This is a genomic window from Gemmatimonas sp. UBA7669, assembly GCF_002483225.1.
Lineage (GTDB): Bacteria > Gemmatimonadota > Gemmatimonadetes > Gemmatimonadales > Gemmatimonadaceae > Gemmatimonas.
The window spans coordinates 1-57,671 of the sequence record NZ_DLHL01000039.1 but is presented as its reverse complement, the minus strand read 5'-3'; the positions used below and the strand labels follow the sequence as shown (position 1 = coordinate 57,671).

Annotated in this window: 45 protein-coding genes, 1 tRNA gene and 1 pseudogene (1 of these 47 running past the window's edge); 17 read left to right on the top strand and 30 right to left on the bottom strand. The window is 65.6% G+C overall.

Features of this window, described 5'->3' with window-relative positions; translation table 11 throughout:
* The 3 genes from B2747_RS10860 to deoC all read right to left on the bottom strand — a co-directional run.
* On the bottom strand, positions 1-1,402 hold the 5' portion of the coding sequence (locus B2747_RS10860; protein ID WP_291160380.1) for a M3 family oligoendopeptidase. It extends 332 nt beyond the left edge of the window; only the first 1,402 of its 1,734 coding nucleotides appear in the window; it begins with the start codon at positions 1,400-1,402; the stop codon falls past the left edge of the window.
* Positions 1,403-1,479: 77 nt separating this feature from the next.
* Positions 1,480-3,912, bottom strand: coding sequence for an aldehyde dehydrogenase family protein (locus B2747_RS10855; protein ID WP_291160377.1), 2,433 nt, complete (start codon positions 3,910-3,912; stop codon positions 1,480-1,482).
* A gap of 5 nt (positions 3,913-3,917) precedes the next feature.
* Positions 3,918-4,961, bottom strand: a complete 1,044-nt coding sequence (deoC, locus tag B2747_RS10850) for a deoxyribose-phosphate aldolase (RefSeq protein ID WP_414652192.1) — start codon at positions 4,959-4,961, stop codon at positions 3,918-3,920.
* 148 nt (positions 4,962-5,109) lie between these two features.
* On the opposite strand from deoC, the gene B2747_RS10845 reads away from it, so the two are divergent.
* The 3 genes and pseudogenes from B2747_RS10845 to B2747_RS10835 all read left to right on the top strand — a co-directional run.
* The gene (locus B2747_RS10845) at positions 5,110-5,799 is read left to right on the top strand and encodes a hypothetical protein (RefSeq protein ID WP_291160373.1); all 690 of its coding nucleotides are present in this window, start codon (positions 5,110-5,112) and stop codon (positions 5,797-5,799) included.
* A 96-nt stretch (positions 5,800-5,895) separates the two neighbouring features.
* A complete protein-coding gene (locus B2747_RS10840) occupies positions 5,896-6,810 on the top strand; it encodes an SDR family NAD(P)-dependent oxidoreductase (RefSeq protein ID WP_291160371.1) in 915 nt (304 codons plus the stop codon).
* A pseudogene (locus tag B2747_RS10835) lies at positions 6,807-7,775 on the top strand (ABC1 kinase family protein); the annotation flags it as partial. The gene B2747_RS10840 and the pseudogene B2747_RS10835, both read left to right, overlap by 4 nt.
* A 522-nt stretch (positions 7,776-8,297) precedes the next feature.
* On the opposite strand, the gene B2747_RS10830 reads toward B2747_RS10835, so the two are convergent.
* Together B2747_RS10830 and B2747_RS10825 are read right to left on the bottom strand one after the other, a co-directional pair.
* Positions 8,298-12,914 carry a translocation/assembly module TamB domain-containing protein gene (locus tag B2747_RS10830; RefSeq protein ID WP_291160367.1) on the bottom strand — a complete coding sequence of 1,539 codons (4,617 nt, stop codon included), beginning with the start codon at positions 12,912-12,914 and terminating at the stop codon, positions 8,298-8,300.
* Positions 12,915-12,916: 2 nt separating this feature from the next.
* Positions 12,917-15,184, bottom strand: coding sequence for an autotransporter assembly complex protein TamA (locus B2747_RS10825; protein ID WP_291160364.1), 2,268 nt, complete (start codon positions 15,182-15,184; stop codon positions 12,917-12,919).
* Positions 15,185-15,282: 98 nt separating this feature from the next.
* Here B2747_RS10825 and B2747_RS10820 point away from each other — a divergent pair, with 98 nt between their 5' ends.
* From B2747_RS10820 to B2747_RS10805, 4 genes are all read left to right on the top strand, one after another.
* On the top strand, positions 15,283-15,906 hold the full coding sequence (locus B2747_RS10820; protein ID WP_291160361.1) for a hypothetical protein: 624 nt from the start codon (positions 15,283-15,285) through the stop codon (positions 15,904-15,906).
* 3 nt (positions 15,907-15,909) lie between these two features.
* Positions 15,910-16,404 carry a hypothetical protein gene (locus B2747_RS10815; RefSeq protein WP_291160358.1) on the top strand — a complete coding sequence of 165 codons (495 nt, stop codon included), beginning with the start codon at positions 15,910-15,912 and terminating at the stop codon, positions 16,402-16,404.
* A gap of 41 nt (positions 16,405-16,445) precedes the next feature.
* Positions 16,446-17,003: a ubiquinol-cytochrome c reductase iron-sulfur subunit gene (locus B2747_RS10810; RefSeq protein WP_291160355.1), complete on the top strand. Its 558-nt coding sequence runs from the start codon at positions 16,446-16,448 to the stop codon at positions 17,001-17,003.
* 63 nt (positions 17,004-17,066) lie between these two features.
* Positions 17,067-18,398: a M20/M25/M40 family metallo-hydrolase gene (locus B2747_RS10805; RefSeq protein WP_291160352.1), complete on the top strand. Its 1,332-nt coding sequence runs from the start codon at positions 17,067-17,069 to the stop codon at positions 18,396-18,398.
* On the opposite strand, the gene B2747_RS10800 is transcribed toward B2747_RS10805, so the two are convergent.
* The 4 genes from B2747_RS10800 to B2747_RS10785 all read right to left on the bottom strand — a co-directional run bounded on the left by B2747_RS10800 (position 18,385) and on the right by B2747_RS10785 (position 21,141).
* On the bottom strand, positions 18,385-19,383 hold the full coding sequence (locus tag B2747_RS10800) for a glutamate--tRNA ligase family protein (protein ID WP_291160349.1): 999 nt from the start codon (positions 19,381-19,383) through the stop codon (positions 18,385-18,387). The genes B2747_RS10805 and B2747_RS10800 overlap by 14 nt on opposite strands.
* 69 nt (positions 19,384-19,452) lie before the next feature.
* A complete protein-coding gene (locus B2747_RS10795) occupies positions 19,453-19,923 on the bottom strand; it encodes an RrF2 family transcriptional regulator (protein ID WP_291160346.1) in 471 nt (156 codons plus the stop codon).
* A gap of 146 nt (positions 19,924-20,069) precedes the next feature.
* Positions 20,070-20,543: a type II secretion system major pseudopilin GspG gene (gene gspG, locus B2747_RS10790; protein WP_291160344.1), complete on the bottom strand. Its 474-nt coding sequence runs from the start codon at positions 20,541-20,543 to the stop codon at positions 20,070-20,072.
* Complete coding sequence (locus B2747_RS10785) at positions 20,533-21,141, bottom strand: hypothetical protein (protein WP_291160341.1); 609 nt, start codon at positions 21,139-21,141, stop codon at positions 20,533-20,535. Before B2747_RS10785 ends, gspG begins: the two co-directional genes overlap by 11 nt.
* 364 nt (positions 21,142-21,505) lie before the next feature.
* On the opposite strand from B2747_RS10785, the gene B2747_RS10780 reads away from it, so the two are divergent.
* On the top strand, positions 21,506-23,893 hold the full coding sequence (locus B2747_RS10780; RefSeq protein ID WP_291160338.1) for a DUF5916 domain-containing protein: 2,388 nt from the start codon (positions 21,506-21,508) through the stop codon (positions 23,891-23,893).
* Here the strand turns inward: B2747_RS10780 and B2747_RS10775 are convergent.
* Positions 23,872-24,210 (bottom strand): hypothetical protein, encoded by a 339-nt coding sequence (locus B2747_RS10775; RefSeq protein WP_291160335.1) that lies wholly within the window; start codon positions 24,208-24,210, stop codon positions 23,872-23,874. The genes B2747_RS10780 and B2747_RS10775 overlap by 22 nt on opposite strands.
* Before the next feature lie 17 nt (positions 24,211-24,227).
* Here B2747_RS10775 and B2747_RS10770 point away from each other — a divergent pair, with 17 nt between their 5' ends.
* On the top strand, positions 24,228-25,910 hold the full coding sequence (locus B2747_RS10770) for an FAD-binding dehydrogenase (protein WP_291160332.1): 1,683 nt from the start codon (positions 24,228-24,230) through the stop codon (positions 25,908-25,910).
* 26 nt (positions 25,911-25,936) lie between these two features.
* Here the strand turns inward: B2747_RS10770 and B2747_RS10765 are convergent, their stop codons facing one another.
* The 11 genes from B2747_RS10765 to B2747_RS10715 form a co-directional block, all read right to left on the bottom strand.
* Complete coding sequence (locus B2747_RS10765; protein ID WP_291160329.1) at positions 25,937-27,178, bottom strand: HEAT repeat domain-containing protein; 1,242 nt, start codon at positions 27,176-27,178, stop codon at positions 25,937-25,939.
* A gap of 77 nt (positions 27,179-27,255) precedes the next feature.
* On the bottom strand, positions 27,256-27,771 hold the full coding sequence (locus tag B2747_RS10760) for an arsenate reductase ArsC (protein ID WP_291160325.1): 516 nt from the start codon (positions 27,769-27,771) through the stop codon (positions 27,256-27,258).
* The gene (gene arsN2, locus B2747_RS10755; RefSeq protein WP_291160323.1) at positions 27,768-28,244 is read right to left on the bottom strand and encodes an arsenic resistance N-acetyltransferase ArsN2; all 477 of its coding nucleotides are present in this window, start codon (positions 28,242-28,244) and stop codon (positions 27,768-27,770) included. Before arsN2 ends, B2747_RS10760 begins: the two co-directional genes overlap by 4 nt.
* Positions 28,241-29,194 carry an arsenite methyltransferase gene (locus tag B2747_RS10750; RefSeq protein WP_291160320.1) on the bottom strand — a complete coding sequence of 318 codons (954 nt, stop codon included), beginning with the start codon at positions 29,192-29,194 and terminating at the stop codon, positions 28,241-28,243. The genes arsN2 and B2747_RS10750 overlap by 4 nt, the downstream gene beginning before the upstream one ends.
* A gap of 109 nt (positions 29,195-29,303) precedes the next feature.
* Positions 29,304-29,642 carry an ArsR/SmtB family transcription factor gene (locus B2747_RS10745; protein WP_291160318.1) on the bottom strand — a complete coding sequence of 113 codons (339 nt, stop codon included), beginning with the start codon at positions 29,640-29,642 and terminating at the stop codon, positions 29,304-29,306.
* 214 nt (positions 29,643-29,856) lie between these two features.
* Complete coding sequence (locus B2747_RS10740; RefSeq protein ID WP_291160315.1) at positions 29,857-31,299, bottom strand: restriction endonuclease; 1,443 nt, start codon at positions 31,297-31,299, stop codon at positions 29,857-29,859.
* Between the two features lie 308 nt (positions 31,300-31,607).
* On the bottom strand, positions 31,608-36,920 hold the full coding sequence (locus B2747_RS10735) for a DUF4011 domain-containing protein (RefSeq protein WP_291160312.1): 5,313 nt from the start codon (positions 36,918-36,920) through the stop codon (positions 31,608-31,610).
* 651 nt (positions 36,921-37,571) lie between these two features.
* A complete protein-coding gene (locus B2747_RS10730; RefSeq protein WP_291160309.1) occupies positions 37,572-37,970 on the bottom strand; it encodes a hypothetical protein in 399 nt (132 codons plus the stop codon).
* A 6-nt stretch (positions 37,971-37,976) separates the two neighbouring features.
* On the bottom strand, positions 37,977-38,306 hold the full coding sequence (locus B2747_RS10725) for a hypothetical protein (protein WP_291160306.1): 330 nt from the start codon (positions 38,304-38,306) through the stop codon (positions 37,977-37,979).
* Complete coding sequence (locus tag B2747_RS10720; RefSeq protein ID WP_291160303.1) at positions 38,293-38,826, bottom strand: hypothetical protein; 534 nt, start codon at positions 38,824-38,826, stop codon at positions 38,293-38,295. Before B2747_RS10720 ends, B2747_RS10725 begins: the two co-directional genes overlap by 14 nt.
* Positions 38,827-38,956: 130 nt before the next feature.
* A tRNA-Pro gene (locus B2747_RS10715) sits at positions 38,957-39,030 on the bottom strand.
* A 196-nt stretch (positions 39,031-39,226) separates the two neighbouring features.
* Between B2747_RS10715 and B2747_RS10710 the strand changes: the two genes are divergently transcribed.
* Positions 39,227-40,042 carry a CsgG/HfaB family protein gene (locus tag B2747_RS10710; RefSeq protein WP_291160300.1) on the top strand — a complete coding sequence of 272 codons (816 nt, stop codon included), beginning with the start codon at positions 39,227-39,229 and terminating at the stop codon, positions 40,040-40,042.
* Here the strand turns inward: B2747_RS10710 and B2747_RS10705 are convergent.
* The 3 genes from B2747_RS10705 to B2747_RS10695 are packed head-to-tail and all read right to left on the bottom strand — an operon-like array spanning position 40,014 to position 45,644.
* Complete coding sequence (locus B2747_RS10705) at positions 40,014-43,871, bottom strand: ATP-binding protein (RefSeq protein ID WP_291160296.1); 3,858 nt, start codon at positions 43,869-43,871, stop codon at positions 40,014-40,016. The genes B2747_RS10710 and B2747_RS10705 overlap by 29 nt on opposite strands.
* On the bottom strand, positions 43,858-44,727 hold the full coding sequence (locus B2747_RS10700; protein WP_291160293.1) for a PPK2 family polyphosphate kinase: 870 nt from the start codon (positions 44,725-44,727) through the stop codon (positions 43,858-43,860). Before B2747_RS10700 ends, B2747_RS10705 begins: the two co-directional genes overlap by 14 nt.
* The gene (locus tag B2747_RS10695; RefSeq protein WP_291160290.1) at positions 44,724-45,644 is read right to left on the bottom strand and encodes a cation diffusion facilitator family transporter; all 921 of its coding nucleotides are present in this window, start codon (positions 45,642-45,644) and stop codon (positions 44,724-44,726) included. The genes B2747_RS10700 and B2747_RS10695 overlap by 4 nt, the downstream gene beginning before the upstream one ends.
* A 54-nt stretch (positions 45,645-45,698) precedes the next feature.
* Here B2747_RS10695 and B2747_RS10690 point away from each other — a divergent pair, with 54 nt between their 5' ends.
* The 6 genes from B2747_RS10690 (at position 45,699) to B2747_RS10665 (ending at position 51,831) form a co-directional block, all read left to right on the top strand.
* Positions 45,699-46,637 (top strand): lysophospholipid acyltransferase family protein, encoded by a 939-nt coding sequence (locus B2747_RS10690; protein ID WP_291160288.1) that lies wholly within the window; start codon positions 45,699-45,701, stop codon positions 46,635-46,637.
* 7 nt (positions 46,638-46,644) lie between these two features.
* Positions 46,645-47,403 carry a monofunctional biosynthetic peptidoglycan transglycosylase gene (mtgA, locus tag B2747_RS10685; protein WP_291160285.1) on the top strand — a complete coding sequence of 253 codons (759 nt, stop codon included), beginning with the start codon at positions 46,645-46,647 and terminating at the stop codon, positions 47,401-47,403.
* A gap of 63 nt (positions 47,404-47,466) precedes the next feature.
* Positions 47,467-48,528 carry a hypothetical protein gene (locus B2747_RS10680; protein ID WP_291160282.1) on the top strand — a complete coding sequence of 354 codons (1,062 nt, stop codon included), beginning with the start codon at positions 47,467-47,469 and terminating at the stop codon, positions 48,526-48,528.
* 66 nt (positions 48,529-48,594) lie between these two features.
* Positions 48,595-49,509 carry a hydroxypyruvate isomerase family protein gene (locus B2747_RS10675; RefSeq protein WP_291160279.1) on the top strand — a complete coding sequence of 305 codons (915 nt, stop codon included), beginning with the start codon at positions 48,595-48,597 and terminating at the stop codon, positions 49,507-49,509.
* Between the two features lie 350 nt (positions 49,510-49,859).
* Positions 49,860-50,249 (top strand): BlaI/MecI/CopY family transcriptional regulator, encoded by a 390-nt coding sequence (locus B2747_RS10670; RefSeq protein ID WP_291160276.1) that lies wholly within the window; start codon positions 49,860-49,862, stop codon positions 50,247-50,249.
* The gene (locus B2747_RS10665; protein ID WP_291160272.1) at positions 50,242-51,831 is read left to right on the top strand and encodes a M56 family metallopeptidase; all 1,590 of its coding nucleotides are present in this window, start codon (positions 50,242-50,244) and stop codon (positions 51,829-51,831) included. Before B2747_RS10670 ends, B2747_RS10665 begins: the two co-directional genes overlap by 8 nt.
* Positions 51,832-51,852: 21 nt before the next feature.
* On the opposite strand, the gene B2747_RS10660 is transcribed toward B2747_RS10665, so the two are convergent.
* The 5 genes from B2747_RS10660 to B2747_RS10640 all read right to left on the bottom strand — a co-directional run bounded on the left by B2747_RS10660 (position 51,853) and on the right by B2747_RS10640 (position 56,005).
* Entirely contained in the window at positions 51,853-52,245 is a 393-nt protein-coding gene (locus B2747_RS10660; RefSeq protein WP_291160269.1) for a type II toxin-antitoxin system VapC family toxin, read from the bottom strand.
* Positions 52,242-52,487 (bottom strand): type II toxin-antitoxin system VapB family antitoxin, encoded by a 246-nt coding sequence (locus tag B2747_RS10655; RefSeq protein WP_291160265.1) that lies wholly within the window; start codon positions 52,485-52,487, stop codon positions 52,242-52,244. Before B2747_RS10655 ends, B2747_RS10660 begins: the two co-directional genes overlap by 4 nt.
* A gap of 36 nt (positions 52,488-52,523) precedes the next feature.
* Positions 52,524-54,275: a M56 family metallopeptidase gene (locus B2747_RS10650; protein ID WP_291160262.1), complete on the bottom strand. Its 1,752-nt coding sequence runs from the start codon at positions 54,273-54,275 to the stop codon at positions 52,524-52,526.
* The gene (locus tag B2747_RS10645; RefSeq protein ID WP_291160259.1) at positions 54,272-54,721 is read right to left on the bottom strand and encodes a BlaI/MecI/CopY family transcriptional regulator; all 450 of its coding nucleotides are present in this window, start codon (positions 54,719-54,721) and stop codon (positions 54,272-54,274) included. Before B2747_RS10645 ends, B2747_RS10650 begins: the two co-directional genes overlap by 4 nt.
* A gap of 96 nt (positions 54,722-54,817) precedes the next feature.
* A complete protein-coding gene (locus B2747_RS10640; RefSeq protein WP_291160256.1) occupies positions 54,818-56,005 on the bottom strand; it encodes a metallophosphoesterase family protein in 1,188 nt (395 codons plus the stop codon).
* Positions 56,006-56,159: 154 nt separating this feature from the next.
* Between B2747_RS10640 and B2747_RS10635 the strand changes: the two genes are divergently transcribed.
* Positions 56,160-57,341: an NYN domain-containing protein gene (locus tag B2747_RS10635; RefSeq protein WP_291160253.1), complete on the top strand. Its 1,182-nt coding sequence runs from the start codon at positions 56,160-56,162 to the stop codon at positions 57,339-57,341.
* A 67-nt stretch (positions 57,342-57,408) separates the two neighbouring features.
* Here the strand turns inward: B2747_RS10635 and B2747_RS10630 are convergent.
* The coding region (locus tag B2747_RS10630; protein ID WP_291160251.1) for a VOC family protein at positions 57,409-57,671 on the bottom strand (263 nt) is incomplete at its 5' end.

The window sequence follows — 57,671 nt, the reverse complement described above, 5'->3', positions numbered from 1 at the left end:
ACCAATCGACACCAGCCTCGAACTCGCTGCGCAGCGCCAGCCACTTGGCATCACGCGCATCGCGGTCAGCGCCGGCCGGATTCGTGTAAATCCAGGCCTGGAAGGCATCAACGCTGGCAATGTGCACCAGCGCCCCCAGCACGTCTTCGAGATGCTCCAGCCACGCCACGCGCGCATCTTCGGGCGAGTAGTAGCCATCGGGCTGCACCAGATATGGCATGGCCAGCAACTCCATGCTCATGCTGGCCAACTCGGCCGCTTCGTGCCCGGTGCGGCGCTGCCAGGTGTACGGCAGGTTGTGCGTGGCAAAATCGTGGAAGCAGTGCCCCGCCTCGTGCACGAGCGTGTTCACGTCATCAGGCACACCAACCGCATTCATGAAGATGAACGGACGCCCGCGGAACGCGAGATCGGTGCAGTAGCCACCCGGCGCCTTGCCCGGCCGGCTCTCGAGATCCAGCAACTGCTCGTCGGCCATGAGACCGAATTGCGCGCCGAGTTCCTGATCGACGCGCGAAAAGATGCGCCGGGCCTTGCCAACAAAGGTGCCCACATCGGCAAAGGGCTTGAGCGGTGTGGTGGCATCGAGGTCCACCCCCACATCCCACGGACGCAGCACATCGAGCCCCAGCTTCTGCTGGCGATGCCGCATGAGTCGGGCCACTGCCGGCGTCACGGTGCGCTGCACCGCCTCATGAAAACGCGCCGTGTCTGACGGCGTGTAGTCAAAGCGATGCTTGGCGGCGAAACAGTACTGCTGGAAGTCGCCAAAGCCGGCTTCGCTCGACACGGCCGTGCGCAACGCGTACATGCGATCGAAGAGATCGGCCAGTTCGTCACGCTTCTCGAGATAGGCCTGCGCACCGAGTCGGAAGGCACGCTCGCGCACCCCACGATCGCGGTCCTTGAGATACGGCTGCAACTGCGGGATGGTCTTGCTCTCGCCATCCCAGTCTACGCTCATGCCACCCGTGATCTTCTGGTAGCTGGCCGACAACTCCTCGATCTGCGAAAAGCGCGAGACGTTGGCCTCACGGAAGATCTCGATGTCGGTCCGGAAGCGGCGCAGCGTCGTCTCGAGGTCATCGCGCGTCCATCCACGCTCGATGAGGCGACGCGCCAGGCGCACCTGCTGCTCCTCGAGCCGCGGAAAGATGTCCATGGAGAATCGCAGGTAGGCCTGCTCCGCCGCGCTGTCGGCCGTGTTGGCCGTATACGCGATCATGGCCAGCGTACCGGCTTCACCCACCAGCGTGTCCAGCCGGGACCAGGTGGCCAGCCAGTCCTCGATGACGTCATCGAGGCCGTCGAGCGGCTCAGTAGCGAGCCGCTCGTAGTACGGGGCCACATCGTCCCAGGTGGCGTCGCGGAATGCCTCGGGGGAGGCGGGGAGGTCGATCATCAGGGAAAGGGATAGTCCGTTCATGCCACTACGATCACCGCGAGCGTCTGCGGAGCGTCATCACCAGGGACGAGCCGTTACTCTCCGTACGGGATCCAGATATTCTTGACCTGGACGGCCCGGCGCAGGAACTCCCGCCCCTCGCCGACCCGTGGGTCCAACCACTCGCGTCCGGTCCACTCAGTCCACGTGCGCTTGAGGTTGGCCGCTGAGGCGCGCTCCACCGCCGCTGCCCCCTGCTGCGAACCGAAATACCACAGGGCCTGCACGTCATCGTGGTCGGCCAGCGTCCGCGCCAGCGCGTCACGATCGCCGGTGACGAGATTGACCACGCCTCCCGGTACGTCGCTGGTTTCGAGCACGCTGTAGAAGTCCGTAGCCGCCAGCGGAAAGCGCGCCGACGGCACGGCCACCACGCGGTTACCCGTGGCGAGCAAGGGCGCCACCAGCGACACCAGCCCAAGCAGCGGGTACGGATCGGGACAGACAGTGCCCACAACGCCGATGGGCTCGTGCATGGCCAACGCCACGCCACGCAGCGGCACGTCGTGCACGGCGCCGTCATGCTTGTCGGCCCAGGCCGCGTAGGTGAACAGTCGGGAGATGCTGGCGTTCACCTCGGCCTCGCCCGCGCTCAGCGTGTCGCCGGTCATGGACACGATGCGCTCGGCAAACTCGGTGGCGCGCGCCGAGAGGTTCTCGGCGATGTAATAGAGAATCTGCGCCCGCTGGTGGCCCGTGAGTTTGGCCCAGCCCGAGGCGGCATGCGCGGCTTCGACAGCGTTGCGCAGATCCTTGCGATTGCCTTCTCCGACTTCGCCCACCGGTACGCCGGACAGCGATCGCACAGTCAGCGTGTAGCCCGAATCGGGGCGGGTCTGCTTGCCACCGATGAACAGCTTCGGCGTGCGATCAATGGCCGGCATCTCGGGCGCCGACCCGTTGTTCGCCGCGGACGAACCTTCATCGAGTACAACCGCCACATCGATGACCGGCAGCGGCGACGCTTCGTGCGCGCGAATGGGCTTGAGATACTCCCACAGGCCTTCGCGTCCGCCTTCGCGACCAAATCCCGACTCGCGGTAGCCACCAAAGCCGGCCGCCGCGTCGAAGAGGTTGGTGCTGTTCACCCACACCACGCCGCACTGCAGCTTGGGCGCCACATCGAGCGCGAGATTGATGTTCTCGCTCCACACACTCGCGGCCAGGCCATAGGGCGTGTTGTTGGCCAGCGCCACGGCCTCGGCCGGCGTGCGGAACGTATGCGTGACCAGCACGGGGCCGAAGATCTCGACCTGCGCGATGGTGCTCGATGGCTCAACGTCGGTGAAGAGCGTGGGCGGATGAAACGACCCCGCAGCCTGCGACAGCGTCGACGCCCACGAGGGCTGCCAGCACGTGGCGCCCTCATCGATGCCCTGCTGACACAGCGCGCGAATGCGATCGAGCTGCACCGGCGCGACAATGGCGCCCATGTCCACGCCCTTGTCGAGCGGCGTGCCCACACGCAGGCGCTCCATGCGCTCGCGCAGCTTGGCCACGAGGCGATCGGCCACACCCTCCTGCACCAGCAAGCGCGAGCCTGCGCAGCACACCTGACCCTGATTGAACCAGATGGCATCAACAACGCCTTCGACGACGCTGTCGAGATCCGCGTCTTCAAACACAATGAAAGGACTCTTGCCACCCAGTTCGAGCGAGAGCCCTTTGCCACTGCCGGCCGTGGCCACACGAATGGCGCGGCCCACTTCCGTGCTGCCCGTGAACGCGATCTTGTCCACGTCCGGATGATCGACCAGCGCGGCGCCCGTGCTGCCATCACCCGTCACGAGATTGAACACGCCGGCCGGCAAGCCGATGTCATGACACAGCTCGGCAAATCGAATGGCCGTCAGCGGTGTGAACTCGGCGGGCTTCAGCACGACCGTGTTCCCGGCGGCCAGCGCGGGCGCGACTTTCCACGCCAGCATGAGCAGCGGGAAGTTCCACGGGATGATCTGCCCCACCACACCATAGGCGTGCTGCCCGGGAAACTCCGTGTTGAGCAGCTGCGCCCAGCCGGCGTGGTGATAGAAATGCCGCGCCACCAGCGGGATGTCGATGTCGCGCGTTTCACGAATGGGCTTGCCATTGTCAAGCGACTCGAGCACCGCAAAATGCCGCGCGTGCTTCTGAATGCCGCGGGCCAACGCGTAGAGCCAGCGCGCGCGTGCGTGATCGCCGAGCGCCTGCCACGCGGGCAGCGCGGCGCGTGCCGCAGCCACTGCCGCGTCTACATCAGTGGCCGCCCCCTGCGCCACCTGGGCCAGCTCAGTACCGGTGGACGGATCGTGTACGGCAAAGTGCGCGGCCGCGTCCACCCACTGTCCGTTGATGTAATGACCGAAGCGGCCACCATGCTCGGCAATCCACGCCCGCACGGGCGCATCGGCTTCCGGCGCCGGTCCGTAGCTCATGCGCTCGAACGCGTCGCGCAGAGTTTCACTGCTGGGCTTTGATGTCGTCGCCATGCGCCTCAAACCATCGGTTGACGATAGGCCGCCGCATAGCGACCCGTGGCGTAGTGTTCGAGCTGCCGCTCGACATCGGTCAGCAGTCCGCTGGCACCAAATCGGAACAGGTGCGGACGCAACCAGCGCTCCCCGAGCTCTTCCTTCATGAGGATGAGCCAGTCGAGCGCCTGTTTGGCCGTGCGAATGCCACCGGCCGGCTTGAAGCCCACCTCGTGCCCCGTGCGTTCGCCGAAATCGCGAATCATGCGCGCCATGACGAGGCCCACCGGCAACGTCGCGTTGGACGTTTCCTTGCCCGTGCTGGTCTTGATGAAGTCGGAGCCTGCCATCATCGACACCAGACTGGCTCGCGCCACGTTGGTGAGCGTCGCGAGTTCGCCCACGCCCAGAATGGTCTTGAGATGCGCCTCACCGCAGGCCTCACGGAACGCGCGCACCTCGTCGTACAACGCCGACCAGTTGCCGGTGAGCACATGCGCACGCGTGATGACCACATCGATTTCCGTGGCGCCCGCCGCGACACTGGCGTGAATTTCAGCGAGACGTTGCTCGAAGGGCGAGAGACCGGCAGGGAAGCCGGTACTCACCGCCGCCACGGGTATGCCGCTGCCGCGCAGGGCCTCGACGGCCGTGGCCACGTACTGGTGATACACACACACCGCGCCCACCGTGAGGTGCAGATCGCCGATACCCAGGGCGTCGACCAGGTCCCCGCGCAGCGGCCGGCGCGCCTTGGCGCAGAGGCGGCGCACATTGCCCGCCGTGTCGTCACCCGAGAGGGTGGTGAGATCCATGCACGAGATGGCGCGCAGCAGCCAGGCGGCCTGCCACTGCTTCTTGACGGTGCGCCGCGCGGGCAAGGTGGCCACGCGCCGTTCGACGGCGCTGCGATTGACGCGGGTGCCGCGCACCAGAGCCAGGTCCAGTGCAGTCCCAGGGTTGCGCTGGGGAGGCACATCGGGCGCGAGCCCTGAGGGCCAGCGCGGGGCCGGCGTGTCCTCACTGGGACGGGCCGGTCTGGGAGCGTGAAGAGGCGTGACAGTCATGACCCTTGGAATCTAGGCGGGGACGCGGCGTGGCGCTGGTCCGTTCGTCCACAAGCCCTTGCACCCGCCCATACCCGGAACGCTCAACTTCTGGCAGCCAGTTGCCGACACTTGATCAATGGAGAGGAGTTCCCTGACCGTCTTTGCCATGCGTTCCGCTCGTCCACAATTTCTGCTTGCCGCCCTGCTCACGGCCGTCCCGGCACTCCTGGGTTTTGCCGGCTGTACGGAAGCCACCGCACCCGTCACGGCCTCGCGCCTGACGATCGTGCAGGGTCACCTGCAGCAGGCCGCGGCCGGCGCCGCCCTGCCGCTGCCCGTGGTGCTCCGCGTCATTGGCACCGACGGCGCGCCCATGCCCAAGGTCCCGATCAGCTTCAACGTCCTGGCCGGCGGCGGTGCGGTAGACCCGGCCACTGCCATCAGCGACGCGAATGGCGAGGTCAAGGCCAAGTGGACGCTTGGCCCGGCGTCGCAGGTGCAGACGCTGGTCGGGAGTGCACCAGGCGTGGATCCGGTCAGCATCGGTGCCCTCGGGGTGCTCCCCACCGATCTTCTGATCGCACAGGGCAACAACCAGACCGCGAAGCCCAGTTCCGCCCTGCCGGTCTCGCTGGTGCTGCGCGTCGTGGGCCCCGGTAACGTGCCAATTCCGGGCCAGACCGTCGCGCTGGCCATTGGTTCCGGCGGCGGGTCGCTGTCCCCGGCCTCGGCGGTCACCAACGCGCTGGGCGAAGTCACGGTACGCTGGACGCTTGGGCCTCAGACCGGCCTGCAAACCGCCACGGCCACCGCCGGGTCGGTGGGACCGATCTCCATTCTGGCCACCGCCAACTGACCGGCATTCGTCGACCGCTTGCCGTCACGGGGGCGTCCGTCACCACGGTGGCGGTCGCCCCTTTGGTTTGTGGCCCCGGCCCGCTAACTGTTCGCCATGGACTTCGCGGGCAAGACGGTGATCGTGACCGGATCCAGTGATGGCATTGGCCGTGCCGCCGCCAGCGCCTGGGCCGCGGCGCGGGCCACGGTGGTCATGGTGGGTCGCAACGAGGCCAAGACCGTCGCCGCCGCGCGGGCCATCATGAGCGCGACGGGCAACCGCCAGGTGCACTGGGCCATTGCCGATCTCTCGCGGCGCGACGCCACGCTTGACCTCGCGCGCGATCTGGCGACGCGGCACCCACGCATTCACGTCCTCGCCAACAACGCCGGCGCCCTCTTCCTCGACCGCGAGGACACGGCCGACGGTGTGGAGCGCACCTTCGCGCTCAATCATCTGGCATACATGACGCTCAGCCTGGCGCTGCTGCCCAATCTGGCCGCGGCCGCCATGCCCGGTTTGCCGGCGCGCGTCATCAATGTGTCGAGCCGTGCGCATCGTCGCGCCTCGGTGAATCCGTCCGACTGGCAGCTCCGTGAGGGATATCGCGGCTGGCGCGCCTACGCCAACTCCAAGCTGTACAACCTCTGGTTCACCCGCACGCTGGCCGCGCGCGTGGACGCCGCGCGCCTCGTCGTGCACGCCATGCATCCCGGCGTGGTGCGCAGCCGCTTCGCCACCAACAACGGCGCCATGGGGCGTGTGCAGCGCCAGATCATGAATCTGGTCTCGGTGTCTCCAGAGCAGGGCGCCGATACCCTGCTCTGGCTCTCGCACGCTGCCGACGCCGCGACGTCTACCGGTGACTATTGGGTGACACGCCAGCGACTCAGCATCTCCCGTCTGGCTCGTCGCGACGATCTCGCCACGCAGTTGTGGAACGCCTCGCTGCCACTCACCGGACTGCGTGCACACGAGATCGACGAGAACCTGGCACTCCTGGCGCCTGCCGCGCCTTTGTCGACATGATCTCCTTCTGGCGCGATACGCCGCGCCTGCTCGTCATTCTGCGGCATGTCGTGCCGCTGGTGCTGTCCTTCATTCGCGATCGGCGGCGCTGGCTGTGGTGGGGTGCGCCCATGCCGCGCGATGCGGCCTTTCACCTGCGTCGCGCGTCACGGCTCGTACGCAGTACGGCCGAACTGGGGCCGGCCTTCGTGAAACTGGCGCAGGTCTTTGCCAGTCGCGCCGACCTCATTCCCGAGCCGTACATCTCGGCACTGGCCACGCTCACCGATCGGGTGCCGCCCGTGCCCTGGTCGGCCATTCACGACACACTGTATCGCGACTGGGGACGCGCGCCGGAAACAGTGCTGCAGGACCTCTCCGCCGAGCCACTGGCCAGCGGATCGCTCGGCCAGGTGCACCGGGCCCGCTATGCCGGCGAGGACGTGGTGGTCAAGGTGCTGCGGCCCGGTGTGGAGGCCATCATCGAGCGTGATGTGCGTCTCGCGCAATACATCGTCGACCGCGTCTATCGGCGCTTCCCGCATCACCACGTACGCGGCTTTCGCATCGTGCTCGACGAGTTTGCCCGCAATGTGGGCGGCGAAATGGACTTCGTGCGCGAGGCGGAACACGGGACGCGCATGCGCGAGCGCTTTGCCGACGAACCGCGCCTGCGCATTCCGCGCGTGATTGCCGGCCTCACGCGACGCCATGTGCTGGTCATGGAGTATCTCGACGGCGTGCGCATCGACCAGCTCGATGGTACCGAGGCGCTGCGCCATACGTCGCCCCGTGCGCTGACCGAGTTGCTCATCGAGACCTATGCGCGCATGATGCTGCGCGACGGCGTCTTTCATGCCGACCCGCACCCGGGCAATCTGCTGGTGGACGCACGCGGCCGGCTCATCCTGCTCGACTTCGGCATGGTCATCGAGGTGCCGGTGGCCACACGCAAGGCGCTCTTCGACACCATCATTGCCGCCGTGCGACGCGACCCGGCGGGCACCACCGACGGCTTCGCGCGGCTGGGCATGGTGGCGCCCGGTACGTCGACCGCCGACATGGAGGCGCTGGTGGCCACGCTGCTCGACCTTGCCTATTCGGAAACAGCCACCGTCGAACGGGCACGCGTTCTGGCCGATCGTGTGATGCGTGAGCTCTTCAACTGGCCCATCGTGCTGCCCGGCGAGCTGGTGTACTTCGCCCGCACGGCGGCGCTCATTGAAGGCGTGGGCGCGCGCTACGACAGAAATTTCAACAGCATTCGTGTGGCCTCACCCATTGTCCTCAAGCTGCGCAACGAATTGCTTGCGGCGCTGCTTGGTGACAATGGTCAGCGCGAAACGCTGGTCACCTGGGCTGCCACGCTCGGCGCAATGGCCGGTACCGCCATGAGCGCCGTGCGCCGTGTGGCGCGCGGCGACACGAATCCGGCGGACCTCATTCCTGACACCTGGCGCGAGGAGCCGTGGTGGCCGGGCGCGCTTTTCGACCGCGTACGCCGCGTGCTACCAGATCCATTCGCGGAACAGGTCGAAACCGAACTGCATGCGGGGCAGCACATCGCCACCGAGCCGGGTACAGGGCGCGGCGCCGGGGTCGACACCCACCTGCCCCATGAGCGTGCGGGTGATGCGGTACTCGGCGGCCACACCAATCCAGGGTGACGCCCCGCGGGTCGTGGCCTGGCTCGCGCCGCGACACAGGCCGGTGTTGATGCGCAGGAAGGTGCGCTCACCCAACTGCTTGCCTGCCGAGATGCTCAGGTTGTCGAGCAGCGTCATGGGGTTGAGCTCGCCCTGCGTCTGACCACCCGCCGTCGTAACCTGAATGGTGTTGAACCCGCCAGGCAGCAGCTGCTGCAACGCGCCTTCGACCAAGCGCCCCGCCGCCGATGGTAGCAGCACCCCCGTAACCGCACGCACGGTGCTCTGACTCTGACCGTCCAGCGCGAATGTGGGGGCGCCGAAAATCAGCAACGAAATGATCTCCGACTCCGGCGCGCTGGCATACAGCGGATCCGAGCTGGTGAGCGTGAGCACCGGATCCTCGAGATTGCCACCAATGTGCACACGCACGGGCACATCGTTGCTGCCCGCAACGCGCACGGTGTTGGTGGCCGTGATGTCGAGCGTCGGCGGGATGTCGGAGTTGGCAAAGAAGCGCACGCGTCCCGAATCGACCGTGAAGCTGCGGCTCACCACGCCGAGATCCAGACGGTACTGCCCACGATTGGCCAGAATCTCACCGTCGAGCGCGAGCTCCTGTCCGCGCATCATGATGTCCAGTCCGCCACTCAGCTTGACACGCGCTTCGGGCGTTTGCACCCACACATCGTTGCCCAACTCAACACGCGCATCGCTCACCGTGAGCAGTTCGCCCAGTGCAGCAAGGGATGCCGCGGCGGACTGGGCCACCGGCACTTCGTCGGCGCCGAGCAACGCGCGCGCCGAGGCGCTCGACAGATCGAGTGCCGTGCGCGCGCCCAACGGGTCGATGACCAGATTGGCCCGCGGCACATACACACGGCCACTCACCTGCGGATGCAGCAGCTTGCCGCGCACGCGCGCGTCGGCCGACAGATCGAGGTCTGTGCCATCGCGCTGACGCGACGCTGCGAAATTGCTGGCGGTGACCCGCAAATCCACCAACGCCGAATCCTTGGGCGGGAAGCGGAGACTCCCCACGATCCCCACGGTGTCACGCGGGCCACCGCTGCGCAGACGGAGGGTTTCAATGATGAGCGAATCCCCTGCCGCGCGCAGCACGGCTTCACCGTCCTGCGGCGAAATACCCAGCGCATCCAGCGTCGCGGCGCCGCCCGTAAGGCGCATCGTGCCACGTGCACTCGGCGCATCGAACGTGCCCCCCAGCGCCAACTCGCCGCTCAGTGAGCCACGCAGGCCGCGCACACCGTCCACGCGAAGCGCGAGTGCTCCGAGCTGCAGACTGTCCGCCACCAGCCGTCCATCCACCACGTCGCTGAGCAGACGCTTCTCCACACTCACCAGCCGCAAGTCCATGGGCAGCGTGCCATCGACACGCAGAGTCCCGCCAAGCGTGTCGCGCACCAGCGCCTCGGCCCGCAAACGCTGATCGGCGTAGTTGCCGCGCGAGGTCACAACCGGCAGCACGGTGCCTTCCATGCCCAGGTCCGTGGCCGCGACACTCCACGTGATGGTCGGCGCCTGACGGGTCCCGCCCAGACTGGCCTCTCCGGTCACCGTACCGTTGGCGGGTGGTGTGCCGGCCAGGAGTGCGCTCACTTCACCAGCCGGGAAATCTTCCAGACGAAGCAGGCCACGAATACCACCCTCACGCGGGACGTCGGCCTCCACCGCCAGCACGCCCTTGCCATTCGAGCGCAACTCGAGCGGAGAAAGTGCCACACGCAGCGAATCCAGAAGGACGGTGGCGGGCCGCGCCTCACGCCAGGTCACGCTGTCATAGGACAGGCGAATGGAATCGAGCGAAATGGCCGTGCCGGACGTCTGGGCCACATATCCCCCACGCACGACCAGATGCGCATCGTCCACCGTGCTCACGTCAAGCACCAACTGCCCGCTGTCGAGCGTGGCCGCCGCGACCCGGAAGTTGGCGGACTGAACACGAGCCGCCCCAATCCCCGTGACATCATCCGCCGACGCCGCGCCCTCAAAAGCCGGCTTGTTGAACACGTCCACTGCCCGCGCCGAGCCGAACAAGCGGCCGACGTGCACCGCACCCACTTGCAGGTCTCGTCCACCCACCGCGGCATTGGCGTCTGCCAGCATCAGGTTCCCCGCCACATGGCCGGACACCGACGCGTCGCCGCGCAGCGTATCCTCGGCCACACGACGGAGACTCCCCGCCAGCGCACTGTCCATGGGCGCGAGCATGGCGGCCAAGCGCCGCAGATCGCCACCAACAATGGCAAGCGAGTCCACTCGCAGATTGTAGAGCAGCGTGTCAGACGCGGTGCTGTCACGGCCAAGCGCTCCATGCGCGTCGAGGCGCAGCCCGGCGGCGCGAGTGCCCAGGAGCAGGTTGGCCGAATCCACCACGACGCGACGCTCGTCAGCCGCAAGGCTCGCAAGCAGCGACAGCGCAGGCCGATCGGTGGCCGCTGCCTGCGCGAGCTGCGCCTCCACCCGCCCGGTCACCTGACTCACCTGGGTGGTATCGGCCGGCAGACTGCCGCGCGCCACCACCCGCACCTCGCCGCCAATCCCGGTGCTCGGGACGTCATCACGCTCCAACCAGCGGCGCGCGTCCAATGCATCGAGCAGTACACGCGCGTCAGCGTGCCACGCGGTATCCAGCACACCGCCGGTGCCCGCTGCCACAAGCGCACCGGGTATGGCGCGCCACGCGGAGTCACGCTCCACGCCAGCAAACAGGGGCCAGCCCTCCGGCAGCGTGGGTGACGGTAGCAACGCCGCGCGCCACATGAGCGAATCAAGCGGCCCACGAACCGCCACCTGCCCACTCAGCGGGCGACGTACGGTCAGCGTGCTGTCGAGTCGCGCGAGCGCGTCGAGCGACAACGGCTCAAACGTGAGCAGACCGTCCACCGTGACCGGCGTGCGTCCGTAAGACGCCTCGCCGCGACCGCGCACCACCGACACATTCCCCGCGGCATCCGTCCACTGCAGCGCAAACGACTCGGCATCCGCCCGCGACAGATCGGCCGTCCGCAATCGCAGAGCGCCCGCAATCCGGCCGTCCACGGCCGGCGCATCAGGTACGAGCGCACGCACACTGCGGAGGTCCATCACCACGGTGTCCACGACCAGTCCCGCGGCGCGCGGCTCAACGCCCACGCCAATCAACCCGCGCAGGGAGAGACGAGACTCCGCACCACCGCCGGCCACACTGGCGTCGGTGAAGCGCAGATCCAGCCGATCCACCTGCAACGCGTTCAGTGGTCCGCCCTGCTCCGCGACGAATTGTCCGCGAAACGCCCCGCGCACCTCTGCCGGCAGCGCGTCATAGCTCAAGCGCCTGGCCAACGCATCCGTGAGGGGCGCAAACGTCAGGTCGGTGGAATGCAGCAGCAGTTGGGCCGGCCGAACCGTTACGCCGACACGACCGGACACCAGCGATCCCTCACTCTCCACCCGCAGTGAGTCCAGCAGGTATTCGGCGTCATTGGCGTCGGCCAGGGTACGCAGTCGCACCACCGCGGAGCCGCGGCCCACGGTGGGCAACGCATCCCAGATCCACGTGAGGTCGGACAGCCCGGCCTCCGCGTGCACCGTGGCCGCGTAACGCACCGGCCCCGGTTGGTTCCATGCCACGGTACCGCGCGCGCGCGCCGTCGATGCCGGCAACGCGACACGCGCCAAATCGAACATCAGTGAGTCGCTGGTCCAGGTCACGCGCCCCTGCGCCTGCCGCAGCGTGACCGGCGGATCGGAAATCGCACCAGCCAAGGTGTCCAGCACCAGCGACGACGGCCGCTTGAGCGGATCAATGATGACCAGATCGTGCGCACGGAGCTGCGCGAGCGTGATGACGCGACGTTCGAACCACGTGCCATCGGGCGCCTGCGTGAGATCATGCAGACTGTCGCGCACCGCAATCACACTGTCGCGCGCCGTCCCCGTGAACACCGGGTGCGGCGCCCACGGCGCCACAGTCGTGATCTCGCCATCGGCCAGCGTGAGCGCACCGATACGCACATCGTCACCGAACGCCGGCCCGGTCTTTGGCACAGGCGGCGTGGTGTCGCCCGCCAGCAGGTACGCGATATTCCATGGCGTCCCCGCCCTGTCTTGACGCAGCATGAGCCGCACGCCGGAGAGCTGCACACTCGGCAAGTGGATGCGCTTGTCGAGCAGACCCATCCAGCCAACGCTCGCGCGCAACTTGGCCGCGGTGAGCACAGGGACACCGGCGGTATCCACCAGCACCACATCGTCTGCTTCCACGCCGCCGGGGCCAATGCGACGCAACACGCCGATGCGCAGCGCACCGCGTCCGCCAAACACGGCGCTGCCCTGCTTCGACAGAGTACCTGCCAGCCACTTGCGGCCACGTGCCGTGTTGAGCACACCATAGGCGCCCACCACCACACCAGCGCCGAGTGCCAGCACGATGCCCGCCACCCACCAGAAGCGCCGTTGCCGCGGAGTCATGGCCATGATCAGAACGCCTGACCGAGACCGAAGTGGAACACCAGACGCGACAACGCGCCGCCGGCGCGCGGCGGTTGGAACGTGGCAGGACAGTTGATCAGGTCTTCAAAGTCTCGTGGATCGCGATCACCCGTACGGGGACTCGCGCACATGATCGGCGCCAGGGTCTCGCTCTCGTTGCCGGCAAAATACAGCGCGGGTCCTGCGCGCAGTCCGTACGGCCGGTAGCCGATGTCCACGCGGAACGGACCGAGCGGTGTGATCACGCGCAGGCCAATGCCGGGGGTGGCGCGCAGATCCTGCCAACGAAAGGACGCCGAACTCGTTTCCCAGAGTGTGCCGGCGTCGAGAAACGTCACCACCTGCAGCTGCTCGGCAATGAAGCGAAAGTTGCGACGGTACTCGAGATTGCCCACCAACAGCGCGGTCCCACCCCGAGGCACCGCACGAAACGAACTGCCCGGAATGACCTCCACCTCGCTGAACCCCTCGGAGTTGGTAAACTCGCGCACGTTGTTCACCACATACGTCACGGGTCCGAGCAGATTCTGCTGATAGCCACGCACCGAGTTCTGACCGCCGACGAACAAACGCTCCTGCTGCGGCAGCAACGGCGAACCGCCCACCAACTCGGCGCCCGGCGCAAAGGCGGCCGCCACCTGCACACGTCCACCAATCACCCCACCAAGCGCGCGCCGGTACGACGACACCTCACCCGACGTCCGATAAAAGCGCACCGTGGACACCAACTCCGACACGGTTTCACCAGCCCGAAGCTCGCCACGCAGTCGATAGCCTCGCGCCGGATTGCTCACATCGTTCGTGCGATCATAACTCGCCGATGTGCTCACGATGCCGATGCCGCGGCCGAACAGGGACAGCACCACCTCTTCCGGGCGGCACTGCCCGAAGCGCGTGCAGGACACCACCGGGTCCACGTCCGTGCGACCATTCTCGTACTGCAACCCCACGGTTCCCACGAGGCGCGGCGTGAAGCTGCGCGTGAACTCGGCCAGGGCACCGATCGTGGTTTCACGCAGATAGGCAAACGGCTCACTGCGCCGCTCGCTGTACACCGACAGCATGGGCATCACCGGCAATCCGAACAACCGCGAATTCGACAGCGTGGTGCCCACGTAGTAGTTCACGCCGATGGTGTCGGCGCTGTACGGATCTTCGCGCAGGGCATCCGAGCACAGACCGCTGGCCACGTCAGTTGGCGACGCCAACCCGAGCTTGGACGCCCGCATGTTGAGCTCCACACGACGACCGACACCAAGAAAGCCCCGGTCGGTCAGACGAGCCTGCGCACGGCCGCACTCCAGCGTGGCCCAGCCGATGCCCAGCCGCGCCGAGTGCGTCTTGGCCTCGGCCACGGTCACACGCAGATCCAGCAGGCTGTCCGCCCGCGTGCTGTCCGGCGTGACCGTATCCACCAACACCAAGCGAAAGGCCTCCGAGCGATACAGGGCTCGCTGCGCCTCCAGAATAGCGCGCGCACTGAAGCGGTCACCGGGTTGGATATTGAGCAGTCGCGCCACGTCCGACGAGTCCACCCAGGCGGCCTTTCCGTTGACTGGCCGGATGCCGATGTGCACGTCGCCGATTGTGGTCAGAGGACCGGGCGTGAAGTGCAAGGTCAAGGAGGCCTTCGCTTCGGCCGTGTCGATGCGGATTTCTGCCCGCGGCAGCGTGGCGCGCGCATAACCGTCGTCGCGCAAACGCGTCACCACCGAGGCAATCACGGTGTCCACTTGGTTGCGATCGAATCGCCGTCCCGTGAGCGATTCAAGACGGGCGTCGTAGGCCCGTCGGCGTTCCGGCGCCTCAGGGAGTCCGGTGGTTGCGACCTCCGCGATGGTGGCCTCGCGCCCGGGCTGAATCTGAAAGACGACCCGGACACCGTTCTTGCGCCGATTGAGCAGGGGGACCACCTCCGCCTGGAACCATCCGGCCTGTCGGTGCAGCACGGCCAGACGCAGTGCATCGCGCCGCACCTCCAGCGTGTCCACGCACGGCCGCGTGCCCACGCCGAACGTCCGCGTGACAAACCCGGGCTCGTGAGTCACCAGGCTCATGGCCATGGTCAGATCGTCGAACGCCGGACTGCCTTCGAACTGGACCCGTTCGATGCGATCACCCGCGTCACAACGCGTACCCGTCTGCGCAACCACCGGCCGGGCGAAGGCCAGACACATGACCGGCAGCAGAAGCAGCCAGCCCCAGGGTAACGGGCGGGAAACGGAAAGTCGTCGCGTGACCAGTGTCCGAGTCATTGCCCGCAATGTAATTGCGACCTGCATCCACCGGTCATCGGCCACGCGTAGATTGCGAGGGCGCAGGTTTCCCCTTCTCTCCGGTTTCGAGGTGCTGCATGCCGTCGCTGTCGTCGGTAGCCGTAGTCATGATGCTTGGGTGGCAGAATGCCCTGGGAGCGATGCACGACAGCCTCCCCCCGCAGCGTGGCCCTGTGCCATCGCCGGTGGCGCTGGGCATGCGGCCCATAAGGCTCGACACCACCGAACGCGTCGGGGTTCCCCAGGACACCGTGCCGCGTCGTCCGCGCGCCGTCGAGTACAGTGACGCGTATTACAAACGGCTGGCCGTGCACCGCGCCCTCAGTTGGGCCATGTTGCCGCTGTTTGCCGCCTCCTATGTCTCGGGCGATCAGCTCCTGTCCAAGGGCGATGCCGCCCCCGGCTGGGCCAAATCGGTGCATCCGGTGGCCGCGTCCGGCGCCGCCGTGCTGTTTGGCGCCAATACCGTTACGGGCCTCTGGAACCTCTGGGATGGCCGTCACGATGCCAACGGTCGCACACGCCGCCTCGTGCACAGCGCGCTCTTCCTCGCGGCCAGCGGTGGCTTCACGTACGCGGGTGCCGTGCTTGCCGACGAGGCCGAGCAATCCGCCGCCAAGCGCCGGGATCACCGCGCGGTCGCACTCACGTCCATGGGTGTGTCCACGGCCAGCTGGCTGCTCATGAAGTTCGGGAACTGAAGCATGCCTCCGGAGGCCTTGCTGACAGCCCTGCAGCCCTGGGCGGACCTCTATGCGCAGAGCGGATGGCTGCCACTGGTGTTCCTCACCACGCATGTGCTGTCGCTCGTAGCCGCTGCTGGTGTGGCGCTGGCCGTGGACCGACGCGTACTTCGGGTCACGACCGCGTCCGTCGACGTTGCAGCGCCCTCGACCGCCGCGTTGCTCGACGAGCTGACCGACGCGCACCCGCTGGTCATGCGGGCACTGGCCATCACGCTCCTCAGTGGCATCGCCATGGCCACAGCTGACCTCGGGACCTATGCCACGTCCCGGGTGTTCTGGAGCAAGATGGGCCTGGTGGCGCTTCTGCTCGTGAACGGTCAACTCATGCGCCGTGCCGAGCGGCAGCTTGCCGCCGAGTCCATGCGCATGGCCGCACTCCGCTCGTCGGCCCTGCGCAGTGTACTGCTCTGGGGCGGCATCATCGTGCTGGGCGTCGTGGTGTCCAACCAGTAGCGCCGCATGCCGCACCACCAACACTTCAACGACGCACGCCGGTGACCATCGAGTCTGACTCGCACGCGACGCCACACAACGCCGCAGCCTCCTCCTGCGAGGCCTGCCAGAACGTGGGTTCGCGCCGCGCATTCTTCGCGGAACTGGCCACCCTCGGGGCCGGGGCGCTCGCCGCCGCTGTAGCCGTGGGGCTCGCCAGTCCCGTGTGGAGTCCGCTCTACGCGCTGCCAAACGAAGGCCCCGCCGCCGGAGCGCCCCGTACCGTGCGCTATCCTGTGCCGGCGGGCGATTCGGTCTCCATCGACAAGCAGCACGAGGTCATTCTCTGTCGGAAGGGCGCCGAGGTCTTTGCCTTCGCGCTGTCCTGCCCGCATCAGAACACGGCGCTGCGCAGCCTGCCCCGCAACACCGGCTTCCAGTGCCCCAGGCACAAGTCCAAATATGCCGCAGATGGTGCCTTCCAGAGCGGCAAGGCCACGCGCAACATGGACCGTCTCCCGATTAGTTTGGAGGGAGCTCAGATCGTCGTCGATCCGGCCACGCTCATCAAGAGCGACACCGACCCCGCCGGATGGGCGGCGGCCCTCGTGCGCGTCTGACCACTGCGGGCACCCGTTTGGGCCATCCCGCCTGGACGGTCTCCCACTTCCTGCCTGCTGCCGATGCGAACGCCCCGTCTTTCCGCGACCACCGGTCTTGTGCTGCTCACCGCGGCCGCCACCACGCTGACCACCGGCCCGCTCCTGGCCCAGACGGCGCGGACGCCCCGCAGCGCGGCCCAGGCCAAGCCCACGGCCCTCGAAAGTGGCGTGGACAGGCTCGCGGCCTCGCCGGCTGTCGTGGCGGCCATGCAGGCCATTCAGAAGGACAATGCCTGGACCCTCGATCAGCAGGCGTCCATCTGCGAAATCCCGGCGCCGCCGTTCAAGGAAACGCAGCGCGCCGCAGCCTACGCGCAGCGTCTCCGGCAGCTGGGTGTGCAGAACGTGCGCACCGACAGCGAGGGCAATGTCATCGGCGAAATTCGCGGCAACCGCCCTGGCCCCACCCTGCTCTTGGCCGGACACCTCGACACCGTGTTCCCCGAGGGCACCGATGTCAGTGTCAAGCGTGAGGGTACGAAGCTCATCGGCCCCGGCATTGGTGATGACTGCCGCGGACTCGCGGTGGTGCTGGTCGTGGCCAAACAGATCATCGCCCAGAAGATTCCCTTCAACGGCCGCCTCCTCGTGGTGGGCAATGTGGGCGAGGAAGGCCCGGGCAACCTGCGCGGCGTGCGCGCGCTGTTCAACAAGACGCTCAAGGACTCCATCGATCTCTTCATCTCGGTGGATGGCACCGGCATCGGCATCACCAACGGTGGCGTGGGGAGCAATCGCTACCGCGTGCACTACAAGGGCCCGGGCGGTCACAGCTACGGCGCCTTCGGCATGCCCAACCCCATTCACGCCATGGGCCGTGCCATCGCGAAGATTGCCGACCTCGAGGCCAGCACCAAGCCCAAGGTCACCTTCAACGTCGGCATCGTCACCGGCGGCACCTCGGTCAACTCCATTCCGTTCGAAGCGGCCATGGACATCGATCTGCGCAGCGAGTCCGCTGCGGCACTGGCCGAGATCGACGCCCGTTTGCAGAAGACCCTGCGCGACGCCCTCGCCGAGGAAAAGGCCCGCTGGCCCAACAGCAAGGCGGCCCTCTCGCTGGTCATCGACACCATTGGCATCCGCCCCGCCGGCACGACGCCCGACAGCACCTTCATCGTGCGCGCCGCGCTGGCGTCGGCGCGCAGCATGAACCTGTACGCGCCGCTCACCACCTCCAGCACCGACGCCAATGTGCCCATGAACCTGGGCATCCCGGCCGTCACGCTCGACGGCGGCGGTGTGGGCCGCGGGGCGCACTCACTCGACGAGAGCTACGACGACCGCACGGATGGTTACAAGGGACCGCAGTGGGTGCTGCTGGTGACGCTCTCGCTGCTCACGCAGCGCTGATGTCGTGGTCACCGCTTGCCGCAAACAAGTCCGCCACCGCGTGCGCCGGCAGTGCGCGCGCGGTGTCGAGCATCCCGGCGCGGTAGGCCGCCTCACCAATCAGTCGTTCAGCGCTCCACCCCGCGGCGCGCAATTCACGCAAGGACGTGTCCCGGTTGGCCTTGCTCAACTTGCTGCCGTCCGCGTGGGTAATCAGTGCATGATGTAGCGTCAGCGGCGGCGTGTCCCGCCCAAGCAGTGCGGCCAGCGCCCACTGGCGCCCCGTGCTGCCCAGCAGGTCCTCGCCACGAATGACCACGTCGATGTCATGCGCCATGTCGTCCACGACCACGGCAAACTGATACGTCCACTGCGCGTGCCGGTCACGCACCAGCAGGTCGCCGCACTGCTGCGCGGGGTGCTGCGTCACCACGCCAAGGCGAAGGTCCTCGAAGGTCACCGCTACATCCGGCAGTCGCACGCGACGCGCAAAATGCGCGAGCGGATCCACCGCGGCCTCCCGGCAGGTACCCGGGTAGCGCGCCTCTTCGCCCGGTGCACGGGGCACCAGTTGTGCGATGTCTCGGCGTGTGCACGCACAGGCATACACGAGGCCGCGCGCTGACAGTGACTCAAGTGCCGCCGCATAGCGCGGCTCCTGGTCGGACTGCCGCGCCGGGTGCGCCGTCTCCGCACCCGCCACGTCCGGACGAAAAGACGACACCGGGTACACATCCGGAGCAAAGCCCAGCCACTCGAGATCGTCCAGCAGCGCCGCTTCGAACTCGGGACGACAGCGCGTGCGATCGTGATCTTCAATGCGCAGCAACACGTCGCCGCCATGCGCCCGCGCCAGGCCCCATACGCAGACGGCATTCACCAGGTGACCCAGGTGCAGGTAGCCCGTGGGCGCCGGCGCAAAACGTGTCCGCCACACGCGCGACGGCCGATCCGAATGAAGTCGCGAATGCAGCGCCGCCATCAACGGCGAGCCAGCGTGAGGCATGCCAGACATGCCTCACGCTAGCCTCAGGCCCGTCCGGGTTCAATCGGCGCGGTGGGTGCCGCCCCTGTCTCAGGTGTGAATGGCACGAAACGGCGTCTCGCGCGAAGACAGCGCGCTTGGCACAAAACGCGCCGCCTCGCCAGTGTCCTCGAGCAACTGCGCAATGGTCGTCTGCTCGAAGCGCATCGCCGCGTGCCCCACAATGGCCTTCCAGCGATCGTGGACCGCGCAGGGATTGTTCGAGTCGCAGGCCGTGTCGCGCAGCAGACAGGCCGGCGCGCGCGAGTGATCATCGAAGGGCCCGATGATGCGCGCCAATGTCAACTGATCGGGCGGTATGGCCAGCGTGAAACCACCGGCCGCGCCACGCGCGCTGTGCACCACACCCGCCTTGGCCAGCGCGTTCAGCGTCTTGGCCAGGTAGTTGCGCGGCGCGCCCAGCTCCGCGGCGATCGTGTCGGCCGACAAGGCCTTGTGTCCGTCGTAGCGTGCCAGAAGCAGCACGGCTCGTACGGCATGTTCAGCAGTGGCGGATAGCATGGTGACCTCAAGGTGTGTTCGCCGTTTCCCGCATCATCTGCTGAGATTCGTCGAACCCGGGCCCCCGGAAAGTCGGGGAAGCACGCCACTTTTCCGACGCCGCCCTGACATTTGTTGTCAGGGAAACACCGACACCCTTGGCGCGGCTACTTCCAGCTCAGGATGTCCGCGTCGGGCCCAGTGCCACCCGGTCGCCCATCCGCACCGTACGACACGAGGTCAAATGCGGTCGGATTCTCGCGCCCCGGCGACACGTACACATACGGGCGACCCCACGGGTCATCAGGCACGGCCTTTCGCAGATACGGCTCGCGCCAGTTCGCCGGGGGATCAATGGTCGGCCGCTCGCGCAACGCCGCCAGACCCTGCGCCGTCGAGGGATAGCGTCCATTGTCCAACCGGTACGTGTCGAGCGCGGTGATCAGGCTCTCGATCTGGGCCTTGGCGGCGGCCACCCGCGCGTCGTCCACATTGCGAAACAGATTGGGCGCCACCAGCGCGGCCAGCACCGCAATCACCACAATGACGACGAGCACCTCGAGGAGCGTGAAGCCCCATGGCCGCGCACGATCGGTCAGCCGAACGGCCCGCTGCTCAGCGGCGACCTGCTCAGTCGCCACGCGTACGCAGACTGTCCGTTTCGAAGTGCCGCGGGTCCACCCAACCGCTGACTTCCGTGGAACGGATCTGTCGCCAGCCCGCGCGATCGGTGCCCATCATGGCGCGCGAGGCCGGCTTGATGACCCCAACCACTTCGCCACCACGACTCGCATCCGAGCGCACATTCACCCAGGTCCGGGCCACGACCGGCGTCCATTGCACACTGTCACTGCGTACGACGAGATCAAGGGCGCCGTCGGCAACCGCCGTGACCGCAGAGTCCATCACCACCGCAGTCGACGCGAGCTCGGCTGACGCCAACTGGGTGCCTTCCACGCCTGACGGCGCCGCCGAAGCGGTGTTCGTTGTGGGCATGGTCTCAGCCACCAGCCGCGCACGCTCGAGCGCATTGGCCGCACGATCCTGCTGCACGTCGCGCTGCACATCCCGCACAATCGCGCCGCCAAAATCCCGCACGGCGGGCCCGAAGGTCCACACCGCCGTTCCAGTTCCTGCGGCCAGCAAGAGCGCCGCCGCGCTGCGCCACACCTGCTTCGGAATTTGCAGACCACGTCCACGCTCACCACACCAGTGACAGAGACTGTCGTGGCGGTGCATGATTCCGCAGCCACGACACTTCACCAGTTTGACGCGTTCACCGCGTGCATCATGCACGTTGAACGGCTGCGCACACCGCGGGCATTGTGATGCCGCGATGAGCGCTTTCGATCCGCAAGCGGTACAACGTAGATAGGCCATGTGTACGCGGCCGGTGGGCGTGAGAAAGGACCCGCATGTCCGTGACGCATGGCGGGCCATGCAGGTAACGTGATGACATGCAGCACTTTGCGCTACGTGACTGCAAGCAAACCCTGAAGCTGAGACCCACCCGTGACTCCGGCGCGACTGCCGGTGAAACTCAGCGGGGCGCAGCGCCGTCGCGTACATCGGCGTAGCGCTCACCCCCACCCTCCCCCACCCCGTGGCCACTCCCCTGCTCCTGGCGGCCCTTCTGGCCGTCAGCACCACTGCCCCGAGGCCCGACCCTGCCCCGCGCGGCCCCGTTTATGACGGCAGACGCGGCCAGGTCCGAGTCGAGCCGCCGCGCGCCCAGTCGGACCTCACGGTGGACGGACAGCTCACCGAAGCGGTGTGGCAGAACGCCGCCCTGCTCACGGGCTTCTCGCAGTTTTTTCCCAATGACGGGGTCGCCGCGCAGGACAGCACCGAAATCCTCGTCTGGTACAGCGCCACCGCGCTGCACATCGGCGTGCGGGCCCACGCCGCACCGGGCACCGTGCGCGCCACGCTGGCCGACCGCGATCGCATCACCCAGGACGACAACATCCAGTTCTTCCTCGGCACGTACAACGACAGCCGACAGGCCATGGTGTTTTCCGTCAATCCGTTTGGCATTCAGAGCGACGGCGTCCTCACCGAAACCGGCGCGGCCACGGGTGGCGGGTTTGCCAGCTCGACCACCCGCGCGCGCGAAGCCGTGGACCTCGCGCCCGACTACGTCTGGCAGTCGCGCGGCCGGCTCACGGAGACCGGCTACGAAGTCGAAATCGCCATTCCCTTCAAGAGCCTGCGCTATCGCACCGGCGACGTGCAGACCTGGCAGCTCAACGTCGTGCGCACCGTGCAGGCCACCGGACACGAGCAGACGTGGACGCCAACCCGCCGCGCCAGCGCGAGCTTTCTCGCCCAGAGCGGCCAGCTCAGCGGCCTGCGCGAGTTGCAGCGCGGCCTCACGGTGGACCTCATCCCCACGATCACCTCGAGTGCGGTGGGCAGCCCCCGGACAGGCAGCACGGGCGCATCCAATACCTGGCAGTACGACGCCAGTCGCCCCGATATCGGCGGCAGTGCGCGCTGGGGCATCACCAGCAACCTGACGCTCTCCGGCACCGCCAATCCCGATTTTTCGCAGGTCGAAGCCGACGCGACGCAGTTCTCCGTCGACCCGCGTGTGGCCGTCTTCTTCCCCGAGCGACGTCCGTTCTTCCTCGAGAGTCAGGAGCAGTTCACCACGCCCAATCGCCTGATCTACACGCGCCGCATTTCGCAGCCCGCCTTTGCCAGCAAACTCACGGGCAAACATCAGGGCTTTGACATTGGCGTGCTGTCGGCGGTCGACAGTCGCGACGCATCGTTCGATGGACGCACCTCGCCGCTCTACAACATCGTGCGCCTGCAGCGCGACCTCGGCAAACAGAGCCGACTGGGCATGGTGTACACCGACAAGCAGGACGGCAACACCTACAATCGGGTGCTCGGCCTCGACGGGCGACTCGTTCGCGGCGTGTACAGTGTGCAGGGTCAGGTGGCGCGCAGCTTCACCGGCACCGGCACCACGTCGGACGCCGCGCCACTCTGGGACTTTTCCGCGGTGCGCAACGGGCGGGCGTTTTATGCGCGCTACGTGCTCAACGGCATCTCCGACGACTTCGATGCGCAGAGTGGCTTCATTGCCCGCCCCGGTATTGCCAACCTGTCGGCCACGCATCGCTGGAATTTCTTCGGCAAGCCGGGCGCTCTGGTCGAGGTGTTCAGCCCCGAAGTGTTCACGTTCGGACGCTACCGCTACAACGACTTCGTGAACCGGCGTCCGGCGCAGGACGCGCAGCTGCATCTGCGCACCAATACCCGACTGCGTGGTGGCTGGCAGGTGGGCATGCAATTCCTGCGTGAAGAGTTCGGATACGACCAGGGGCTGTACGCCAACTATCGACTGCTCGAGCCCAATGCCGCCGGTGGTGTGGACACCGTGGCGTACCGCGGCACGCCGCGTCTGCCCAACTTCGATTGGGTGGTGAGTGTCGGCACCCCCGAATTCCGCCGCTTCAGTCTCAGCAGCGTGGCCGTCTGGGGACAGGACGAGAACTTCCAGGAATGGAGCTCGGCCGACATTCTCATCCTCAATCAAACGCTGGCCCTGCGCCCAACCGAGCAGCTGCGCGTCTCGGGCACCTGGGCCTACGAGCGCTTCAATCGCAAGGATGGCAGCACCGTGCTGCTGCGCAACACGCCACGCGTACGCGCCGAGTATCAGCTGACGCGGCAGATCTTTGTGCGCGTCATCGGCGAGCATTCGCGCGTCACGCAGGACTCGCTGCGTGATGACTCGCGCACCGAACGGCCCATCTATCTCGAGCAGGCCGACGGGTCGCTGGTGCGCGCCGCGGCTTTCGAACGCACGCGTGCCCGACTCGACGTGCTCTTCTCCTATCTGCCTACCCCCGGCACGGTGGTGTACCTGGGTTACGGCGACGCCCTGCGCGCGGATACGCCCGGCGGCTCACGAGGCCTGCGGCGCAGCAGCGACGTGTTCTTCGCGAAACTGAGTTATCTGTTCCGGCTGCAATAGCGGCGCAGCACTTCCTCTGCCGCCGGCAGATAGGCCTCGACCGGCGGCAGCCCCCCATCCAGCAGCGGGCCCGTGTCCCGCAGCGCCCGCGCGACCGCGTAACGCAGCGCCGCCACATCGCGGTGGCCGGTCACGCAGTCGGCAAGCAGGTCCACCAGGAACTCTGCCAGCTCCTCGGGCGTGGGATCCTGCACCGCCCGCCACCCAATCGCTGCCAGCGCCTCCGCCATGGGCGGGGATGCACCGCCTCCGCCGGTCCGGGTGTCCTGCTCAAAGCAACTCCGCAGCGCGGCCAGGGTCAGCACGGGTGACGACATGCGTGCAACTTACTGCCATGACGCCCGCATCCCAGCACGACACGCCGCCTGGTGCCGACATCGTGGTTGTTGGCGCCGGCCTCGCGGGACTGGTGGCTGCCGCAGAAGCGGCAGACCGTGGCGCTCGCGTCCTCCTGCTTGATCAGGAAGGCGAGCAGAACCTCGGCGGGCAGGCCTTCTGGTCGCTGGGCGGCCTCTTTTTCGTCAACTCCCCCGAGCAGCGACGCCTCGGTATTCGCGACTCGGAGTCGTTGGCGCTTGCGGACTGGTTGAACACGGCCGGTTTCGATCGCGCGGAGGACGCGTGGCCGCGCCGATGGGCCGAGGCCTATGTGCACTTTGCCGCGACGGAAAAGCGGGCGTGGTTGCATGCGCAGGGGATGCGCTGGTTTCCCGTCGTGGGGTGGGCAGAGCGTGGGGGAGGCAGCGCGGTGCAGGCCGGCAACAGCGTGCCACGATTCCATCTCACCTGGGGCACCGGTCCCGGTGTCATGGCGCCGTTCGAGCGCCGCGTGCGTGCACACATGGCTACCGGGCGCATCGTGGCCCGCTTCCGCCATCGCGTGCAAACACTCGACATCACGAACGGCGTGATCACCGGTGTGCATGGCCAGGTGCTCGCCGCCTCACACGATGCGCGTGGTGTCGCCAGTTCGCGTGAGGTGGTGGGCGACTTTCACTTTCGCGCCGCCGCGGTCGTCGTCACCAGTGGGGGCATTGGTGGCAATCATGATCTTGTCCGTCAGCACTGGCCCGTGCAGCGCCTTGGTGAGGCACCGGCGCACCTGCTCTGTGGTGTCCCGGCGTACGTGGACGGGTTGCTGCAGCAGAGGGTCCATGCACAGGGCGCGCGACTCATCAATCCCGATCGCATGTGGCACTACACCGAAGGCCTGCACAACTGGAATCCCATCTGGCCGAATCACGCCATCCGCATCATTCCGGGTCCGAGCAGTCTGTGGCTCGATCCCGACGGGCACCGTTTGCCCTTTCCGCATGTGCCCGGTGTGGACAGTCTCGCCACCCTGCAGCACATCACCCGCAACGGCTTTCCCTACACCTGGTTCCTGCTCAACCGGCACATCATCAAGCGCGAGTTTGCGCTCTCGGGCAGCGAGCAGAATCCCGACCTCACTGGCAAGGACCTCGCGCTTACGCTCAAGCGACTCGGCAAGCGCGTGCAGGCGCCGGTGCAAGCCTTCATGGACCGCGGGCAGGACTTCGTGGTGCGCAATTCGCTGCCGGAGTTGGTGGACGGAATGAACACGTTGGTGGGCAACACGCGGCTCAACGCGGAGCATCTGCGCCGCGAAGTGGAGGCGCGCGACACGCAGCTGCAGCATCAGGGCGGCAAGGATCCGCAGCTCGCCCTCATTCACGCCGCGCGGCGGTACTTCAGTGAGCGCGTCATGCGCATTGCCACACCTGCCCCGTTGCTCGACCCGCGTCATGGTCCGCTCATTGCCGTCAGGCTCAGCGTCCTCACGCGCAAGTCATTGGGTGGGCTGGCCACCGATCTCGATGGCCGCGTGCTCGACCAGCACAATCACCCCATGCCCGGTCTCTACGCGGCGGGCGAGGTGGCGGGTTTTGGCGGTGGCGGCATGCACGGATACCGCGCGCTCGAAGGCACCTTTCTCGGGGGCTGTCTGTTCAGCGGGCGCAGCGCGGGCCGCGCGGCCGCGACCGCCATTCGCTGACCGCCGTTCGCTGACCGCGCGAGACGTCAGGCCAGCGAAATGGAGTGTGAGGCCTCAATGGCCTTGGCGCGCCGACGGATTTCTTCGTTGCCGCTGTCGGCCAGACGGCGCAGTACTGGCAGGGCAAGCCGCGGTGCCCGATGCGCCAACGCCTCCGCGAGATCGCACGCGAGCACTGGTACGTCGCCCCGATCGGTGAGACGCGCCGCCGCACGCTGAATGGATTGCGTGGTGGCGCACTGCGGCATGCGCTGCACGATGACCACCAGTTCGCGCAGCACGTCCACATCACGCTCCTGCAGCAGGGCGTCCGCCAGCAGCGGACAGGGCTCCTGCGGCGCGCGGGCGGAGCGACGCAGCGCGCGCCACGCCACACGGCGCACCTCGGGGGAGCGATCCGTGACAGCGAGTCGCACGCCTTCGATGGCGGTACCCGTCTCCAACACCCCAAGCGCCCGGGTGGCCGCCACGCGCACCCGCGAGTCCGCATGCACAATGCAGCGCAGCAGCGGCTGGTCCGCCGATTCCACCCCCATCGCGCCCAGCAGCGCGGCGGCATTGCGCACCACATACCAGGCCGGATGTGAAAGCGCGGAAAAGAGGAAGGTGGGATCGGGGTGCAGGGCCACGATGGCATCGAAGTAGCGACGACGCTCCACACTGGCCCGCGCCTCGCTCAGCACGCCGAAGAGCACCACGGCCGCCGCATCCGGTGAGCGCCGCAGCAGACGACCCGCCGGATCATCGGGGCCGGCCAGCGCGCCGCGTCCTACCGCCAGCGCTGCCGCACGCAGCGCGTTGGGCGATGGCTCATCGAAGGATTCGTCCAGGCCCTCCGCCTCGGCGCTGGAGAACTCGACGCGTACATGCCATACGCCATGCTCCGCCCACAGCTGATCGAAGGCCACGCCCTGCTGACCCTGCGGACTGGCCAGCAAGGCCACGAATTGCAGCAGGGCGCGCGGTGGCGTCTCCGGAGAAACCTGCACCAGACGCAGATCGTGCTCCGTCATGCCGCGATACAGGGCCGCCAGCATGCCCATGTCCAGACGCTGTTCATTGAGCGACAACCCGTCGGCATCTCGCGCGATCGTAACCGTGCCCTGCTGCAGCAACGACGTCGTGCGCGCCAGCGACAGCGCGAGATCGCTGCCGCTGGCGTGGTGGTTGAGCGCGTGCAGCAGTTGCGCGATGCCCTCGGCCGCCCTGAGGGCGACCTCGAATGAGGCTTCGGTGTCTGCCGATCGTGGTGTGGTGTCGTTGGACATACGGGGTTTGATGGATCGTCCTCTGGTATCGACGACCCACCGCCCGTTTCTTAACGTATCCCATTCAGCCTACCGCGTTAAGAATATCCCTCGGATTCACAGGCCGCACTGTGAATTTGCGTTGCACTCGTGGTCCTATCTTCGTCTGACATGGACTCGAGCGGGAGAGCCAACAGCGCATCGACTCGTCGGCTCAGCGCCTCGTACGTTTTGCGAAAGGCGTGGCGCGCGGCCTCCGGCGTCGCTTCGTCGGCGGGATCCGGCAAGCCCCAATGGACCTGCGCCTTGGCCCCGGGAAAGAACGGGCAGGCGTCGCGCGCGTTGTCACAGACCGTGATCACCAGATCAAAGTGCTGCCCCGCCACCTCGTCGATGGTCTTGGGCACCCGACCCTCCCACGCGATGCCTTCGGCGGCCAGAACTTCAACGGCGTAGGGATTCACCCGTGGTGCGGGGCGTGAACCCGCACTTTCCGCTTCCACCAGGCCGGCCGCGCGCGAGGCCCCACGCACGGCCAGCAGGGCCTCGCCAATCTGACTGCGGGCCGAGTTGCCGGTGCACAGCACCAGCACGCGAAACGCCGACTTCGTCATGCCGTTCCCTGCAAGGTTTTGCGCATGGTCACCGCGGACGCGGGACAGGCGCTGGTGAATTCCACCGTGGCGGCCACCTCGGCCGGCACTTCATCACGCGAGACCCGCGTGAAGCCGAAGCGCGGAAAGTAGTGTTCTGCGGTCATCGTGAGCAGATACAGCGCCGCGATGCCACGCGACTCGGCTTGCGCGACGGCACGCGCCACGAGCTCGTGACCGAGTCCGCGCTTTTGCCAGTCGCCGCGCACGGCCACCGATCGCAGCAGGGCGTGCGCGCAGCACTCCTCCACGCCAGCCACGGCCACGATATCCTGTACGTGCTCGGCCAACAGGAACTGCGAGGGATTGGCTGCGAACATCTCCGGCACACCGGCCAGCGGCAGGGCGTGCGACGTGAGCAGCGCTTCCACCGCCGGCTGGTCTTCCGCGCGAGCTGCGCGGAAGACGGGTGTGGCAGACGCGGCGGCCGTCACGGGCAGCACTCCGGTCCGCAGCAGGCGGCCGCTTCGGCATTGGTGGCCTGCGGCAACATCGTCGCCGACTTGTCGGGCGTTGCAGCACTCGGCTTGGTGGCGCGCACGAAGGCCGCCATCACCTTGCCGTCCAGCGCCGTGAGCTGCGCCTCGAGGTCGCCGCCGGCATCCTGCAGAAAAGCGCGCGCGTCTTCCGCGCGATAGATGCGCGTGGGTTCAATGGACACGTCGGTGAAGCCACGTTCGCGCAGCAGCTGCGCAAACTCCGCCTCTTCCAGCGCACCGGCCACACAGCCCACCCAGAGTTCCGCCGAACGACGCAGCGCGGGAGGCAGCGCCTCGCGCAGCACCACGTCACTCACGGCAAAACGACCGCCCGGCTTGAGCACACGGAAGGCCTCGGCCAGCACCTGCGACTTGTCGCCCGACAGATTGATGACGCAGTTGGAAATGATCACATCGACCGACGCGGAAGGCAGCGGAATTTCTTCGATGCGACCTCGCAGAAACTCCACGTTCTGCACGCCCGCCTCGGCCGCGTTGCGCCGCGCGAGTTCGAGCATGTCATCCGTCATGTCGAGCCCATAGGCCTTGCCGGTGGGACCGACGCGACGGGCGGAGAGCAGCACATCAATGCCACCGCCCGACCCCAGATCCAGCACCACCTCGCCCTCGCGCAGCTCGGCGAGCGCGGTGGGATTGCCGCAACCCAGAGAAGCCAGCACGGCGGCGTTGGGCAGTTCGTCCGTTTCGCCGCTCACATACAGGTTGGACGTGATGGGATCGACGGTGCCGTTGAAGGCATCACCGCCGCAGCAGGAATTCACCGGGCCACAGCAGCTGGCCGCAGCGGGTTCCGACACGTTGAGTACGCGGCGCGCGGCCTCGCCGTACTTTTCGCGCACAACGCTCGCAATGTCGGTCGTGATATCGGGGATGGTGCTGGACATGGGGTGACCTCGTGGGGAGTTGGGTGGTGGTTCCAGCAAGAAATCTTGATACGTTGAGTCCGAGAAAGGCGCCCGAGGGCGCCGGTACCGCGAAGCGTATGAAGCCTGCTCAGCCACAGCAGCGTCCGAAGACCTTGAGGGCGCGCTTTGGCGTGCTGGCTTCGGTGCCCAGATGGCGGATGAGGTCATGCACTTCCTCGAGCGCCTCGGCATTGATGCGATAGTACGACCAGCGTCCTTCCTTGCGGTCGCTCACGAGGCCGGCCTCGCGCAGCACCTTGAGGTGGAAGCTGAGTCGCGACTGCGCCGCGTCGAGGGCCTCCTGCAGGTCACAGACACAGCGTTCCCCGTCGCGCAGCATGTCCAGCGCGGCCAGGCGCGTCTCGTCGGAGAGCGCATGAAAGAGCTGGGCGGTGCGGGCGAGGTCGAGGGCGGTGCCGGTGGTCATGGATGACTATACATCAAGTTTTGTTGGTTAGTCAATCCCCCCACCCCACCCGCAGTCCGCCACCCTGTAGCCCATTCAGGTAAGAGTGGAGCCTAGATGGCGCTAACAACCGCGACCCACGCATCCGTTCCCGTCACGCCGAACATGAGATTATTGTGGTTCGGTTGCTTCGAGTAAGTGGTACAGCGCTTGCTCGATGTAGACACATACGTTCTCAGTTCGTGGTGTCGTCGCTCGCGTCCTCGACTGCAGCAAGATCAGACTCATCGAGTTCCAACATCTCGACGGTTTTCGTACGAACACCAATGCCATTCTCAATAAGGAGGTCGAGTAGCCTTTCGCCATCGATGAGGGTGATGGGTGCGGCCCCCGGCTCGAAGGCAGCGCCTTGAGCCCCCTTGGCGAACCCGCCGAGCGAGATGATAGTCCCTTTCACCGCCCCGAATCGGTGCAATGAGCCGCGCAACATATCGAGCACCGGACGCTGAACGTTTCCCTGTTGGCGCTTAACCTGAATCACTTCGCGAACCTCCGTGATACCCAAGGCAATGCGCCCCACCACGTCAACGCCCTTATCACCAGAGCGGGTCGTGACCTGAACATCGGTGTAATCCATTTCCTCAAGTAGACGTCCGACGAGCTGCTCGAATGCGTATGGCTCCATCGCTGCGAGCTTGTCACGTAGGGCGCTACGCACGGCATCACTCTGCGCCCGAACAAGATCCCACAAACGACGTGTCTCGTCCGGAGCGACGGTCTTTCGCTCGGCATAGGCGGACGCCTTAAGCCACACGAGACCTGGGGCCGTGATCTCGTACTTCTGCCCGACCCTAGACACATATCCTCGCCCAAGCAAGTTACGCAATCGGTGGTAGAGGAAGGACCGCGCTGTGGTCTCTGCGCGGATGCGGCTCACCCTGTGCAGGTAGTCGAACCAAGGGGTGAGTAGTGCGCCGGATGTAGCAGGCCCCTGTTCGGCTAGAATCGCCAAGAGCGCCAGTACTCCCTCCCGGTCATCGATGGCGCGGACCGTTGTACCTTCAGAGTGTTCGAGAAAGTTGCGTCCTGCTGCCGTCAAGTTGAGCTGGCCGTCGGCGCCTTCCATCAGCAGATCGTAGCCGCTGGCGAGCAGCCAGTGCCCTTGCATGTGGCGCGGGTTCACCAGCTTCCTAGTGCCCGTCCAAATGCGGAGTGCCACCTTTTGGTGTTCACCAGAGAGGCGCTCGGGTATCCAGGCGTCGGGGTCTGTCCAGTCGGCATTCTCTTCAAAGGTCCCGCGATGCTCCCAGATCGCGGCGCGGAGTCCAGTAACCTGCACCCGCGTGACACCTACCAGAACTGGTAGCACCATCCGTACGCTGGCATAGTCCGGGAAAAAGGCAATTCGTACGTCTTCGCCAGCGGGCTCGGGAGTGACAATCCGACCTTCTTGTATCCAACGGCGGAGAGCATAAGTGCTTGGGGCCACTCGAACAAAGGGGCTCGCCTCCTTCTGCTGCTGCACAGATGTGGCGAGCTGTGACTCCATCGTCGCCGCTGGTGTCTTCCCGGCAGTAACGAGCAGACCAGCGTTGAGAGCACGCTCAGTGATAACCGTCGCGGTAAGCGGCCCCCCATGTTCATCAAGCACTTGCTCAGCCGCGGCACGGAATGTCATGGGACTCATCGGAGTGGTCATGAGAATACTTGGCGGGTCCGTAAGGGCTCGAGCGATGAGGCGTACTTCCAGATTGCGTTGGAATCGACGGAGAGGAAACGCGGGCAAACTAAAGGGCAACTCGCATGATGCCCAAGTACAGCCTAGAGCGAAGATGCTGCCAACTGGCACCGCCGTCGGACCACGACCTGACTGGTCGGCATGCTGTCTGTGGCCGTGCAGAACCGTATTCCGTCTCACGAATCAAACCCATCTCTTCACATCCGTTCGGTTGGGTCTCAGCAGAAAGAAATCGTCTCGAGTGATCACTATCGGCTTCCTCTCATCTGCTCAATTCGCCGGACGAGCCTATCGGTCTGCCCCTCAGAATCCTTGAACCAGTCCGTTGACCAGATACGATGTATGGTCCACCCTAGGGACTCAAGCGGTTTCTGCCGGAGCCGGTCGCGGTCGCGAGCGCTTTTCGCGCTATGGTAAGTCGCCCCGTCGCACTCAACACCGACCAAAAAGCGCCCCGGCGCATCCGGATCCACCACAGCGAGATCGATGAAGTATCCCGCGACTCCGACCTGCGCGCGCGCCTCGTAGCCACGGTCGCGGAGTGCGGCAGCCACTGCGACCTCGAAGTCGGAGTCAGGCGCACGCCCCGTTGCGGTGCCGCGCGCCCACCAGATCTCCCCGCTCGCATAACGCAGATAGTCACGGAGCACTCTTAGGCCGCGGGGGCTGGTCGCATCGTTCACCCGCAGAGTGTTTGGATCGAAAGAGCAGAACACATCGAGACGGTGCTTCGCGCGGGTGAAGAGCACATTTAGCCGGCGCTCGCCGCCGGCCTGATTAATGGGACCAAAGTGCTGGCGAACTTGCCCCGCCTCGTTGGGTCCGAAGGTGACAGAGACTATAACTCGGTCTCGCTCGTCACCCTGTACGTTCTCAAGATTCTTGATCGCGAACGGTTCCTGCGAGCCCGCATGGCGCGCCCGGAATTCACTGAAGACGGGATCCGCCTTCTCCGCTTGTTCTACAAGGTCATCGATCAGGTTCGACTGTTCCGTGTTGAGCGTAGCGACGAGCAGTGTCCGCTCCGGCCACTCGCGAGCATGACGGCACACCGCCTCAACCACCGCCTGTGCCTCGCGTAGGTTGCGCCGCCCAGAATAACCCCCCTCAATCCGGTGAAGTATGACGCCCCGTTGCTCTTCATCGAACTCCGGCGTTGGAAAGACGATGAGGCGTTCGTGGTAAAACTCGCGGTTGGAGAACGCGATTAGGCGCGGATGCCGCGATCGATAGTGCCACCTCAGCATTCGCACCGGAAAGCAGGAGGCCGCAGCGAGCAGAATGCTCTCAGAGCGCTCGAGGACCGTTGGCCCGCCGGTGCGATGCTCGTCTGCCTGGTCTGGGAGTGTCGGACCTTCTTCACCCTCCGGGTCTTCCGCGTCCTCTGGAAACTCGTCGTCGCCGCCTTCGTCCATTCGGTCGAAGAACCGGGTCGGACCTAGCTGCATCGGATCGCCTACGATAAGCACCTGCCGCCCTCGCGCGATGGCACCGAGTGCGTCTTCTGGGCGCATCTGCGATGCCTCATCCATTACGATGAGGTCGAACTCGAATTCACCGGGCGGGAGGTACTGTGCAACCGCCTGCGGGCCCATTAGGAAGCAGGGTTTGAGAGACTGGATGGCCTTCCCAGCTCTCTTAAACAACTCGCGGATTGCGAGGTGGCGCCGCTGCAGACCCGCTTGATGGCGAATCAGCGGCTCTCCGGTCATGTCGGCAACACGCGGCCCAGTGGATCCGCCGATCGAAGGCGTGCGGGCCAGCTGTGCCGCAATGGCCTGGCGCATCAAGACCTCGCGTTCAGCGTCGAGCCGGGCGAAGCGCTCACGAACCTCGGTGTGCACCCCGCTGTCGAACGCGTCGAGGACACTCACCTGACCTAGCGCCGCCTCCGCCAAATTTCGCAAGAAGGCAGCCTCGTACGCGTCGCTTGCGTTCTCCCGGCCCAGCCGCTCGGCCTCAACCAGAGTCACAATCTCACCAAGCCCCTCAGAGATGGACCTTGCTCGTGAGCGCCTATAGACCGCCCACGGATAGAGTGCCCGGTCACGCCTGAGGGCCTTATCGAGTCGCCGTTTCAAAAGGTCGAGAGGGGCAAAGTCGAGACTAGTGACAGACGGTAAAACTTCATCTGGCTCCCGGTCGACAGAAGCGATCCACTCGCTGACGTCTAGAGCACCACGGGTGAGTAACGGCGCGACCTCGGACCGACAACGCGCAACTCCGGCGGAAAGGCGGGACGCATGCACTACCAGCGCTTCGACGCGAGCCGGAGCGTTAGGACCGAGTAGCCAGCGCTCGATAATCGCTGGGAGTTGAGCCCGGCGCACCTCACCAATGTACGTGATCGCGCCTTCTAGGGGGGCTACGTTCGTCTCAGCGCCAGCAACACTCACATGCAGACGAGTGAGCACAGCTGTACACGACTCAACCACATCATCGGCCGCCCATGCCTCCTTCAGGCGGGAGAAGCGCTCTGAAAGCGCCGAAAGAGTGATGGAGTCGCCGGCTCCCGCCGATGCGGCCACCGACAGAAATGCGTTGCACCGAGCGTGTAGGTCGGAAAGCAACTGTATCAGGTCTTGGATCGAGCAACGGGACATACTTTCGGGTGACTGCCGAAGAGCACTTGCGCATTCACCCAACATGTTCGACAATCGAAGAGCGACCTCCCAGCTATCGATAAGCCTGATTGTTCGATCACATGTCTCTTGCCACTGCACCGCCGTCGCGCTAGTCACAAACTCCGCCAGGTCGCGCCCATTCTTCCCGAGCGATTGGACGGTAGTGCGTACCATCGTATGCCAGTCGGCGGCGGTGAGGGCGGCATCAAACGGCGAGTCTACTCCCCTTGCATGCTCGCCGAAGACGTCGCGGAGCATGGGCTCCGTGGAAAATGCTTCGACAGCATCGTGGTGGCTTACCAGCGAACGCACATCAACCAGCATCGCGTCACGGTTCGCTGCGACGCCGCCTCCCATCGTGCGATACGTCCCAAGCGCCTTCCGGTACGCTCTTGAGAATAGGAAAGGCAAGAAGCGCGGAGCGGTCGCAAGCGCGACGGCAGCTTCGCGTAGCTCGCCGATCGGTGGCCGGAAGCTCGGCGCGAAGCGCCTGTCCAGATCGGCCCTCTCCCGGCTCAGTTCGGAGGCCCGAGACTTCATCGCCTCAAGGCGAACACGAGCCTGAATCTCGCGCGCTACTCCATGAAGAAGTTCGAGGACCAGGGGCGTCAGCGTCATAGTGCCCCGGATGATCACCAACAGTGCCGCGGACGCGTCGGCAGTGAGGGGTGTCTCGCGGTCGAACAGAGCCGCCGCACGACGCGCGTCCTCTCCACCAAGCGTGCCAACGAGGATCGATAGTACGTTGTCCGCGACGGACAATTGCTCAATTAGGCCTTCTGCGTCCGTCGCAACCTTGCGGACGGCGCGTATGTTTTCGGTCGGAACGAAGCGTCGCACGACGCTGGCTAGCGAGTCTGCCACCGCATCAGCAGTGCTCCGTGGGAGATGTCCAGGCAGGCTCCACGCACCTTCCACAGCACGCCAGCGCGCGCGTGCCTCTAACACGGCGTCGACCGCCGCCCGAACCTCCGGTAGCTCGGTAGACGACAGTACGAGATGCGGGAGATCGGCTGGAACGCCGGTTAGCTTTGCGGCGAGTCCCGGTACGCGCTCCGCGATCCGAGCTAAGTCGTCCAAAGTATGGGGCACCTGCTCTCCAACAGTTCCATCAACTCTAACCGCCTCCGCCAATAGTTCCTCGATCGCGGTCTTCCAGGCGTGTGCTGCATCAAGCAGATCGCCAACGTCCGCGTGCGGAATATCCTCGTGTCTGATGCCGGCCCAAGGGTGCCTATCGAGCGCCAGACCCTCTTCGCGCACATTGCGGTAGGCACCTGCGAAGTCTTCGACAAGGTCGCGCCGAGCTTCAACCGTTTGGCGGGTAGCGTGCGTTACCTTTGAGAGTCGAAGCTCATGTACGGTAGCGAGCACATCCGGCGGGATCGTAGCTGAGAGGCGGCGCGCCCTCCAGAAGATCTCGTACGGCGTCATCTCCACTGCTCCGAAAGGCGCATGCAGTGCCTGCAACGGGAGCCCGAGCGACTCGCGAGCGTTAAGGAGACGCGAAGTAATGAGTTCGAGTTCGCGCGGCGGCGGAGGGGGCTGCTCACGCAATGTCAACCGCCGGGCGAGCTCCTCGATGAACTCGCGCTTCGCCGAAGAGTGGCTGTGCAGTGCCAGGCAGAAGTCGGTCAGGCCGGCCGCACGCAACCGAGAGAACACCACGTCGAGGGCGGCTTTCTTCTCGGCCACAAACAGTACTCGCCGCCCGTGCTTGATCGCCGCTGCAATAAGGTTGCTGATCGTTTGCGACTTTCCCGTACCCGGAGGCCCTTGCAGCACGAGGTTTACGCCGCGCTCCACATCTACGAGGGCGCTATGCTGCGAACTGTCCGCCTCAATAACCGTTGGCGGCAACGAACCAGGCCCCTCGTCCAGTCTATCGATTGGGTACTCGTTGCTCCCGCCGGCACTCGCCGCGGCACCGTCGTGGTCAATGGTACGATTGGCGCCGAGTAGCTCACGAAGCGGGTCACTGCTGAAGATTGGGCGACGCGCCGGCCATCTGGCGGGATCGAGATCCCGCCACATGAGCACTTTGCCAAAAGAAACCAGTCCGAGCGTAAGACACCGGCGCAGGCGCCAAGTCGGTTGCGCCGCTTTCAGCAGCCTCTCAGTCTGGTCAAAGTAATGTTCAAGAGACTCGTCTTCGTCCTCGAGGTCTGGGAGTACTAACCCAAAATCGAGGCGGCACTTCTCTTGAAGCGTGACGTTGGCGCTCCAGTCCTCACCCGTTCGCTCAAGTGCGTATCGGTACGTATTCGTCGCAACATCCACGTCGCGGCGCTGGAGGGCGACGGGCACCAGAACAAGTGGTGCAAGACGTGAGACACGCTCCTCGCTGCCATACCCTGACTCCGACCACTCAATGAAGCCGCAAAGCAAGTGCAGTCTGTTGGCACCAGTCTCCTCGAGAGCCGTCGTGGCTGTCCGGTGAATCTTGCGGAGTAGATCCTCCAACTCGTCTGGGAATAGCAGTGTCTGGAGCTTGGAGTCGTGGTGACTGGAGTGCTCACTGCTTACTGCCCTCGGCAGATCGTAGTCGGGATTGACACCAATCTCCTCAGCCCGCTTCAGGCGTCGCGCCTCGCGTCTTGCGTTGCTCGCGCGGCGCTCCTCGCGCGCTCGTGCGCGAGGATCCGTCGATGCCCCAAGGATCAGCTGCTCGGGTGGCTCGGCCTCACTATGTCCCCGCCCTTCACCATCTGGCTCTGATAGAGGCGCGAACGATAGGCGACCGTTGTCCACAACTCGCTTGAACACTAGCGCTGGGACCTCGTCCACAATGCGCAGTGATGAGGCCTTTGGGTGCCGATAGTTCAGCAGGGCGTTGTTGCCGGAAAGATCCAGCAGCCTTCGGCGCACCCGCTCAAGCACTGAGGCAAGCTGAGATACACTGGCGGCATCAATTGTGGCTGACGTCATGTTCGTCATGAGCGCTTAGTGATCTTAGGGCTGATCTGCGGTGCCGACATCCCTTTTTGCGACGAACCTTCACGGTTCAAGTCGTTGCGTTGAATGAAAGTGGGAATTCCCACCTCAATCGTCCTTCGCCTCGCCCGGATAGGGCCCGGAACTGCGTGTCTCCGGCCCGGAAACCCGCAGACCGGTGGCGGTCAACATCAGGTTGCCTGAGGAGCGCCTCGTACTGCCAAAGTACGTTCACTGAAACCCTCAAACCGAACGGAAATGACGATGTGCCCGGCCGCCTTCTTGCGTCCTGGAGAACGAGCCGACTTGACGGCCCGACGATCGCCTCACAATACCGCCTGTAACTGGCGGTGGATAGACCCGGGCTATTCGACGAGACTCGGATTTCGGGCCGGCGTTCGCAGTCAGAAACCGCTCCCCTTGGACCCCATTCAGGTGCGCTAGCGGGCCGCGCCACGTCGCACACGAGTCCTCCTTACTAGACAAAGTCGAAATGGATTCCGGGCCACGATCATGCGACCCTGCTTGCACTACCAGTTCCCGAGCACTAAAAAGTACGTGCCGACTTCGCGACGTTCGAGCGGTGGATGAACGAACCTAAAGCACAGAAAATACTTCAAGCTGAACGACGACAGCGCCAGATAAGCCTTGGTTTCAAACTACTCCACCCTGGGTCACAGTGAACGCTCCGGTATAACACTCCGTCCCATCCGCCAGACACCGCACGAGGAACTGACCTGATCTCCCGAACGTCAGCAAGAGCGTAGGTGCAATGTTGATCGTGCCGCTTGCTTCCGCGATAGCAAAGTGCCCTTCGCCGGTGGACGCGATAACTGAGTTGTCCTTCGCGAATAGCACTTCCACCGACAGCTGTTCGATCGATTGATCAACGTGACCGCTCAGTAAGAACGTCAGCGGTGTTGGCCTGTCGAGCCTGGGCAGCCTGATATCGACAAACGGACAAACGCCCAGAAAGCCCAGGACGATGAGCTTGCCGTTCAGCTCGGGACGCACCATGTCGCACACGATGCACGACTGGATCAGAATGCTCACCGATCTTTACTTCAACGGCTTGGCAGACGCCTGCGCCGCGCCCTCACTGACCGCTCCTCTCGCGACTACTGACGTCACAAAGGTCACGTCTGCACCAAGAGGCAGAAAGTGTGCATGGGTGGAGGCATGCGCAGTCGCATCTTCACCAGGCAACGTGGCAAACGTTGAGCGCGCCGAAACCGCGGAGTTCACCCCGGGGCGCAGCTTGCGAAGCTGCGCCTCGCGCTCACGCAGTTTGTCGAGCGTCTTCAGCTTGTCCCCAAACGATTGAGCCCGTACGCGCTCGCGATGCTGATCCTTCGCGCTCTTGACGCTGTCCCAGTCAATTGTTGGCATCGTCCGGTGGGAAACGGGTGAGATACTTGTTCCACGCCTCGTGGAGACCATACCGCTGGACAAGTTCGGCGACTTGAGCGACGGACGTCGAGCCTTGAGCCATGAACTCGGCGACGCGTTGGTAGTCCTTCGATCGGCCAGTCTTCAGCGCGATGGCGGCCAGATGTTGGGGGAGCATGAAATATGCAGACTGCCCGTCGACATCGCGCAACGCGGCGGCTTCAATTGCTTCTCCATACAGCGGATCGTCGGACATCAAGAGCTGCAGCGGCCAATCACCAATGATCAGGTACTGACCGTCTTGTTTCGCGCCGTGGGCTACCAGATCCCCCCAAATCCGGGAGAGAGGGGCCAAACTCCTGGCCTCGTCCCCCGCGACCACCACGAAAACATCGATGTCTTCTGTGGAGCTTGTCTCGATATAGGCTTGGGCCGCCACTGCCCCGCCGATGGCGTACTTGGTCACAAGCCCGCCTTCCAGAATGCGATTCAGCTCCGAAATGACCTTGTAAATGCTCACGAAGGCAGGCGGGCTTGGCCGAAAAATGCGAGGTCGGCGGGCTACCTCGAGCAGCCGCCATAGGGTGCGCGGCGCTACGTACGAAAAAACCCGGCGAGACCTAAGTCTTTTCCGGGTCTTCTCTTATGAATCGGGACGGCGGGATTTGAACCCGCGACCCCCTGAACCCCATTCAGGTGCGCTACCGGGCTGCGCTACGTCCCGTCACCGCAACTCAGCCGAGGCCAAGCACTTGGTGAACAGAAAGAAGAACGTAACCCGGTGACCCGCCCCATACCAGTCCCCGCTGCAACTTCCGCCCCTTCGCCTCCCCAAAACCACCGGCGCGCTGAAACCGGCGCCGCCAGGGCCCCGTCCGGCATTTGACATTCTGCACCGCCGTTCCGATTCTCTCTCTGTCATGCTTAGGCCGTCTCTCCTGCTCGTCACCCTGCTCGGCCTGCTCCCGGCCAGCGCTGCCCTCCCCTTCCGCCCTGCCAGTTCCGGCGACGCGGGTGAGGTCCGCAGTGCGCGCAAGACGGTCGCCATCCTCAACTTCGACAACAACACGGGCAAGAAGGACTACGACCATCTGGGTCAGGGCATGGCGGCCATGCTCACCACCGACCTCTCGGCGGTGGATGACATCCAGCTGCTCGAACGTCAGCGCCTCGCTGAAGTGACGAAGGAGATCGACCAGCAGCGCAGCGGCTATTTCGACTCCACCACGGCGGTAAAGGTGGGCCGCCTCACGGGCGCGCAGTACATCGTGATCGGCTCACTGGCCGCTGTCGATCCGCAGCTCCGCATCGACACCCGCGTCGTGCGCGTGGAAACCGGCGCCATCGTGAAGACAGCCCGCGTCACCGGCAAGCAGGAAGAGTTCTTCGACCTGCAGCAGCGTCTCGCGCGCCAGCTCGTGAAGGATCTCGACATCGCACTCTCACCCGACGCCGAAACACGTCTGGCCACGCAGCAGCAGAAGAGCCGAGTGGACGAACTCGACGCCATGGTACGGCTGTCCAACGCCATGAACCTGGCGGACGCCGGCGACTACGGCGCCGCCACGCTCAAGATTGCGCCGGTCGTGGCCCGCTATCCCAACAGCATCTTCGTCAAGCTCACCGCCGACGAGATCAAGCGCCGAGCCTCCCGCAACAGCGAGCAGAAGGCCAAGTCGCTCATCAACGACGGCGTCAACAAGCTGATCAAGAAGATCCCGCCAGCGCCGCGTTGACCGCACGGCGCAACGTCGCCAGCGCCACCGGCTTGTCGAGCACGGCCATCACCCCAACGGCCGCCACGCGCTCAGCCGACAAGCGATGACTGAAACCGGTGAGAATCAGCACCGGGAGCTCGGCACGCAGCGCGTGAATCTGTTCCGTCAGCATGTCGCCGGTCATGCCCGGCATGGTCTGGTCGGTGATCACCAGATCCACGGCAAACGGCTGATCGCGAATGAAGGCCAACGCGGCCTCCGGTGCCGTGAAGACGTGCACCACATGCCCCGCATGCTGCAGCGCGCGCTCCACCACCGCCGCCACACCCGGTTCGTCATCGACCACGACGACGGACGTACCGGCAAACGGGCTGGTCTCCAGCACGGCATCATCGTGGTCGTCGGACCCGTCGTCGGTCACGGGCACATCAAACTCGCCGCTCACAACCAGCTCACGGCTCATCGGGGCCGATGCATCCGACGGGGACTCGTCATCGAAGTCCACGACCAGATCGGGATCAAGATCGTCGTCGAAGAGTCCCTCGATATTCGCCGCGGGGAACGTCAGTTCGAACGTGGAACCCGCGCCAGGCGTGCTGAACACCTCGGCACGGCCGCCATGTGACACCACAATGCCGTGCACCACCGCCATGCCCAGCCCCGTGCCCTCGCCCGTGGGCTTGGTGGTGAAGAAGGGCTCAAAAATGCGCTGCCGCACCTCTTCGCTCATGCCATCGCCGGTATCGCGCACCTGCAGCACCACCACGGTGCCGGTGGGCGCCGGCTGCCCCTCGGCCACCGTGCGCGTGCTCAGCACCAGCGTGATGGTGCCCGTGACCTTCTGCCGCAGCGCGTACTCGGCGTTCGACACCAGGTTGAGCAGCAATTGCTGCAACTGCGTGGGGTCGCCCTGCACGAGGTGTGCGTGCTCCGCGCCGGTGGTCACCAGTTGCACCGTGCGCGGCACCATGCGCCGCAGCAGCGGCTGCAGGTCCAGCACCAGACGCGACAAGTTCACATACTCGCGCGTGGGCGTGGAGCGCCGACTGAACGTGAGGATCTGCCGTACAATATCACGCGCGCGGTCACTGGCATCGAGAATGGCGCCGAGGTGATCGGCGTTGCTGCGTCCCTTGCGCAGCGCGGTGCGCGCCAGCTCCGCGTTGCCGCGAATGACGCCAAGCAGGTTGTTGAAGTCATGTGCCACACCGCCGGCCAACGTGCCCAGTGACTCGAGCTTCTGCGCCTCGCGTACCTGCTCCTGAAACCACGCGCGCTCGGCGTCGGCCTGGCGCTCACGCTCGAGCAGTCGCTGCGTGCTGCTGCGCAGTGTCGCCATGCGCCACTGATAGGCACCCGTGAGGATGAGCGCAATGAGCGCACCGTAGGTGACGAGCGCGGCCGGCGACTCGTAGGCGGGCACCTGCATGCTGAAATGCCGCAGAATGGGACCGTACTCCCGTCCAGCCCAATCGTACGCCCACACGGTGAGTGTGTAGCGACCGGGTGGCAGATCGTGGTAGTAGCGATCAGGCACATCGAGCCACTCGCCCCCGAGGGAATCCACCGCCACGCGCGGCGAGGTCAGTTCGCCTTCACTCAACTGCACCCGAAACCGTGTGAGCTCTTCCCGATGATAGGTGAGCAGCGACGGCTCCACGTGGAGATCGTTGTCCGTGGGCATCAGAACATCACCGTCGCGCACTTCACGGGCGCCCTGCACCGTCACGCGCAGCGCCAGTCGGGCCGGCGACAACTGCGCGGCGCGCGCCACATCCACCACACCCAGTCCAAAACCCGTGCCTACCCACAGCAGTTCGGGGTGTCCAGAGGTGGCCACCGCAGAAATGGCATTGGCCGGCAGACCATCGGCATCCGCCACCTGCGACAGAATGCGCCACGCGTCCACCGAGGCCGCCGACACATCGAACAGCGCCAGTCCGGCAAAGGTCCCCACCGCAAGCCGGCCGTTGTCGAGGCACACGAGATCGGTGGCGCCGAGGCTGGTGAGCACACGCCGCAACCGCAGCGGCAGCGCGCGCCATGGCTCACGCTCGTCGAGACGACGCCAGAACACGCCACGTTCCGTGTCGAACGCAAATGCGTAGCCCGAGGTACTCGCCCCACTGGTACAAACGCGACGTACGCTCCCAATGCCCAGACTGGCCGACAACGCAGGCAGCGTATCGACGCGTGATACACCACGACCCAGCGTGGTGATGGTGTGGACGCCGCCGACATACAGCACGCGCGCGCCACGCTCGACACCGCTCGCCAACGACGTGACCGGGCCGCGCACGTCGACCGGTGCGCGCTCCCAGCGTGACCCGCTCCAGCGGAATACGCCGTCGTCGGTGGCAGCCAACAGGGCCTCCACACCATCAACGTCGGGCAGGCGCCGCACCTGATGGACACGCGTGCCGTTCAAGCCACTGAGCATGGGCGCAAAGCCCGCCCCATCGAATCGCCAGGGCACACCGTTGGCCAACGCCAAGGTAGTGCGCGGCGCCTCAGCACCCGGAATTACCGGACCGGGCGGCGACACGGAGACGCGCAACAGGTCGGTCACCGCACCACGTGAGCTGCCCGGCTCAAAGCCAAAACGACGTACATCGCCCATCGCACCCAACCGCACGAGACCGCTGTCCTGCGTGGCCACCCACAGCACGTCACGGCCATCAGCACCGCGCTCGGCGACCACGGCGTTCACATACGGTGATCCGCGATCAGGAAACACCGACACACCAGCGGCCACGCCCTGCGACAAGCGCACCAGATACGCACCGCGCGCCGCCGCATACACCGCCGACCCGCCGCCATGACCGGCAAGATGCTGCAGCATGGTAATGGTGCCATGCGAGTCGGACAGGCGCGTGGATACCGTGTGCCAGGTCGCACCGTCCCACTGCAGCACGCGGCCGTCAGACGTGCCCACCCACACCGCGTGCGAGCGCGCGTCCGTGGTCGGTACAGCCTCCACGCGATACGCATTGTCCGGTGCGCCGGGCACTCGTTCAAATCGCTCGCCCTCCGCCGAGCGACGCAACACGAACACACCGCCGCGACCCGCCACGTACACGGTGCTCCCCGAGTCACCACGCGCACTTGCCAGATGCTCGGCGCTCTCGGTGGTCAATCCATCGGCCGCTGAGAATACCCGCCACGTACCACGATGAAGGCGCGCCACTTGGCCGCGTGCACTCGCCACCCACAACTCCGAGCTGCCATCAACCGCCCGGGCCTCCTGCAGCATGAGCGCCAGCGCGTTCAGGTCTGGCGGGAGTGGCACCGACTCAAAGCCACTGCCGTTGAATCGTGACACTCCGCGCGACGTGCCCGCCAACACCTGCACACGCCCATCGATGGCATCGCTTTCGATGAGGCTGAACACCGTACCACCCGCCAGACCATCGGCCTCACGATACACGACAAACCGTCCGTCGGGCGCGCGGTACACCAGGCCACTGCGCGTGCCCATCCAGCGACCGCCGTCGGCGGCGTGCAGCAGCGCTCTCACCTGCTGACGCTCGAACTCGGGAGGCATAGCCTCGCGGCGCCATTGCGCGCCCGCGTACGAGAACACCCCGTCGTCGGTGGCCAGCCAGGGGACACCGGTCTGGTCCTGCGCCATGGCAAATACCGTTGACGCGCGCAGACCCGACGCCGCATCGAAGCGTCGTTCAGCTACTGTGCGTACCACATGGCCGCTCGGCACCGCCTGTTCAACGCGCGTTGCCGCCTGAGCCTGTGGCTGTGACTGCGCATGCGTTTCGCCTGGCAGTGCCGTCAGCGACAATGCCAACGACAGTCTCAAGAACAGGCCGAGTGGCCGCTTAGCGAAAATCACGAGCCGCCTCGCGCACGGCGTCCGGCATGGTGGGATACTGCAGCGGCAACGCCTCCATGGCGCGCATCAGCACATCGGCAATGAGCAGGTTGCGTACGGTCTTGCTGTCAGACGGCACCACATACCATGGTGCGGCCGCGGTGCTGCAACGTGTGAGCGCCTCGTGGTAGGCCTCGGTGTACTCGGGCCAGCGCGCGCGGTCCTCGATGTCCTCGGCGCGAAACTTCCAGTTCTTGTGCGGATCATCCAGGCGCTCGGTGAGCCGTTCATGCTGCTCGTCCTGCGAGACATGCAGAAAGCACTTGCAAATCACCACGCCGTTGGCGTGCAGCAGTTCCTCGAAGGCGTTGATGTGCGCATACCGCGCCCGCCAGATGGTTTCCGGCGCAAGCCGGCGCACGCGCACCGCCAGCACATCCTCGTAGTGAGAGCGATTGAACACACCCACCTGTCCACGCGGCGGCACCGCCTGATGGACCCGCCACAAAAAATCATGGCGCAACTCCAACGGCGTGGGCGGACCAAACGCCGTCACGCGCACGCCCGTTGGATTGAACGCCCCACATACCGTCTTGATGACGCCGTCCTTGCCCGAGGCATCGCGGCCCTGCAGCACCAGCAGCACGGCGTGGCGCCCATCGGCAAACAGCGCATCCTGCAGCACCTCGAGCCGAGCAAGACGCTGCGCCAGGGCCGCCTCGAGCTCCTTCTTGTTGGCCGCGCCAGATACCCGCGCCGCCGCATTGCCCAGGTCCAGCGGCGCGGTGGGATTGACGGGTACCAGCGGCGTGAGGCCCACACTGGTCAGGGAGACCAGCGCCTTGTCTGAACGCGCGTGCTGCGAAGGAGCCGTCATGCGGTGAGATGGGGTTCGTAGGGTTCCATGTGAATGAGCACACCCGCCGCCGCGGGCAGCTGTCTGCGAATGGCCCCCTTCACCCGACCGGAAAGAATATGCGCCTCGTGCAGCGTCATGGACGGATCGGCCTGCACGTGAATGTCCACGTAGAACGCGGTGCCGGTCTTCCGCACCTTGAGCTTCTCGATGGCCAGCACGCCGCTGGTGCCCAGGGCCGCCTCGCTGATGCACGACAGCACCGCCGGGCCGGGGGCGCGATCCATCAATTCGTGCAGGGCCCGACGCAGCAGCAGCATGCCATTCACCGCGATGATGGTGGCCGCCACGAGCGCGGCCCAGTCGTCGGCCACCTCCCACCCTTCACCGCCAACCACGGCGGCGGTGATGCCAACAAATGCCGCAAAGGAACTGATGGCATCCGAGCGATGATGCCAGGCGTCGGCCGTGACCGCCGTACTGCCCGACGCCGCACCGGCCGACGCCACCCGCTTGGCCAAGGTCTCTTTGACCACGATCACCACCAGCAGCACGACCAGCGTCCAGGGCGCGGGCGCATGATGCGGTGTGCGGATCTCGCGAATGGCCTCCACCGTGATGCCGGCCGCCGCGCCAAACATGAGCGCGGCCACCACGGCACCCGCCAACGCCTCGGCCCGGCCGTAGCCAAAGGGGTACTGCGCGTCCGGGTCTCGACTGGCAATGCGCAAACCGCCCCAGACTACCAGCGACCCCACCATATCCGTGGCACTCTCGATGGCATCGGCCACGAGGGCGTACGCGTTGCCCAACAGACCCGCCACCAGCTTGATGACCGCCAGACCGGCGTTGACCAGCAGGCCCACCTGGGCCAGACGCTGGGCGTTGGGCAGAGGCGGCGAGACCGGGGACGTTGGTGGGTGGGGTGATGCCGTCATTCCCTGCAATATGTCACCACAGACCACGCGAGGGACCGGTTACATTTCCCGTGCATGGCCGAATCATCCCCCGCACGTCGCCCCACGCTGGCGCATCGTCTCGAATACGCCGCCACACGCGGCGCCGTCGCGGCCCTCCGCCTGCTGGGCTGGCGTGGCGCCAGTTGGGTGGGAGGACGGCTGGCCCGCTTTGCCTATCGGCCACTGGGCATCCGCCGCGGCGTCGTGGAACGCCAGATCGCGGCGGCCTTTCCCGATCTGTCGCCCGCCGACGTGCAGCGTCTGGCCGAACGCTCCTACGACAACCTGGGCCGCACCTCCATCGAGGCCGCCATTCTCCCCGGCACCTCACGCGAGGATCTGCTCGCGCGCGTTGAACGCGTGAGTGGATGGGAACACGTGGAAGCCGCTCTCGCCAAGGGGCAGGGCATCATCTGCGTCACCGGACATCTCGGCAACTGGGAACTGGGCGGGGCCTTTGTGGCCGCGCGTGGTGTGCCCATCGACGCGGTGGCCCGTGGCATGGCCAATCCGATCTTCGAAGCGTACGTGACGCGCACGCGCCACGACATCGGCATGCAGGTCATCCACGACAAGGATGCCGTGCGCCGCACGCCACGCGCGTTGCGCGACAATCATCTCGTGGCCTTTCTCAGCGACCACGACGCGCTCGGATTGGCCAGTACCTTCGTGCCCTTCTTCGGACGACCGGCCAAGACGCCGCGTGGACCGGCCGTGTTTGCGCTGCGTTTCGATACCCCGGTGCTGTTCATGGTCTTCGTGCGCCTGCCGAACGGGCGCTACGCCTTTGAGTGCGAACCCGTCGTCGTGGAGCGCACCGGGGACCGCGAGCACGACATCGACGCCATCGTGCGGCGCTACACGGCCATGCTCGAAGCCAAGGTGCGTGAGTATCCCGACCAGTACTTCTGGCAGCACCGACGCTGGCGCCGTCAGCCACCCGACACACCGCCGCACCTGCGGGAGCCGTGAGCACTGCATGAGTCCTCGCCGCAAGACGGGCACGAAGCGCGGTACCGGGTGGCGACGTTGGCTGCGCCGCTTGGCTATCGGTCTCGCCGTGTTCCTGCTGCTTCCAGTGCCGGCCATCCTGCTGTTCTCGGTGGTCGACCCACCCATCACGGCGGTCATGCTGGCCCGCGCCGGCAGTCGTCTCATGGATGGCACGCGCCCCGTGTTTCCGCGGCATACGCCGGTGTCGCGCGAGCAGCAGTCACCGCGTCTGCGCCGCGCCGTGCTGGCCTCGGAAGACGACCGCTTCTACCTGCACTTCGGCATCGACACGCTCGAACTGCGCAAGGCGCTCGAGCGTCGGCGCCAGGGCGGACGACTGCGCGGTGCGAGCACGCTCACGCAGCAGGTGGCCAAGAATATCTTCCTCTGGAACGGTCGCTCGTTCATCCGCAAAGGACTCGAGGTCTATCTCACGCTCTGGCTCGAGCTCCTGCTGAGCAAGGAACGCATCCTCGACCTGTACATCAATCTCGCCGAGTGGGGCCCCGATGAGTTCGGCGCCGAGGCGGGTGCGCAGCGACACTTTCGCAAGAGTGCGGCCAAGCTCACTCGTGAGGAGGCCGCGCGCATGGCGGCCATTCTGCCCTCACCTCGGCGCTGGTCACCACAGGGCAACATTGCCACGCGCCGCGCGGCCGTCATCCTCGCGCGCATGAACTATCCGGCACCTCGCGAGCTGCCCGAAGCGTCACCGACATCACGTCGCAAAACGCAACGTCGCTAGCGTCGACGGGTATCACGTCCTACACTCCTTCGTATCCCTTCGCTCTTCCCCAGCGTGTCTGCCATGCGTTCTGTTCGTTCGTTCTCCACCGGACTGCTGTCTGGTGCCCTGCTTGCTACGGTATTTGTCACGCCGCTTTCGGCGCAGTCCAACACGACCGGTGGTGGCTCGCGCGCGACTGGGGCGGCAACCAAGGGCGCGTCCTCCAAGCCCGCTTCAGCCGACACTGGCCGCAAGAAGGTGCGTGGTTCACTTGGACCGCAGGCGGGCAATCGGCATATGGCCTTCCGCGATGCCGGCAGCGACGCCGATTCGCTCTGGCCGCCCAAGATGCCCGCGCCCCTGCCTGGCTCGATTCTTCCTGCCAAGCGCATCATTGCGTTCTATGGCAATCCGCTGAGCCGGCGCATGGGCATCCTCGGTGAGTTCGATCCACCGGAAATGATGCGCAAGCTCGACGCGGAAGTGGCGGCATGGAACAAGGCCGACCCGGCACACCCGGTACAGCCGGCCATGCATCTCATTGCCATGGTGGCCAATCCGCATCCGGGGCCGAGCGGCAAGTATCGCACACGTATGGACAGCTCGCTCATCGAGAAGGTGTACGGGTGGGCGAAGAGCAAGAACGCCATCATGTTCGTCGACCTGCAAGTCGGTCAGAGCACGTTGCGCGACGAACTGCCGTGGATCGAGAAGTTCCTCGTGCGTCCCGACGTGCACCTGGGCATCGACCCTGAATTCTCCATGAAGAACGGCGGCATTCCCGGCAAGCGCATCGGCACCTACGACGCGGCCGACATCAACTATGCCATCCGCTACCTCGCCAATCTGGTGGAGAAGCACAACCTGCCGCCCAAGATTCTGGTCGTGCATCGCTTCACCCCCAAGGGCGTGACCAATGCCAAGGACATCAAGCTCGATCCACGCGTGCAGGTGGTCATGCACATGGACGGTTTTGGTGCGCCCTGGCTCAAGCGCGACACCTACTGGCGTGACATCAAGAAAGAGCCGGTGCAGTTCACGGGCTGGAAGCAGTTCACCAAGCTCAAGAACGACAAGCCGGCTACGTCACGTGAAGAGATCTTGCGGCTCTGGCCGGTGCCGCTGTACATCCAGTTGCAGTAAGCCTCACCCAGTTTGCGACGGGCATCGTCACCGACGACCGTCGCTCTTCCCGCCTCCGGAGTGCGCATGCCGAAGCCTGACGACGTGTCCCATAGCCGCCGTCATTTGGTTACCGGCCTCGGCGTCACGATGGGGGCAGCGGCCGTTGTGGGCCCGGCGTTTGCTGCGCCGGCGTTGGCGGCACCAGCATTGGGGGCACAGGTGAACGCAAGCGACTCACCGGCCGCCGGACGCCTCAAGCAGTCGGTGGCCCGCTGGTGTTTTGCGCGCATGCCCATTCATGACCTGTGCAAGGAAGCCAAGCGCATTGGTCTCATGGGCATCGATCTCCTGGGCCCTGAGGAGTGGAGCATTCCGGCGCAGTACGGCCTCGAGTGCACCATGGGCAACAGCTGGGGCAGCATTCCCGTGGGCTTCAATCGCGTGGAGCATCACCACAAGCTCGTGAGTGACGGCGAGCCCTACATTGCGCGCGCGGCGGCGGCCGGCGTCAAGCGCATTGTCGTGTTCAGCGGCAACCGCAACGGCCTCAGTGATCGCGAGGGCATCGCCAACTGCATTACGGGCCTCAAGCGCCTCATGCCCGTCGCCGAAAAGCACGGCGTGGTGCTGTGCATGGAGATGCTCAACAGCAAGGTCGATCACAAGGACTACCACGCCGATCACACCGCCTGGGCGGTAGCGGTGGCCGAAGGCGTGAACAGTCCGTCGTTTCGCCTGCTCTACGACATCTACCACATGCAGGTCATGGAGGGCGATGTGATTGCCACCATCGGCCGCGCCTGGCCGTGGATTGCGCACTTCCATACCGCTGGTGTGCCGGGGCGGCACGAGATTGGCGACGCGCAGGAACTCAACTATCGCGCCATCGCACGCGCGATCGCCGATCGCGGATACGAGGGAGTGTTTGCGCATGAGTTCATGCCGGAGAAGGCGGGGTTCGAGACGTTGGGGGAGGCGGTTCGGATTTGTACGGTGTGAGTGGGTGACTGCGGTCGGGGTTGCGGTGCGCGATCCGCAGTTCTGGGCCGTGGGACGTGGGTGATGAGTGGGAGTGGTGTGGCGGGGGCATCACGCGATTCGCCAGACCGTGACCTCGACTCCGACCTCGACCTCGACCTCGACCTCCGCCCGGACCCCGACCGCCCGATCCACCAGCGCCTCGTAAACGCGAGCGACCCCGCCCCCGAACCACTCACACCCAGAACGCACGTCCCACGGCCCAGATCTGTGGACGGCCCCGCATTCCCCTTCCCGCTTCTACTGACTTTCCCGTTGACATCCCCACCCCCCTCCCCCATACTACGGAAGAACCCGTAGCCCTCCACCCCATGTCCGACCTCCACTTCCCCCCGCGCGAACTCGCCGTCATGTCCGTCCTCTGGCGCCTCGGCTCTGCCACCGTCGCCGACGTCCGCGAACATCTCGACGAAGACCTCGCCTACACCTCCGTGCTCTCCGCCCTCCAGATCCTCGAGGACAAGGGCTACGTGCGCCACGAGGCCGAAGGCCGCGCCTACCGCTACTTCCCTACTGTGGCCGCCGACAAGGCCGGCCGCAGCGCCATCACGCGCATCAAGGACGCGATCTTCCAAGGCTCCGCCGAACGCATGTTCGCCCAGCTCGTCGCCGATCGCCAACTCAGTCGCGACGAACTGCAGCGCATGCGCGAACTGCTCGCCAAGCGACTCGGAGTTGACAATGCCAGCGACGATGCCTGACCTGTTCAGCCTCCCGCCCTCCGGCAGCCTGCTGCTCTGGCTGCTCACCTGGCTGATCACCGCCTCACTGGTCTCCGCCAGCCTCGCTGCCGCCGCCTTCGTGCTGGAGCGCCTGCTGCGCGGGCTCGTACCGGCGCGCGCACTCTGGGCCGGCGCCATCGCGCTCGCCACGGTGTTGGCACTGACGCAGCCCCTGCGCACCACCCCCGTGTCGGCGCCGACCGTATCGGGTATTGCCGTACCGCTTCGACTCGAGCCAACCCTCGCCACGCCGTCGCCCCTCAAACGCGGCGTCGACGCCCTGCGCGACGTCGTCGCGGCACTACCGGCATCATTGAGCAACACCAGTTCGGCCATCGCGCAGCAACTGCACCTGCGGCTCCAGCAGAGCGCACCGTCCACGCATCGTGTGGCAGCAAACGCGCTCTTGCTCGCTTGGCCGCTCACCTCAGTCGTGCTGGGTGTGTTGCTGTTCGCGAGCTATCGTCGCCAGCGCCGCCTCGTGACCCATGCGCCTCAGGCCGTCATTGGCGCGCAGTCCGTGCGACTGAGCGATGACTTCGGCCCCGCGGTGGTGGGCCTGCAGCGGCCTGACATTGTGGTGCCGTCCTGGCTGCTTTCACGGAGTGCGCGTGAACAACAGTTGGTGGTGGCACACGAACAGTCACATGTGCAAGCGGGAGACCATGTCCTGCTGCTCGCGGCCAACCTGGCCGTGGTCCTCATGCCGTGGAACGCTGCGCTCTGGTTCATGACCACGCGTCTGCGTCTGGCCATTGAACTCGACTGCGACGCGCGCGTGCTGTCACAGATGGCCGCGCCGCGTGAATACGGTCAATTGCTCATTGAACTGTCGGCCGCGCTGCAACCCGCGCGCCGCCTGCATGCCGTACCCGCTTTTTCCTACCGCGCGTCCCACCTCGAACGGAGACTGCACACGATGACCGCTCGCCCCGCCCGCTTCCGCCAGGCCCGTCGCATCACCGGCGTTGTCATGGCTACGGCCACACTCGCTGTGGCCTGCAAGGCTGAACTGCCCACCGCCACGGACGTCGCCGCCATGGACGTGGCCAGTGCGCAACGCAAGGCCGTGGCTTTCACCGGACAGACTGACGATGCGCGGTTCTTTGTGAACGGCGTCGAAACCAGCAAGGCTGACGCCATGAAGATCTCGTCCGATCGCATCGCCACCATCGAGGTGCGCAAGAGCGACAAGGGCGAACAGCTCATGTTCGTGGCCACTACCGATGCCAACAAGACAGCCAGCTTCTCGGCCATCGAAAGCGCACGGACTGAGGCAGCGCCGAGCAACGTCCTTCGCCTGCGCCGCGCCGACAGCGACACCGTGCTGCTGCGCGCATCAACCGACAGCAGCCCCACCCGCATTCGTCTGTCGTCCAAGGCCAGTACCGGCCCCGCGCCCCTCTACATTCTCGATGGCAAGCGCGTCGACGAAACTGCCATGAACCGCCTCGCGCCCTCGTCCATCGAGTCCGTCGAAGTGGTCAAGGGCGCGGCCGGTGTGGCGCTCTACGGCAACGACGCCGCCAACGGCGTGGTGGTTATCAAGACCAAGCGCTGACGCAGCAAACGGAGCGGGGGGCTAGTACGCCACCCGCTCCACGTCGGTGCCCACAAAGGCCTCACCCACGGCCAGCACGGGCTCGCCACTCTCGATGGCCAGCGCGTAAGCCATGCAGTCACCCAACCCCAATGACGCCTTGTGACGTCCGGGTCCGAAGGTACGGGCCGCCTCTCGCGCGCGATGGGCCTGCGACTCGCTGAATGGCACCACCACCACCTCGAGCTCACGCAGCAGCGCATCGAGTTCGAGGTCGGCGCCCCCCTGCCGCTCACTCAAGAGCTGCATGGCCGCATCCACCACCGTGGCCGCTGACACGGCCCGAACCGGCGCGCGCATGATGGCCGTGTGCAGCAGCGAGGCATCGGCCTCGTTTCTCCAGAGCGCCCGCAGCGCTGACGTGGTCAGGATCACGCGTCAGCCCCCGTCACACCGCCCGCCTCGGGATACGCCCGAATGCGCTCCTGGATGCGCCCGATGCGCGCCCAGGACTTCTCCACCGCCCCAAGGCGGCGTAGCCGCTCTCGCGTGAGCCGCTCGCGCACCGCCTGCTGAATGGTGTCGGTGATAGTCTCACCAGTGATGTCCGCCAGCTCCCGGATGAGCTTTTCGGCGTCGGGACTCTTGAGGTTGATGGCCATGGTGGAATTATCCACGCTGCTCCACCAGTCAACAAGGGTCCGGCCACGTGCTCAATCCTTCCTGGTCTCGAACCCGAACGGCTGCTGCACGAGCTGCCTTACAGGCTGCCCGCCATTTTTCGCGGGAGTGAATCGTGCGCTTGGAAGGAATTGTTCGACAGCCGCCGAAAACAGTGAATCGCTGGAGCGCACGACGCGTATGCTGCCCGGAACAACCGTTCCGTCCACATCCACCACGAATTGCGCCAGCACCTCGCCGTTCAGACCACGTGCTCTTGCTTCGGCGGGATACGCCGGGCCGCTACTGCCCGGTGCAAACATCGCCGGAGTATCGACCTCGAAGTCGAAGAGCACGCGGTCCGTCGAAGCGGGAGTCGGCGTCGTGTCAGTCTTCCTTTCACCTCCAGCAGCGCGGCCTTTGCTCTCGGACTGCTGAGTGGAGACCGGCTTTCCCACACCAAACGACGAGCGCTGCTGCACCAATTGGGCAACCGGTCGACCACCGCGCATCGCAGGTTGGAAGCGCAGCTCGCTCAGACCGACAACGACAGCGTTGGATAGCTCGGGATGAGGTGACTGGAGAACCTTGATGGACTCTTTGCGCACTGTGCCACCCGGTTCAACGACAAACTGCATCAGAACGTCGCCGTCCACCTTCAGTGTACCAAGCACCTCGGCAAAGCGTGGCCCAAATCCGGGAGGTAGCGCGATTGCCTGCCGCTCCACCTGAAAATCGAAATACACCGAGTCCTTGGCCGCCGCGCTCGTCACCGAATCACTCGGCGCTACCGACACACCCTCCCCAGGCACTGACTCCATCACCACCGGCACCGCAGGCCCCGCCAGATTGCCGGCGATCTGACGCGAGCAGGCCGCATTGAGCAATCCGAACGTGATGGCAGCCACCGCCAACTTTGCCATCGGACTCTTAAGAGGCACGGGGGATGTCATGGCACGCATTCTCCGGGAAAGTTGTGAAGCGGAAGGGATAATCAAGGGCGCCAGATGTGGCGTGTACTGCGGACGCTGCCGCAGGTGCGCAATGAGCAGGAGCAGGCGCGGATACTGCGACCCGGCATCGGGATGGGCCTTGAGCGTGCGTGCATCGCAGTCGATCTCCATGGCGAGACGCATTCTGTGCATCATCCACCAGATCACCGGATTCCACGGGGTGATCAGCGTGGCAAGCACACCGCCCCACACCAGCCATGGATCGCCCGCGCGGCGATGCTCCAGCTCATGGTGCAGCACAAGTCGCTGCAATCGTTCATCGAGTTCCCACAGCCAATCCGGCATCAGCAGCGAGGCGCGCCCCACACCAATCACGGCCGGTCCGACATGCTGCGTGCGCAGCACCGTTTCACCGAGCAGCACCTCTCGGCGCGCCGCACGCTGCGCCCTGTAGAGCACCAATGCCCCGCGAAGCACGAAGCCGGCCATCACCAGAGACAGCACGCCCCACAGGGTTGCCACGGTTGCCACAGGTGGCAGACTGGACGCGGTCCATGCGCGATCCACGGCAGGCATGATGACAGCGGACGGCCCCACGTCCATCGTGGCCGCCGGTGGTTCGTACGGATGCACCACCCATTGCGGCGCCACACGCGGCACCATGAACCAGCCCGCAACCGGCCAGATCACCGCCAAGACGAGCGCACTGGCCCAGAGAAAGCGGCGCGGTCGGCCGAACGACGCCACCAGCAACTCCCCGAAAAGCACCGACAAACCAAGCAGCGCCGAAAACGCCAGGCTCGCACCCAACCACGTGAGTGCCACCGTCCAGGTGACGGCCACGTCGCTCATGGCGCCCCCCGCTTGGATGGCCCTGAACCGCGACGTGTCGCGTTCGCTGGAGTCGAGCGACCGGCGACCTCATTCGACGTCTTGCTGTCCACCGCCGCCAGTGACCGCGCCAATTCCTGCAATTCTTCGGCGGAGAGCTCCTCGTCGTGTACGAGTTGCGCCAGCAGCGCCTTGGGCGAACCGCCGAAGAAACTGTGCAGCACACGCGACAACGCGTTGCGCTGCGCCGACTGCTGGGCGACCAGGGGGAAGTAGCGATGCGCCCTCCCCTCCTCTTCCCGCCGCACGAAACGTTTGGTTTCGAGATTGCGGAGGATCGTGAGGATCGTGGTGTAGGCCAGGGGATCTCCCACCGCATCACGTACTTCGTTGACCGTACCCGACCCCAGCCGCCACAGCGCCGCCATTACGTCCAGCTCGCGCTCACCCAACGGTGCATCCGTCATCCCGACCTCCCGTCACCCGCAGGTCCGATGTACCAAGCCGATAGTACTAACGATTTAGTACTATTGGCCTAGTAGACGAATCTGTCAAGGTCGGGATTACCGAATCACACTGTCCCGCACCGTCGCGCGGTTGCTCCGGTACGGCAGGTAGCCCCGGCCCCAGTCCACACCAATCACCTCCAGCCACATGCGTGGACCGTCCACGTGCACCACCACGAAGTGGTAGGCATTGTCCCCCGGCTCCATGCCAGGCTTGACCAGATGCTGCACCCGCACCGAGTCCGCCACGCCCGCCCGGAGATACGGCCGGAGGTCCGGCTCGCCCTGGTAGCTGTAGAGCGGCGCCCCGCCGCCGCCACTCACCAACTGATCCATGCGCTGCCACTCGCCGCGCACATCCTTCCAGCGCTCCACCCAGTGCTCGAAGAAGTGCTCATGCCCGGTCAGCAACATGGTCACACCATGTTTGCGAAAGAGCGGCATGTAGCGCTCACGCACCGCGGCCGTGGGGCGCTCGATGATGGCGCCACCATGCGGCCCCGACGAATACGCGGGATGGTGAAAGAACGCGATCACATGCTGATAGCGCTCACGATCAAGCCCGGCCAACTGCGACTCCACCCATGCGAGCTGCGTCGAATCCTCCGCAATGTTCGAGTCGAACGCGAGCACGAACACATTGCCGTAGCCAAAGGCATACGTGGGGTACCCAGCCAGACGCCGCGTCGCACCATCCGCCGGAATGAGCTGCTGCACCGCACGCAGATAGTTGCGCAATCCCTCCGCACGCCCCGCATTGGCCAGGTCACCCGATGAGGTCACGTCGTGATTGCCAGGCGCGAGAAAGTACGGCACGCCGCCCTCGGTGGTGAGCCGGTTGATGAGGCCCACGAAACTCACGTTCCACTGCTTCGGGTCACGCCCATTCACCACCGCGTCACCACTCTGCAGAATGAAACGCACCGGATCGGGACCACGCTCCAGCTGCGTCATGGTGCGCAGCATCTGATCGACCACGAGCGAGTGTTCGTACTGCTCCTGCACGCCATCGCGCCGCCCGCGCGTGTCGCCGTAGGCAATGAACGAGAAGCGTGTCACACCGGCGCTCGCCGCCTCGTCGGGCAGCGGCATGCGCGGTTTGGCGATGTGCACCACGGTGTCTGTCGGGGCACCGGTTGGGCGTGTCGCGCCACTCTGCGCAGCGGAAATTGACGCCGAAGTGAGCAACAGAAGCGGGGCAAGGCTCGAGTGCAGCCAGCGGCGAGGGCAAAGGGAGTTGGTCATGCCTCAATTGGCGCGACAGGCGCGCCGGGCGCAATTGCCGGGCTGCGTCTTGCGCATCGCGCCAGCCCAACGCACAATGCAGAGGCGGCTCGGCAAAGGCGGGCCGCTCTGTGTAACGCGCATCACACATGCCCTCAATGTTGGAGCGACTGACATGGCCGTTCGTACCATGATGTTTATCGATGGCACCTGGTTGGCCGTAACGGCCAACCGTATGGCAGATCAACTGGGCTATGCCAAACGGGTTGGCGGGCCGCTGCGCTTCGGTGCCCTGCCCTTGCTCTGCGCCGAGCATGTGGCCAGACAACTCCCGTCGGGCGATCCGCTCGATGTCGTGCGCACACACTACTTCGCGTCCATCGCCACCAATTACGACCCGGTCGACGATGACGCCGTACAGCGACGCAGCGAGTTCTTCGATGCCCTGCGCCGGCAACACCGCTACGAAGTCTATCGCTACGACATCGACTACCGGGGCGGACGTGTGCGCCGCGCACAGCGACCCGACGAGCAGACCTACGAGCCACGCGAAAAGGCCGTCGACGTCGGACTCGCCACCGCCCTGCTGGAGATGACCGCCCTCTCCGCCTTCGACATTGCCATTGTGGTGGGTGGCGATCGCGACTTCGTGCCGGCGTTGCAGGCCGTGCGACGACTTGGCAAACGCGTGGCCATTGTGTCGGCACGTGGCTCCTGCCCGCGTGAGTTCTACGACCCCAACGATCCGCTGCGTCTCCGCGACTTCGATCCCATCTGGCTTGACGACCTCTGGCCGAAGCTGGTGAACACACCGGAGCTTACGTCCTCGCACTTCGCGCAGCCCGAGCCGTCCTTGCCCCAGGAGCACACCGACGGCGCGCCGCCTACTGAGCCCGCGGATGTCGAAGTGCCGCAGTTGGTCGTGGCCCTGGCCGACGACCATGTGTCAAGCGCCGTCGCTGACACACCCGTACACGATGACGACGCCGGCAGCGTACACGCGCTCGTCACCAAGGTGCATCCCACCGGTTATGCCTTCGCGCGCGACGACGAAGGGCTCGATTACTACTTCCGCCGTGAAGATCTCAACAGCGGCAACACCTTCGACGACTTGACCACCTGGAAGACCCGCGTGCATCTCACCTTGTCCGCCAGCGCTCGACCGGGCAACGCTGGACGCGCGCGTGCAGTGAGCATCACGCAGCAGTTGACCAACGCCGTGCAGCCACCCGCGCCGGCCGCTCCGTGGCGCACCGCAACGCAGCGGCGAGCGGGCACGACTGCGGCGCTACCGGCGCTGACCACCGACGCCTGGGACGCCGACCCATTCGCCGCGCCGGTGCGTCGCACCATCTGAGCCCAACGCATACCCAGCTACATGACGGGCGGCGGAGTCCACAACACGACTCGGCCGCCCGTTCGCATCACCCCTGACCGGTCAACTGCGCAATCTGCAGCAGATTGCCGCAGGTGTCGTCCAGCGTGGCCACAATCACCGGCCCGAGATTCGTGGGCTGTTGCGTGAATCGCACACCCTTCGCGCTGAGCCGTTCGTATTCGGCCTGCACGTCGTCCACCCCAAATGATGTGAACGGAATACCGTCCTCCACGAGGGCCTGCTTGAACGGCCGTGCGGCCGGATGGGAATCCGGCTCCAGCGACAACTGTCGCGTCCTGAATAATGTCT

Excerpts from the sequence above, each read along its gene's own strand:
- B2747_RS10855 (WP_291160377.1), bottom strand. The coding sequence starts at position 3,912 with ATGGCGACGACATCAAAGCCCAGCAGTGAAACTCTGCGCGACGCGTTC.
- deoC (WP_414652192.1), bottom strand. The coding sequence starts at position 4,961 with ATGACTGTCACGCCTCTTCACGCTCCCAGACCGGCCCGTCCCAGTGAG.
- B2747_RS10845 (WP_291160373.1), top strand. The coding sequence starts at position 5,110 with ATGCGTTCCGCTCGTCCACAATTTCTGCTTGCCGCCCTGCTCACGGCC.
- B2747_RS10840 (WP_291160371.1), top strand. The coding sequence starts at position 5,896 with ATGGACTTCGCGGGCAAGACGGTGATCGTGACCGGATCCAGTGATGGC.
- B2747_RS10830 (WP_291160367.1), bottom strand. The coding sequence starts at position 12,914 with ATGGCCATGACTCCGCGGCAACGGCGCTTCTGGTGGGTGGCGGGCATC.
- B2747_RS10825 (WP_291160364.1), bottom strand. The coding sequence starts at position 15,184 with ATGACTCGGACACTGGTCACGCGACGACTTTCCGTTTCCCGCCCGTTA.
- B2747_RS10820 (WP_291160361.1), top strand. The coding sequence starts at position 15,283 with ATGCCGTCGCTGTCGTCGGTAGCCGTAGTCATGATGCTTGGGTGGCAG.
- B2747_RS10815 (WP_291160358.1), top strand. The coding sequence starts at position 15,910 with ATGCCTCCGGAGGCCTTGCTGACAGCCCTGCAGCCCTGGGCGGACCTC.
- B2747_RS10805 (WP_291160352.1), top strand. The coding sequence starts at position 17,067 with ATGCGAACGCCCCGTCTTTCCGCGACCACCGGTCTTGTGCTGCTCACC.
- B2747_RS10800 (WP_291160349.1), bottom strand. The coding sequence starts at position 19,383 with ATGCCTCACGCTGGCTCGCCGTTGATGGCGGCGCTGCATTCGCGACTT.
- B2747_RS10795 (WP_291160346.1), bottom strand. The coding sequence starts at position 19,923 with ATGCTATCCGCCACTGCTGAACATGCCGTACGAGCCGTGCTGCTTCTG.
- B2747_RS10785 (WP_291160341.1), bottom strand. The coding sequence starts at position 21,141 with ATGCACCGCCACGACAGTCTCTGTCACTGGTGTGGTGAGCGTGGACGT.
- B2747_RS10775 (WP_291160335.1), bottom strand. The coding sequence starts at position 24,210 with ATGTCGTCACCCGTGCTGACCCTGGCCGCGCTGCGGAGTTGCTTTGAG.
- B2747_RS10770 (WP_291160332.1), top strand. The coding sequence starts at position 24,228 with ATGACGCCCGCATCCCAGCACGACACGCCGCCTGGTGCCGACATCGTG.
- B2747_RS10765 (WP_291160329.1), bottom strand. The coding sequence starts at position 27,178 with ATGTCCAACGACACCACACCACGATCGGCAGACACCGAAGCCTCATTC.
- B2747_RS10760 (WP_291160325.1), bottom strand. The coding sequence starts at position 27,771 with ATGACGAAGTCGGCGTTTCGCGTGCTGGTGCTGTGCACCGGCAACTCG.
- B2747_RS10750 (WP_291160320.1), bottom strand. The coding sequence starts at position 29,194 with ATGTCCAGCACCATCCCCGATATCACGACCGACATTGCGAGCGTTGTG.
- B2747_RS10745 (WP_291160318.1), bottom strand. The coding sequence starts at position 29,642 with ATGACCACCGGCACCGCCCTCGACCTCGCCCGCACCGCCCAGCTCTTT.
- B2747_RS10740 (WP_291160315.1), bottom strand. The coding sequence starts at position 31,299 with ATGACATTCCGTGCCGCGGCTGAGCAAGTGCTTGATGAACATGGGGGG.
- B2747_RS10735 (WP_291160312.1), bottom strand. The coding sequence starts at position 36,920 with ATGACGAACATGACGTCAGCCACAATTGATGCCGCCAGTGTATCTCAG.
- B2747_RS10725 (WP_291160306.1), bottom strand. The coding sequence starts at position 38,306 with ATGCCAACAATTGACTGGGACAGCGTCAAGAGCGCGAAGGATCAGCAT.
- B2747_RS10710 (WP_291160300.1), top strand. The coding sequence starts at position 39,227 with ATGCTTAGGCCGTCTCTCCTGCTCGTCACCCTGCTCGGCCTGCTCCCG.
- B2747_RS10700 (WP_291160293.1), bottom strand. The coding sequence starts at position 44,727 with ATGACGGCTCCTTCGCAGCACGCGCGTTCAGACAAGGCGCTGGTCTCC.
- B2747_RS10695 (WP_291160290.1), bottom strand. The coding sequence starts at position 45,644 with ATGACGGCATCACCCCACCCACCAACGTCCCCGGTCTCGCCGCCTCTG.
- B2747_RS10690 (WP_291160288.1), top strand. The coding sequence starts at position 45,699 with ATGGCCGAATCATCCCCCGCACGTCGCCCCACGCTGGCGCATCGTCTC.
- mtgA (WP_291160285.1), top strand. The coding sequence starts at position 46,645 with ATGAGTCCTCGCCGCAAGACGGGCACGAAGCGCGGTACCGGGTGGCGA.
- B2747_RS10680 (WP_291160282.1), top strand. The coding sequence starts at position 47,467 with ATGCGTTCTGTTCGTTCGTTCTCCACCGGACTGCTGTCTGGTGCCCTG.
- B2747_RS10675 (WP_291160279.1), top strand. The coding sequence starts at position 48,595 with ATGCCGAAGCCTGACGACGTGTCCCATAGCCGCCGTCATTTGGTTACC.
- B2747_RS10670 (WP_291160276.1), top strand. The coding sequence starts at position 49,860 with ATGTCCGACCTCCACTTCCCCCCGCGCGAACTCGCCGTCATGTCCGTC.
- B2747_RS10665 (WP_291160272.1), top strand. The coding sequence starts at position 50,242 with ATGCCTGACCTGTTCAGCCTCCCGCCCTCCGGCAGCCTGCTGCTCTGG.
- B2747_RS10650 (WP_291160262.1), bottom strand. The coding sequence starts at position 54,275 with ATGAGCGACGTGGCCGTCACCTGGACGGTGGCACTCACGTGGTTGGGT.
- B2747_RS10645 (WP_291160259.1), bottom strand. The coding sequence starts at position 54,721 with ATGACGGATGCACCGTTGGGTGAGCGCGAGCTGGACGTAATGGCGGCG.
- B2747_RS10640 (WP_291160256.1), bottom strand. The coding sequence starts at position 56,005 with ATGACCAACTCCCTTTGCCCTCGCCGCTGGCTGCACTCGAGCCTTGCC.
- B2747_RS10635 (WP_291160253.1), top strand. The coding sequence starts at position 56,160 with ATGGCCGTTCGTACCATGATGTTTATCGATGGCACCTGGTTGGCCGTA.